Annotated in this window: 56 protein-coding genes; 32 read left to right on the forward strand and 24 right to left on the reverse strand. The window is 66.3% G+C overall.

What is annotated here, in order from left to right; all coding sequences use genetic code 11:
- Positions 1-132: 132 nt before the first annotated feature.
- A complete protein-coding gene (locus tag DSD28_RS19850) occupies positions 133-555 on the reverse strand; it encodes an organic hydroperoxide resistance protein (protein ID WP_119258233.1) in 423 nt (140 codons plus the stop codon).
- Positions 556-668: 113 nt separating this feature from the next.
- Between DSD28_RS19850 and DSD28_RS19855 the strand changes: the two genes are divergently transcribed.
- The 7 genes from DSD28_RS19855 to DSD28_RS19890 all read left to right on the forward strand — a co-directional run bounded on the left by DSD28_RS19855 (position 669) and on the right by DSD28_RS19890 (position 7,684).
- Complete coding sequence (locus tag DSD28_RS19855) at positions 669-1,160, forward strand: MarR family winged helix-turn-helix transcriptional regulator (RefSeq protein ID WP_119258162.1); 492 nt, start codon at positions 669-671, stop codon at positions 1,158-1,160.
- Positions 1,161-1,238: 78 nt separating this feature from the next.
- Positions 1,239-3,158 carry a sensor histidine kinase gene (locus tag DSD28_RS19860; protein WP_119258163.1) on the forward strand — a complete coding sequence of 640 codons (1,920 nt, stop codon included), beginning with the start codon at positions 1,239-1,241 and terminating at the stop codon, positions 3,156-3,158.
- A 1-nt stretch (position 3,159) separates the two neighbouring features.
- Positions 3,160-3,537, forward strand: coding sequence for a response regulator (locus tag DSD28_RS19865; RefSeq protein WP_162911478.1), 378 nt, complete (start codon positions 3,160-3,162; stop codon positions 3,535-3,537).
- 268 nt (positions 3,538-3,805) lie between these two features.
- Entirely contained in the window at positions 3,806-5,047 is a 1,242-nt protein-coding gene (locus DSD28_RS19875; RefSeq protein WP_119258165.1) for an MFS transporter, read from the forward strand.
- 97 nt (positions 5,048-5,144) lie between these two features.
- Positions 5,145-6,530 carry a multicopper oxidase family protein gene (locus DSD28_RS19880; protein ID WP_119258166.1) on the forward strand — a complete coding sequence of 462 codons (1,386 nt, stop codon included), beginning with the start codon at positions 5,145-5,147 and terminating at the stop codon, positions 6,528-6,530.
- A 67-nt stretch (positions 6,531-6,597) separates the two neighbouring features.
- Positions 6,598-6,975, forward strand: coding sequence for an MbcA/ParS/Xre antitoxin family protein (locus tag DSD28_RS19885; protein WP_119258167.1), 378 nt, complete (start codon positions 6,598-6,600; stop codon positions 6,973-6,975).
- Entirely contained in the window at positions 6,935-7,684 is a 750-nt protein-coding gene (locus DSD28_RS19890; RefSeq protein WP_119258168.1) for an RES family NAD+ phosphorylase, read from the forward strand. The genes DSD28_RS19885 and DSD28_RS19890 overlap by 41 nt, the downstream gene beginning before the upstream one ends.
- A gap of 534 nt (positions 7,685-8,218) precedes the next feature.
- On the opposite strand, the gene DSD28_RS19895 is transcribed toward DSD28_RS19890, so the two are convergent.
- Positions 8,219-9,739 carry an ABC-F family ATP-binding cassette domain-containing protein gene (locus DSD28_RS19895; RefSeq protein ID WP_119258169.1) on the reverse strand — a complete coding sequence of 507 codons (1,521 nt, stop codon included), beginning with the start codon at positions 9,737-9,739 and terminating at the stop codon, positions 8,219-8,221.
- Between the two features lie 616 nt (positions 9,740-10,355).
- Positions 10,356-11,906, reverse strand: a complete 1,551-nt coding sequence (locus DSD28_RS19905; RefSeq protein WP_119258234.1) for a helicase HerA-like C-terminal domain-containing protein — start codon at positions 11,904-11,906, stop codon at positions 10,356-10,358.
- 243 nt (positions 11,907-12,149) lie between these two features.
- Between DSD28_RS19905 and DSD28_RS19910 the strand changes: the two genes are divergently transcribed.
- Positions 12,150-12,542, forward strand: a complete 393-nt coding sequence (locus DSD28_RS19910; RefSeq protein WP_119258171.1) for a hypothetical protein — start codon at positions 12,150-12,152, stop codon at positions 12,540-12,542.
- A gap of 154 nt (positions 12,543-12,696) precedes the next feature.
- On the opposite strand, the gene DSD28_RS19915 is transcribed toward DSD28_RS19910, so the two are convergent.
- The 3 genes from DSD28_RS19915 to DSD28_RS19925 form a co-directional block, all read right to left on the reverse strand.
- Complete coding sequence (locus tag DSD28_RS19915; RefSeq protein ID WP_119258235.1) at positions 12,697-13,851, reverse strand: MFS transporter; 1,155 nt, start codon at positions 13,849-13,851, stop codon at positions 12,697-12,699.
- 285 nt (positions 13,852-14,136) lie between these two features.
- Entirely contained in the window at positions 14,137-14,970 is an 834-nt protein-coding gene (locus DSD28_RS19920) for an aldo/keto reductase (protein ID WP_119258172.1), read from the reverse strand.
- Between the two features lie 72 nt (positions 14,971-15,042).
- Positions 15,043-16,236 (reverse strand): MFS transporter, encoded by a 1,194-nt coding sequence (locus DSD28_RS19925; RefSeq protein WP_119258173.1) that lies wholly within the window; start codon positions 16,234-16,236, stop codon positions 15,043-15,045.
- Between the two features lie 137 nt (positions 16,237-16,373).
- Here DSD28_RS19925 and DSD28_RS19930 point away from each other — a divergent pair, with 137 nt between their 5' ends.
- Positions 16,374-17,264 carry a LysR family transcriptional regulator gene (locus DSD28_RS19930; RefSeq protein ID WP_119258174.1) on the forward strand — a complete coding sequence of 297 codons (891 nt, stop codon included), beginning with the start codon at positions 16,374-16,376 and terminating at the stop codon, positions 17,262-17,264.
- 3 nt (positions 17,265-17,267) lie between these two features.
- Here DSD28_RS19930 and tam read toward each other — a convergent pair whose 3' ends face one another.
- From tam to DSD28_RS19950, 3 genes are all read right to left on the reverse strand, one after another.
- Positions 17,268-18,041 (reverse strand): trans-aconitate 2-methyltransferase, encoded by a 774-nt coding sequence (gene tam, locus DSD28_RS19935; protein WP_119258175.1) that lies wholly within the window; start codon positions 18,039-18,041, stop codon positions 17,268-17,270.
- Between the two features lies 1 nt (position 18,042).
- On the reverse strand, positions 18,043-18,693 hold the full coding sequence (locus tag DSD28_RS19940; protein WP_119258176.1) for a haloacid dehalogenase type II: 651 nt from the start codon (positions 18,691-18,693) through the stop codon (positions 18,043-18,045).
- Positions 18,694-18,944: 251 nt separating this feature from the next.
- Positions 18,945-19,985, reverse strand: coding sequence for a zinc-dependent alcohol dehydrogenase family protein (locus DSD28_RS19950; RefSeq protein ID WP_119258177.1), 1,041 nt, complete (start codon positions 19,983-19,985; stop codon positions 18,945-18,947).
- A gap of 285 nt (positions 19,986-20,270) precedes the next feature.
- On the opposite strand from DSD28_RS19950, the gene DSD28_RS19955 reads away from it, so the two are divergent.
- The gene (locus tag DSD28_RS19955) at positions 20,271-21,155 is read left to right on the forward strand and encodes a branched-chain amino acid aminotransferase (RefSeq protein ID WP_119258178.1); all 885 of its coding nucleotides are present in this window, start codon (positions 20,271-20,273) and stop codon (positions 21,153-21,155) included.
- Positions 21,156-21,316: 161 nt separating this feature from the next.
- On the opposite strand, the gene DSD28_RS19960 is transcribed toward DSD28_RS19955, so the two are convergent.
- Positions 21,317-21,709, reverse strand: a complete 393-nt coding sequence (locus DSD28_RS19960) for a hypothetical protein (protein WP_119258179.1) — start codon at positions 21,707-21,709, stop codon at positions 21,317-21,319.
- A 263-nt stretch (positions 21,710-21,972) separates the two neighbouring features.
- Between DSD28_RS19960 and DSD28_RS19965 the strand changes: the two genes are divergently transcribed.
- The 3 genes from DSD28_RS19965 (at position 21,973) to DSD28_RS19975 (ending at position 23,297) form a co-directional block, all read left to right on the forward strand.
- Positions 21,973-22,575 carry a superoxide dismutase gene (locus tag DSD28_RS19965; RefSeq protein ID WP_119258180.1) on the forward strand — a complete coding sequence of 201 codons (603 nt, stop codon included), beginning with the start codon at positions 21,973-21,975 and terminating at the stop codon, positions 22,573-22,575.
- Positions 22,576-22,734: 159 nt separating this feature from the next.
- The gene (locus tag DSD28_RS19970; protein ID WP_119258236.1) at positions 22,735-22,992 is read left to right on the forward strand and encodes a CopG family ribbon-helix-helix protein; all 258 of its coding nucleotides are present in this window, start codon (positions 22,735-22,737) and stop codon (positions 22,990-22,992) included.
- On the forward strand, positions 22,989-23,297 hold the full coding sequence (locus tag DSD28_RS19975; protein WP_119258181.1) for a type II toxin-antitoxin system RelE/ParE family toxin: 309 nt from the start codon (positions 22,989-22,991) through the stop codon (positions 23,295-23,297). The genes DSD28_RS19970 and DSD28_RS19975 overlap by 4 nt, the downstream gene beginning before the upstream one ends.
- A 52-nt stretch (positions 23,298-23,349) precedes the next feature.
- On the opposite strand, the gene DSD28_RS19980 is transcribed toward DSD28_RS19975, so the two are convergent.
- The gene (locus DSD28_RS19980) at positions 23,350-24,051 is read right to left on the reverse strand and encodes a helix-turn-helix transcriptional regulator (protein WP_119258182.1); all 702 of its coding nucleotides are present in this window, start codon (positions 24,049-24,051) and stop codon (positions 23,350-23,352) included.
- A gap of 120 nt (positions 24,052-24,171) precedes the next feature.
- Here DSD28_RS19980 and DSD28_RS19985 point away from each other — a divergent pair, with 120 nt between their 5' ends.
- Positions 24,172-24,807 (forward strand): LysE family translocator, encoded by a 636-nt coding sequence (locus DSD28_RS19985; RefSeq protein ID WP_119258183.1) that lies wholly within the window; start codon positions 24,172-24,174, stop codon positions 24,805-24,807.
- On the opposite strand, the gene DSD28_RS19990 is transcribed toward DSD28_RS19985, so the two are convergent.
- Positions 24,776-25,837 (reverse strand): phosphatase PAP2 family protein, encoded by a 1,062-nt coding sequence (locus tag DSD28_RS19990; protein ID WP_119258184.1) that lies wholly within the window; start codon positions 25,835-25,837, stop codon positions 24,776-24,778. The genes DSD28_RS19985 and DSD28_RS19990 overlap by 32 nt on opposite strands.
- Positions 25,838-26,049: 212 nt before the next feature.
- Between DSD28_RS19990 and DSD28_RS19995 the strand changes: the two genes are divergently transcribed.
- Together DSD28_RS19995 and DSD28_RS20000 are read left to right on the forward strand one after the other, a co-directional pair.
- Positions 26,050-26,493: a c-type cytochrome gene (locus tag DSD28_RS19995; protein WP_119258185.1), complete on the forward strand. Its 444-nt coding sequence runs from the start codon at positions 26,050-26,052 to the stop codon at positions 26,491-26,493.
- Positions 26,494-26,619: 126 nt separating this feature from the next.
- On the forward strand, positions 26,620-27,528 hold the full coding sequence (locus tag DSD28_RS20000; protein WP_119258186.1) for a cytochrome c: 909 nt from the start codon (positions 26,620-26,622) through the stop codon (positions 27,526-27,528).
- A 572-nt stretch (positions 27,529-28,100) separates the two neighbouring features.
- Here DSD28_RS20000 and DSD28_RS20005 read toward each other — a convergent pair.
- From DSD28_RS20005 to DSD28_RS20045, 9 genes are all read right to left on the reverse strand, one after another.
- Positions 28,101-28,685 (reverse strand): DJ-1/PfpI family protein, encoded by a 585-nt coding sequence (locus DSD28_RS20005; RefSeq protein ID WP_119258187.1) that lies wholly within the window; start codon positions 28,683-28,685, stop codon positions 28,101-28,103.
- Between the two features lie 16 nt (positions 28,686-28,701).
- Positions 28,702-29,202, reverse strand: coding sequence for a GNAT family N-acetyltransferase (locus DSD28_RS20010; RefSeq protein ID WP_119258188.1), 501 nt, complete (start codon positions 29,200-29,202; stop codon positions 28,702-28,704).
- Between the two features lie 220 nt (positions 29,203-29,422).
- Complete coding sequence (locus DSD28_RS20015) at positions 29,423-29,878, reverse strand: hypothetical protein (RefSeq protein WP_119258189.1); 456 nt, start codon at positions 29,876-29,878, stop codon at positions 29,423-29,425.
- Between the two features lie 62 nt (positions 29,879-29,940).
- Positions 29,941-31,617 (reverse strand): ABC transporter ATP-binding protein, encoded by a 1,677-nt coding sequence (locus tag DSD28_RS20020; protein WP_119258190.1) that lies wholly within the window; start codon positions 31,615-31,617, stop codon positions 29,941-29,943.
- Between the two features lie 506 nt (positions 31,618-32,123).
- Positions 32,124-34,457, reverse strand: a complete 2,334-nt coding sequence (locus tag DSD28_RS20025; RefSeq protein WP_119258191.1) for a glucose/quinate/shikimate family membrane-bound PQQ-dependent dehydrogenase — start codon at positions 34,455-34,457, stop codon at positions 32,124-32,126.
- Between the two features lie 145 nt (positions 34,458-34,602).
- Positions 34,603-36,111, reverse strand: a complete 1,509-nt coding sequence (locus DSD28_RS20030) for a protein adenylyltransferase SelO (RefSeq protein ID WP_119258192.1) — start codon at positions 36,109-36,111, stop codon at positions 34,603-34,605.
- 254 nt (positions 36,112-36,365) lie between these two features.
- Positions 36,366-38,459, reverse strand: coding sequence for a S9 family peptidase (locus DSD28_RS20035; RefSeq protein ID WP_119258193.1), 2,094 nt, complete (start codon positions 38,457-38,459; stop codon positions 36,366-36,368).
- Positions 38,460-38,599: 140 nt separating this feature from the next.
- The gene (locus DSD28_RS20040) at positions 38,600-38,914 is read right to left on the reverse strand and encodes an ArsR/SmtB family transcription factor (protein ID WP_119258237.1); all 315 of its coding nucleotides are present in this window, start codon (positions 38,912-38,914) and stop codon (positions 38,600-38,602) included.
- 92 nt (positions 38,915-39,006) lie between these two features.
- Positions 39,007-40,134: an AI-2E family transporter gene (locus tag DSD28_RS20045; RefSeq protein ID WP_119258194.1), complete on the reverse strand. Its 1,128-nt coding sequence runs from the start codon at positions 40,132-40,134 to the stop codon at positions 39,007-39,009.
- 239 nt (positions 40,135-40,373) lie between these two features.
- Between DSD28_RS20045 and DSD28_RS20050 the strand changes: the two genes are divergently transcribed.
- Complete coding sequence (locus DSD28_RS20050) at positions 40,374-40,709, forward strand: DUF930 domain-containing protein (RefSeq protein ID WP_245424885.1); 336 nt, start codon at positions 40,374-40,376, stop codon at positions 40,707-40,709.
- Between the two features lie 159 nt (positions 40,710-40,868).
- On the opposite strand, the gene DSD28_RS20055 is transcribed toward DSD28_RS20050, so the two are convergent.
- On the reverse strand, positions 40,869-41,729 hold the full coding sequence (locus DSD28_RS20055) for a VOC family protein (RefSeq protein WP_162911483.1): 861 nt from the start codon (positions 41,727-41,729) through the stop codon (positions 40,869-40,871).
- Between the two features lie 297 nt (positions 41,730-42,026).
- Between DSD28_RS20055 and DSD28_RS20060 the strand changes: the two genes are divergently transcribed.
- Together DSD28_RS20060 and trhA are read left to right on the forward strand one after the other, a co-directional pair.
- Positions 42,027-42,350 (forward strand): TraR/DksA family transcriptional regulator, encoded by a 324-nt coding sequence (locus DSD28_RS20060; protein WP_245424886.1) that lies wholly within the window; start codon positions 42,027-42,029, stop codon positions 42,348-42,350.
- Between the two features lie 115 nt (positions 42,351-42,465).
- Positions 42,466-43,122, forward strand: coding sequence for a PAQR family membrane homeostasis protein TrhA (gene trhA, locus DSD28_RS20065; RefSeq protein ID WP_119258198.1), 657 nt, complete (start codon positions 42,466-42,468; stop codon positions 43,120-43,122).
- Positions 43,123-43,128: 6 nt separating this feature from the next.
- On the opposite strand, the gene DSD28_RS20070 is transcribed toward trhA, so the two are convergent.
- Positions 43,129-43,629 (reverse strand): hypothetical protein, encoded by a 501-nt coding sequence (locus tag DSD28_RS20070; protein ID WP_119258199.1) that lies wholly within the window; start codon positions 43,627-43,629, stop codon positions 43,129-43,131.
- A gap of 130 nt (positions 43,630-43,759) precedes the next feature.
- Here DSD28_RS20070 and DSD28_RS20075 point away from each other — a divergent pair, with 130 nt between their 5' ends.
- A complete protein-coding gene (locus DSD28_RS20075) occupies positions 43,760-44,263 on the forward strand; it encodes a GNAT family N-acetyltransferase (RefSeq protein ID WP_119258200.1) in 504 nt (167 codons plus the stop codon).
- A gap of 61 nt (positions 44,264-44,324) precedes the next feature.
- Here DSD28_RS20075 and msrB read toward each other — a convergent pair whose 3' ends face one another.
- Positions 44,325-44,732 carry a peptide-methionine (R)-S-oxide reductase MsrB gene (msrB, locus tag DSD28_RS20080; protein ID WP_119258201.1) on the reverse strand — a complete coding sequence of 136 codons (408 nt, stop codon included), beginning with the start codon at positions 44,730-44,732 and terminating at the stop codon, positions 44,325-44,327.
- A gap of 117 nt (positions 44,733-44,849) precedes the next feature.
- Between msrB and DSD28_RS20085 the strand changes: the two genes are divergently transcribed.
- From DSD28_RS20085 to DSD28_RS20140, 12 genes are all read left to right on the forward strand, one after another.
- On the forward strand, positions 44,850-45,098 hold the full coding sequence (locus tag DSD28_RS20085; RefSeq protein WP_119258202.1) for a type II toxin-antitoxin system VapB family antitoxin: 249 nt from the start codon (positions 44,850-44,852) through the stop codon (positions 45,096-45,098).
- Positions 45,098-45,493, forward strand: a complete 396-nt coding sequence (locus DSD28_RS20090) for a type II toxin-antitoxin system VapC family toxin (protein WP_348627935.1) — start codon at positions 45,098-45,100, stop codon at positions 45,491-45,493. The genes DSD28_RS20085 and DSD28_RS20090 overlap by 1 nt, the downstream gene beginning before the upstream one ends.
- Before the next feature lie 47 nt (positions 45,494-45,540).
- Complete coding sequence (locus DSD28_RS20095; protein WP_119258203.1) at positions 45,541-47,880, forward strand: putative monovalent cation/H+ antiporter subunit A; 2,340 nt, start codon at positions 45,541-45,543, stop codon at positions 47,878-47,880.
- 307 nt (positions 47,881-48,187) lie between these two features.
- Positions 48,188-48,607 (forward strand): Na(+)/H(+) antiporter subunit B, encoded by a 420-nt coding sequence (locus DSD28_RS20100; RefSeq protein WP_119258204.1) that lies wholly within the window; start codon positions 48,188-48,190, stop codon positions 48,605-48,607.
- Complete coding sequence (locus DSD28_RS20105) at positions 48,607-48,984, forward strand: Na+/H+ antiporter subunit C (protein WP_119258205.1); 378 nt, start codon at positions 48,607-48,609, stop codon at positions 48,982-48,984. Before DSD28_RS20100 ends, DSD28_RS20105 begins: the two co-directional genes overlap by 1 nt.
- A 17-nt stretch (positions 48,985-49,001) precedes the next feature.
- Entirely contained in the window at positions 49,002-50,543 is a 1,542-nt protein-coding gene (locus DSD28_RS20110; RefSeq protein WP_119258206.1) for a Na+/H+ antiporter subunit D, read from the forward strand.
- Positions 50,544-50,545: 2 nt separating this feature from the next.
- The gene (locus DSD28_RS20115) at positions 50,546-51,019 is read left to right on the forward strand and encodes a Na+/H+ antiporter subunit E (RefSeq protein WP_119258207.1); all 474 of its coding nucleotides are present in this window, start codon (positions 50,546-50,548) and stop codon (positions 51,017-51,019) included.
- Positions 51,019-51,372 (forward strand): cation:proton antiporter, encoded by a 354-nt coding sequence (locus DSD28_RS20120; RefSeq protein ID WP_119258208.1) that lies wholly within the window; start codon positions 51,019-51,021, stop codon positions 51,370-51,372. Before DSD28_RS20115 ends, DSD28_RS20120 begins: the two co-directional genes overlap by 1 nt.
- Positions 51,369-51,725: a monovalent cation/H(+) antiporter subunit G gene (gene mnhG / locus DSD28_RS20125; RefSeq protein ID WP_119258209.1), complete on the forward strand. Its 357-nt coding sequence runs from the start codon at positions 51,369-51,371 to the stop codon at positions 51,723-51,725. The genes DSD28_RS20120 and mnhG overlap by 4 nt, the downstream gene beginning before the upstream one ends.
- A gap of 422 nt (positions 51,726-52,147) precedes the next feature.
- Entirely contained in the window at positions 52,148-52,585 is a 438-nt protein-coding gene (locus tag DSD28_RS20130; protein ID WP_119258210.1) for a MucR family transcriptional regulator, read from the forward strand.
- A gap of 395 nt (positions 52,586-52,980) precedes the next feature.
- On the forward strand, positions 52,981-53,463 hold the full coding sequence (locus DSD28_RS20135; protein WP_432430873.1) for a helix-turn-helix domain-containing protein: 483 nt from the start codon (positions 52,981-52,983) through the stop codon (positions 53,461-53,463).
- Positions 53,456-54,256 (forward strand): DUF6456 domain-containing protein, encoded by an 801-nt coding sequence (locus DSD28_RS20140; RefSeq protein WP_119258211.1) that lies wholly within the window; start codon positions 53,456-53,458, stop codon positions 54,254-54,256. Before DSD28_RS20135 ends, DSD28_RS20140 begins: the two co-directional genes overlap by 8 nt.
- Positions 54,257-54,260: the final 4 nt, after the last annotated feature.

The following is a 54,260-nucleotide window of genomic DNA, read 5'->3' on the forward strand; positions in this document are numbered from 1 at the left end:
ATCGGTTCGGACGAGCCTCTCTCATCCGGTGATCCGAATGTCCCATGCCGCCTCGCCGCCCGCTGTTTCCCCGGAAACAGAAAGGCCGCCCGCGGGGCGGACGGCCTTTCGTTCGGTCGGGGCAGGGAAGCGTCAGGCGACCGTGGTCTTGACGTCGAGATTGCCGCGGGTGGCGTGGCTGTAGGGGCAGACGACGTGGGCTTTCTTGACGAGGTCTTCCAGCACAGCCTTGTCGACGCCGGGGGCGGAGACTTCGAGCGCCGCCTCGATGCCGAAGCCGCCGCCGTCCTCGCGCGGGCCGATGCCGACCGTCGCGGTGACTTTCGCGTCATCCGGGATCTTCACCTTTTCCTTGCCGGCGACGAATTTCAGCGCGCCGAGGAAGCAGGCGGAATAGCCGACCGCGAAGAGCTTTTCCGGGTTCGCGCCGGACGCGCCGTCGCCGCCGAGTTCCTTCGGCACGGTCAGCGTCACGTCGACGGTGCCGTCTTCCGTTGCGCCATGGCCGGCGCGGCCGCCCGTTGCGGAAGCCTTGGTCCTGTAGAGAATGGGCATGGTTGTCTCCTTCCTGTCGTCGTTGATGATGGCTATTTGATAGCGCAAAACTAGATTGCGCGCAATATGATTTTGCAAATTGCAATTTCGGTCGTTTATGCGAGAATGGCAGCATGAGCGACAAACGTGACGAAGCTGAGACGAACGACATTGCGCCGGGCATGCTGGCCCTCGACCAGCAGCTCTGTTTCGCCGTCTATTCCGCGGCCCATGCGCTCAACCGCACCTACAAGCCGCTGCTCGATCCCTATGGCCTCACCTATCCGCAATATATCGCGCTGATGACGCTGTGGGAGGAGGATGGCCGCACGGTCAAGGCGCTCGGCGAGACGCTGGGGCTCGATTCCGGCACGCTCTCGCCGCTGCTCAAGCGCCTGGAGGCGGCGGGCTACATCCACCGCGCCCGCGACAAGGCCGACGAGCGCCAGGTCCTCGTCACCCTCACCGACAAGGGCCGCGCCATGCAAAGCGAGGCTGTCGCCATCCGCATGGCGATCGGCAAGGCGACGGGCTGTTCCATCGAGGCGCTGCAATCGCTCACGGTCGAGCTGCAGGCGCTGGCCGGGCGGCTCGAGGGCGCGGACAGGCGCGACGACGCGGCATAGGGGTAGTTTTCGCCTCTTCACCCTGCAAGGCCTTCGGGTTAAGGTCCGCGCGGCGTCGCAAGCGCCAAGGGGGCAGGGGTGAACGGGCAGGGGTCCTGGCAGAAGGCGAACGTCGCGGCGGGCCTTTGGTGCGTCGCGGTCGGTGTCGTCATGTTGACGCTGTGGCTCGCCGAGCCGGCGGCGCTCGCCGCGCGCCATCCCGCTCTTTTCGGCATGAAGTTCAATGCGGCGCTCGCCTTCACCGCCATGGGGTCCGCCGTGCTTCTGGCCGGCCGCGGTTTCCGGCGTCTTCCGGCCGCGCTCTTCCTCATGGTCTTCATCTATGGCGCGCTGGCGCTCGCCCAGCATCTCTTCGGCATCGATGCGGGCATCGACACGCTGCTCGACCGGCCCTTCGTCGATATCGGCACCAGCCGGCCCGGCCGCATCGCGCCCAATACCGCGCTGTGCTTCATGCTGGCAGGCCTTGCCTTCCTGCAACGCGCGCTGCAGGGCAGGAGCGGGATGCTGCAGGTGGCGCTCGGCATGGCCTGCGTCATCATCGCGGCGGCCGCGCTGATCGGCTATGCCATCGCGCTCGATTTCGCCCATGACTGGGTGCGCTATACGCGCATGTCCTTCCAGAGCGCGAGCTGCTTCGTCGCGCTCGGCCTCGTGCTGGTCTTCGTGGGCACGCAGACGACCGGCTACCACCGGATCGCGCTGGCCGGGGCGCTCGGCCTCGTCACCTATCTCCTGCTGCTCGCCATGACCTATTACGAGCTGGCGCGCTACGAGAAGGCCTTCGGCATCACCTTCTCCAGCAGCGACAGCACCGCCCGCTCGACGCTGTCCTCGCTCGTGCTGATTTCCGGCGCGCTCTACAGCGCGCTGATCGCCCATCTCTACATCTCCTCGCGCCGGGCGCGCCGCATGGCCGGCGAGCTTGCCGAAAGCCGCGCCCGCCTTGCCGCCATCATCGACAATGCGGTGGACGGCATCGTCACCATCGACGAGCGCGGCATCGTCCTTTCCGTCAACGCCGCCTGCACGCGCATCTTCGGCTATGCGCCGGAGGAGATGGTCGGGCGGAACGTGAAGATGCTGATGCCCGAGCCCTATCACGGCGAGCACGACGGCTATCTTTCCGGCTACCGCCGCACCGGCGAGGCGAAGATCATCGGCATCGGCCGCGAGGTGGAGGGCCGGCGCCGCGACGGCACGGTCTTCCCGCTCGACCTTGCCGTCGCTCGGGTGGAGCTGAACGGCGCGACCATCTACAGCGGCATCGTGCGCGACATTTCCGAGCGCAAGGCGAACGAGCAGGCGCTGATCGAGGCGAATGCCGAGCTGGAGGAATTCGCCTACCGCACCTCGCACGACCTGCGCTCGCCGATCGCCTCCTCGCTCGGCCTGCTCGGCATTTCGCGCGAGATGATGGCGGAGGGCGACATGGCCGGGCTCGGCGAGATGCTCCAGCGCATGGAAGGCAATTTCCGCCGCCTCGACCACCTGATCCAGAACATCATCACCGTCACGCGCACCCGCCTTTTGGAAGAGGAGGACCGGCCGGTGGGCCTGCGCGCGCTCGTTAGCGAGGCGGTCGATGCCCTGTCGCATCTCGACGACGTCCGGCGCATCCGCATCGAAAATCATGTGCCGCCAGAATTGACAATCGTCAGCAAGCCGTCGAAATTCCAGGTCGTCGTCGGCAACATGCTGTCCAACGCGGTCAAGTACCACGACCCGAAGGAAGCCGAGCCGGCGATCGATATCCGCGCCTTCCGCTATGCCGGTAAGCTGCGGCTGTCGGTGGAGGACAACGGCCTGGGCGTTCCGCCCGCCAGCCGCCATTTGTTGTTCCAGATGTTCAAACGGCTGCACCCGAACCGTTCCTTCGGCAGCGGGCTCGGCCTCTATATTTTGAAGAAGACCGCGGAATCCCTCGGCGGAACCGCACTTTACGAAGCAAGGGATAAGGGCAGCCGCTTCATCGTGGAACTGCCCGATGGGGAATAGAATGAAGATCACCTCCATTCTCGTCGTCGACGATGACGAGAACGACCAGTTCATCTGCGAATACACGATCCGCAAGTTCGATCCGTCGATCCGCGTCACCAAGGCCTTCGACGGCACGGAGGCGCTGGACGCGCTGCGCGTCGAAACGCCCGACGCCATCATCCTCGACATCAACATGCCGGTCATGAACGGCTTCGAGTTCCTCGACCGCTATGCCGAGGAGTTCGAGGTCCACGCCCCCGTCGTCGCCATGCTCACCAGCTCCCATCTCGGCAAGGACCGCGAGCGCGCCCTGCAATACAGCTTCGTGAAGAGCTATTTCGAAAAGCCCCTGGCGGCCGACCATCTGCGGGTCATGACGGATTTGCTGGAGGGGTGAGGGAAGGAGGGCGGATCTGCGGATGCCACCCCCCTCTGCCCTGCCGGGCATCTCCCCCACAAGGGGGAGATTGGATGGAGCGCCGTCTCGCCCATCTCCAGCGTTGCTGATTGAGCAAGGTTTTCGCGTCTTGCCGATCTCCCCCCTTGTGGGGGAGATGCCCGGCAGGGCAGAGGGGGGTATGGCATCCGCCGCCGTTGCATACGATTTCCGCATCCCCCGCCGCTTTCCCTCTCCCTTTCCGCAAAACCTTCGCCATAGTGGCCGCATGTCCACGATTCGCCCGCTGATTCCCCTTCTCGTGACCGCAGGCATCCTGATCGGGGGCAACGGGCTGCAGGGCACGTTCATCGCGCTGCGGGCCTCCGACGAGGGCTTTTCCACCTCCGTCATCGGCTTCGTCGGCGCGGGCTATTCCATCGGCTTCGCCATCGGCTGCATCTATGTGACGCGCGTGCTGCGCGCCATCGGCCATATCCGCACCTTCTCGGCCATGGCGGCCATCGCCTCGGCCTCGGCCATCGCCATGGTGCTGGTCATCGATCCGGTCTTCTGGTTCCTGATGCGCCTCGTCGCCGGCGTCTGCTTCGCCAGCCTCTTCGCCACGGTCGAAAGCTGGCTGAACGCCGCCGTCACCAATGCCAACCGGGCGCGCACGCTCTCCGTCTACCGCCTCGTCGACCTCGGCTCGGTCACGGCGGCGCAATATGTCATTCCCGGCGTCGGCGTCGGCGGCTTCGAGATTTTCGCCATCATCGCCATGGCGCTGTCGCTCTCGCTGGTGCCGATTTCGCTTGCCGACCGCTCCAGCCCCACCGTGCCGGAGGCGATCCGCTTCGATGTGAAGAAGCTCTGGAACATCTCGCCGCTCGCCACCGTCGGCTGCATCGTCGTCGGCCTCACCAATGCGGCCTTCCGCAATCTCGGGCCGATCTACGCCCACGATATCGGCCTGTCGGTAACGGCGATCGCCAGCTTCATGAGCGCCGGCATCGTCGGCGGCGTGGTGCTGCAATATCCGCTCGGCATCTATTCCGACCGGCTCGACCGGCGCCTCGTCATCCTCTTCGCCACGCTCGGCTCGACATTCGCCGCGCTGTACCTCGCCCTCTTCGCCGGCGGCGACGAATGGAAGAACCTCGTCGGCATCTTCGTCTTCGGGGCCTTCGCCATGCCGCTCTATTCGCTCTGCTCGGCGCATGCCAACGACCATGCGGGCGAGGGCGAGCATGCGCTGGTCTCGGCCGGCATGCTGTTCTTCTGGTCCTGCGGGGCGATCATCGGGCCGCTTTTCGCCTCCGTCCTCCTGCAGTTCCTCGGGCCGCAGGCGCTCTTCCTCTATACCGCCGTCGTGCTCGTCGCCTTCATGGCCTATACGGCGCTGCGCATGACCGCGCGTCCCGCCGTGCCGGCCGGGGAGCGGCGCAGCCGCTTCCGCACCCTGCTGCGCACCTCCTTCTTCTTCAACAAGCTCGCCGCGCCCGAGAAGGACCGCAACGGTAGGCCCTAGACCCCAACAACGGCCTGCGGCAATCTGGTCGCGGCATGCTTATTGATGAGCGCCGTCCTCAGGTTTAGAAACGGGTCACATACCCGGAGGGACCGCCATGCTGACACGTCGCACGCTGTTGAAGAGCACTCTTGCCGCCGGGGCCTATGCCGGCGGGCTCGGCCTTGCCGGGTATTTCGGCGGCATTGCCAGCGCGAAGGCCGCCATGCCGCTCGTCGCCCGCCGCACCGAGGCGCTGATCACCGACAAGGGCCCGACGAAGGGCGCCATGACCTATGGCGAGGCGGAGATCCCGCCGGTGCTGCGCCTGCGCCGCGGCGAACGCTTCAACCTGCGCCTCGACAACCAGTTGGACGAGCCGACGACGATCCACTGGCACGGCCTTCGCATCGACAACCGCATGGACGGCGTGCCCTTCCTCACGCAGCCCTATGTCTATGGCGGCGACGGCTTCGACTATGCCTTCACCCCGCCCGATGCCGGCACCTTCTGGTATCACCCCCATTGCAACACGCTGGAGCAGATGGGTCGCGGCCTTGCCGGCCTCGTCGTCGTGGAGGATCCGGCCGATCCGGTCTTCGACGCCGAGATCGTGCTGAACCTTCGCGACTGGCGGCTCGGCGGCGACGGGCAGTTCATCGCCCAGTTCCGCCCGCGCGATGCCGCCCGCGCCGGCACCTTCGGCACCGTTCGCACCGCCAACTGGCGCCGGGAGCCGCAATATGACGCGCCGGCCGGCGGCCTCGTGCGCCTGCGTCTTGCCGCCACCGACGTCACCCGCATCCTCGCCCTCGTCGTCGAGGGGGCGGAGGCGCAGGTCATCGCCGCCGACGGCAATCCCGTGGCCGAGCGCTTCGCGCTGGACCATCTCCTGGTCGGCCCCGGCCAGCGTCTCGATCTCGTGCTGCGCATGCCGGACGGCGAAGGCGCGGTCGCGACCCTCAAGGACCTGCGCGGCACCAAGCCGGCCACGCTCGCCACCTTCCGCGCCACCGGCGCCTCGCTGAAGCGGGACATCAGGGACCTGCCGGCGCTGGCCGCCAATCCCATGGCCGAGCCCGATCTGTCCGCCGCCACGCAGCTTCCCTTCATCCTCAGCGCCTCGGCGGAGGAACGGCCGAAGGACGGCATCTGCGGCTCGCTCGGCTATAATTTCTGGGCCATCAACAAGGTGCCGTGGGCGGACGACACGGGCGACCCGACCGCTCCGCTCGCCGAGATGAAGACCGGCCGCACCTATGTCTTCAACGTCGAGAACCCGACGCCGCAGGTCCACCCGCTGCACCTGCACGGTCTTGCCTTCCGGCCGATGAACTCCAACAAGCAGGCCGTCCGCCCGCATTTCACCGATACCTATCTCATCCTGCCGGACGAGAAGGTGCAACTCGCCCTCGTCGCCGACAATCCCGGCGACTGGGTGTTCCATTGCCACATCATCGAGCACCAGAAGACCGGCATGACGAGCTACGTCCGGGTGGCGTGAGGCCAGATCGCATCTTGTCACGGGAAATATAAAGCCTATATTGTTTCCCATGAAAGGAGATCGCCCCATGCAGCGCAAACCCCTGTTGCAAGCCAATGCCGAAGGCACCGTGCTCACCAAGGCGACCGTGCGCGCGGCGGACGGACTGGGACTGACGGCGCGCATCCTCTCGGCGGTCATCGGCGTTTCGGAGGCGACGGTCTCGCGGCTGAAGCGGCAGGACGTGCTGCTGGAGCGCGGCACCAAGCCCTTCGAGCTTGCCGTGCTGCTCGTGCGCCTCTTCCGCTCGCTCGATGCCATCACCGGCGGCGACGAGCGCGTCGCCCGCGCCTGGATGACGGCCGACAACACCGTGCTCGGCGCCCGCCCCGTCGATCGCATCGTCTCCATTGCAGGCCTTGTCGATGTCCTTGCCTATCTGGACGCCCGCCGCGCTCTCGTCTGAGGCGCGGCCTTTCAAGGGCGGCGTCTGGCGGTTCGTCGAGGCGCAGCACCGCGTCTCGACCCTGAAGCTCGTCGATACGCTGGACGAGCAGGCGCTTCTCGAAGACCTTCTGGAAGAGAGCAAGCCTGTCCTGCCGCCCGAATGCGCCGGGCTCGACTATCTGCTCGCCACGCCCTTCCGCTACGGCGCGGTCTATCCGCACGGCTCGCGCTTCCGCCGGGCGGGGCGCACGCTGGGCGTCTATTACGCGGCGCTGACGGTGGAGACGGCGCTTGCCGAAATGGCCTTCTACCGCCTGCTGTTCTTTGCCGAATCGCCGGCGACGCCGCTGCCGGGCAACGCCGCCGACTACACCGCCTTCCGCGCTGCCGTCGCGACGCAAAGCGCCATCGACCTCACCCTGCCGCCGCTCGACCGCGACGCCGCGCACTGGACGCACCCGACCGACTACGCCGCCTGCCAGTCGCTGGCCGACGGCGCGCGGCAGGGCGGCATCGCCGCCATCCTCTACCGCTCGGTGCGCGATCCCGCCGCCGGCACCAACATGGCCCTCCTGACGGCCGCCGGCTTCGCCGAACCGCGGCCGGTGGAGCGCCAGACCTGGCGCATCCGCCTCTCCCCCCTCGGCGTGCAGGCCCTCTGCGACCACCCGCCAAGACGCATCGGCTTTTCCCGCGAGGATTTTCGCGGGGATTCGCGTATCGGGTGAAGCGGGCATCGCCGCTTTGATGCGAGATGTGCCGCCCGGCTTTCCTGCGAAAAGCGCGGCTTGGCTTGCCGGCGGGACGCGACGTTCAGGTTGCAGGCAGACTTGCCCATTCCGGACGCCCACTCCGTCGTCATAGTCGGGCCGCCATACCTCCACCGACGCCATGGTCGTGCTTGATCCGACCATCCACGCCCCGGGTGTCGCATGGATCCTCGGGTCAAGCCCGAGGATGACGGAGGAGAGGGGCGGACTTTACCGGCAATCCAAGTTGCCTTTCGGTCCTCCATTCCGGATGGAACCCGCGCTACCCCTCACTGCCGGGTTATCATATGAGGACGTCTCCTCATTCCCATTCTCCCCCCGGGGAGAAGGTGCCGGCAGGCGGATGAGGGGGATGCCGAAGGCAAAAAAAGAAAAGCCTTTCTTCACTGCTCCTCCCTCATCCGACCCTTCGGGCCAACTTCTCCCCGAGGGGAGAAAGGAAGAGGGGCGACGTCGCGTTCAAAGGCGGCAGCCTGCCCCTGTCGACCCCGCTCAAGCCAGCATCGCCGTCTCCGCGAAAAAATCCTCCGGCCCGTCCACCTCGATCAGCCTGCGCCTCTCGATCAGCCAGAAGCGGTTCGCCACCGCGCGCACGAAGGCGCGGTCGTGCGAGACGAAGAGGCAGCTTGCCTCCTGCGCCGTCAGTTCCCGCTCCAGCGCCTCCTGCCCCTCGATGTCGAGATGGTTGGTCGGCTCGTCGAGCAGGTAGAAGTTCGGGTTGGCGAGCCGCAGCACCAGCATGCCGAGCCGCGCCTTCTGCCCGCCGGAAAGCTGCCCGACCGGCCGCCCCTGCATCTCGACGGAAAAGCCCGCGCCGGCGAGCAGGCTGCGCGCCCGCTGGTCGCCCACGTCGAAGCGGTGGATGATCGTGCCATGCGGCGTTTCCCCATCCGAAAGGTCGGACAGCGCCTGGTCGCCATAGCCGAGCACCAGCGAGGGCGTTGGCCTGATGCCGGGCTCGCCCGCCCCCTCGATCGCCTGCCGCAGCCGCCGCACCAGCCGCGTCTTGCCGGTGCCGTTGAGGCCGAGCAGCGCGATGCGGTCGCCCTGGCAGATGAATTTTTGGCCCGTGCGGAAGAGAAGCGTGCCGTCCGGTGTCTCCACCGCCGAATCCTCCAGCGTCACCAGCACCTTGGCATGGGTGCCGCGATTGGCGAGGCGGATCGCGCCGGCCGAGCGCTCCAGATGCGCCGGTTTCGCCGCCTCCTCGATCCGCTCGGCCCGGGCCTTGAGCTGCTTGGTCTTGACCACCAGCAGGTCGCTGCCGGAATTGATGCCGATATTGTTGAGCTTGGCCGCCTGCTGGCGAAGCTGCTGGGCGGTCTTCATGTCCTTCTCGAAGCGCCGCTCCTCCGCCGCATCCGCCTCGTCCAGCGCCACGCGGGCGCGGGAATAGGGCAGCGCGAAGAGCTGCGAGCGCTCGGGGCGCAGGAAAAGCGTGCGGTTCGTCACGGCATCGAGGAAGGCGCGGTCGTGGCTGGAAAGGACGACGGGCATGTCGCGCGGCAGCGTGGCGAGCCAGTTCTCCATCCGGGCGATCTTTTCGAGATCGAGATGGTTGGTCGGCTCGTCGAGCAGCAGCACGTCCGGCTCGCCGACGCGCACGCGGGCGACGAGCGCGATGCGCTGCCATCCACCGCTCAGCGCCGCCAGCGGCCGCTCGCGCAGCACCTCGGGCACCTCGAGCTCCTCCAGCGTCACATCGGCGCGCCAGCTTTCGCTCTCCTGCTGCTCGGGCGAAAGGGCGTCCAGCACCGCCTCGCGGAAGGTGAGTTTTTCGAGGCCGGCGGGAAGGTTCTGCTCCATATGCCCGACGGTGAGGCCGCGGGCGCGGGTGATCTCGCCCGTCGTCGGCTCGAAGTCGCCGGTGATGCATTTCAGGAGCGTGGATTTGCCGCGCCCGTTGGCGGCGACGAGCCCGATGCGGTCGCCGGCGGCGATGGAGAGGTTGAGATTGGCGAAGAGGTCGGTGGACAGCGTGACGCCGAGCGCACGGATATTGATGAGCGACATGGAAATTCTCTGGTCTTCATGGCCCTCGCGGCGCGGCGTCAGCCGTCAGGCGCGCGGAAGGGCGGGGAGGTTGATGCGGGCGCAAGGCCGCATCGCCGGATAGGGCAGACCAGAAGAGAAAGTGTGTTCGTTCCGATCAGCCCTGCAAACGCATTTGCAGGGCAAGATCAGGGCCATGTGTGCGATGTGGCAGGAAGCCGGACTTCACGGCACAGCCCTCTCTTTCGTGTTGCGAACGGGGTATGGGTAGCACCAGATACAGCCATTGGCAACGCCGCCGCCCCTCATCCCGCTGCCGCGACCTTCTCCCCGCAGGCGGGGAGAAGGGGAATCCCGCACAGGTTTCCTGCAAATCGGACGGATGAGAGAAGAACGCGGCAGTCCCACATGTCCCTTCTCCCCGCTTGCGGGGAGAAGGTGCCGGCAGGCGGATGAGGGGCTACCCGGCCGCGCTTACGACCAATCGCCGCCACCACCTCGCAAGCGGTGGGATGCTGCCGGTTTCCCAAAAATCGCGCCGATGAAGCTGGAATGCGGCAGCGCCACAAATCCCTTCTCCCCGCTTGCGGGGAGAAGTTGCCGGTAGGCGGATGAGGGGCCTGCCAGACCTCGCAGCCTACCGCCGCAGGCTTCCCAGAATCCCCCGCACCAGCGCCCGCCCGAGCGAGGAGGCCACCGTGCGGGCGACGGATTTCATCGCCGCTTCCGCCACCGTCTCGCGCTGGTAGCCCGCACGCGGCTTGGCCTGCTTGGGAGCGGCCGGTTCCTCGTCGCCGAAGCCGGGCAGCGTCCAGCGGCTGCCGCCGGAGGGCTGCTGGCCGGCTTGGTCGGCCTCGGCCTGCTGCGCGGCGGCGTCGGCCGCCTTCTTGGCGCGGGCCATCAGGATTTCGTAGGCCGATTCGCGGTCGAAATCCTCGTCGTAGAGGCCGGCGACGGGACTGACCTTCATGATGTCCTGCCGCTCGGCATCGCTGATCGGCCCGAGGCGCGAGGCCGGCGGGCGAATGAGGGTGCGCTCCACCATGGAGGGCGCGCCCTTGCCTTCGAGCGTGGAGACCAGCGCCTCGCCGGTGCCGAGCTGGGTGATGACGGTAGCGCAGTCGAAATCCGGGTTGGGACGGAACGTGTCGGCGGCGGTCTTCACCGCCTTCTGCTCGCGCGGCGTATAGGCGCGCAGCGCATGCTGCACGCGGTTGCCGAGCTGCGCGAGCACGGTTTCCGGCACGTCGAGCGGGTTCTGCGTGACGAAATAGACGCCGACGCCCTTCGAGCGGATGAGGCGCACCACCTGCTCGACGCGCTCGATCAGCACCTTGGGCGCATCGTTGAAGAGCAGGTGCGCCTCGTCGAAGAAGAAGACGAGCTTGGGCTTTTCCGGATCGCCCACTTCCGGCAGCACCTCGAAGAGCTCGGAGAGCATCCAGAGCAGGAACGTGCCGTAGAGGCGCGGGTTCATCATCAGCTTGTCGGCGGCGAGCACCGAGATCGCGCCGCGCCCGTCATTGGTCGTGCGCATGATGTCGGAAATCTTCAGCGCCGGCTCGCCGAAGAACTGCACGGCGCCCTGCTGCTCGAGGATCAGCAGCTCGCGCTGGATCGAGCCGACGGAGGCCTTTGAGATGAAGCCGAACTGGTTGGAAAGCGCCGAGGCGTTCTCGCCCATATAGTTGAGCAGCGCCTGAAGATCCTTCAGGTCGAGCAGCGGCAGGCCGCCCTGGTCGGCGATCTTGAAGGCGATGTTGATGACGCCTTCCTGCGCGTCCGTCGCGTTCATCAGGCGCGACAGCAGGAGCGGCCCCATCTCGGAGATGGTGGTGCGCACCCGGTGGCCCTTCTCGCCGAAGAGGTCCCAGAAGATCACCGGGAACTCCTGGAAGTCGTAGGGCTCCAGCCCGATCTGCTGGGCGCGCTTTTCCAGGAAGTCCTTGGCTTCGCCCATCGCGCCGATGCCGGAAAGGTCGCCCTTCACGTCGGCACAGAAGACGGGCACGCCCGCATTGGAAAAGCCCTCGGCGAGGATCTGCAGCGTCACGGTCTTGCCGGTGCCGGTCGCGCCGGTGACGAGGCCGTGGCGATTGCCGAACTTCAGCTCCAGATATTCGGGCTTGTTGTTCGTGTCGTCCGGCTTGCGGCTGGTGCCGATATAGAGTTTTCCGTCTTGAAGAATGGAATCCGCCACGTTGAAACTCCTTGGGCTGCCGGTTCTGCGATTCGCGGCAAGGCGTCGCCGCGGCGATGTTTTCATTGAATCGTCGTGCTCAGTTTATAAGGATAGTCCTGCAGGCAAACAACACGCTTTCAAGGCCTTGCCATGGCGGGGTCAAGATGGGAAAGCGCGCCGGGCTCGCTTGAGTTTGCCGGCGAATTCATTTACCTTGACGTTAACGTCAATTCCTTCGGAGGATTTTCCATGAACGATCTCGTCTCCCGCGTTGCCGATGCCGTCGGCATCGATGCCGCCCTTGCCGAAAAGGCGATCGGCATGATGCTCGGTTTCCTGCAGCGCGAGGCGGCCGATGGCCCGGTCGCGAAGATGATCGAGGCCATTCCCGGCGCCTCCGACCTCGTCGCCCAGTATAATGGCGAAGGCGAGGGCAAGGGCCTGCTCGGCGGCCTGATGAGCGCCCTCGGCGCCGGTGGCGGCGTCATGGGCCTCGGCCAGCAGCTGATGAGCCAGGGCCTCGGCATGGGCGAGATCACCGGCCTTGCCAAGGAAACCATCGCGGTCGCCCGCGAACATGCCGGCAGCGACGTGGTCGACGAAGTCGTCGCCTCGGTTCCGGGGCTCAGCCAGTTCGTCTGATCGGGCGGGGTTGAAGACCCCTCCCCAACCCCTCCCCACAAGGGGGAGGGGCTTACCGTGCAGCACCCTCTGCATTCAAATTTTGAACGGTGAGCAAGCCTCCCCTTTCTCCCCCCTTGTGGGGGAGATGCCCGGCAGGGTAGAGGGGGCCTTTCTACCGCCGCCGCGCGAAAACCAGCGCCGCAGTAAAGACGGCAAGGCCGAGGCCGACCGAGAGCGGCCCGGCTTTCGGCCCGCCGGCCTCCATGATCGCGCCGGTGACGCTGGAGCCCGCGCCGCTGCCCGCCGCATAGGCGAGCGCGAAAGCCGCGCTGCCGGCCACCAGCATCGCGCCGTTGTAGCGCTCGCCGAGCATGGTGAGCGCGCAGGTATAGAGCGAGAAGGTTGCCGTGCCCATCAGCGCGAAGACGGCGAGGATCGCAATTTCCGATTCCATCGACGGCAGGATGAGATAGCTCGCGGCAGCGATCGTCACGGCGCTCAGCGCCACGCGCTCGCGCGGCAGCTTGTCGAGCATCAGGCCGATGAAGGGCTGGGCGATGGCGGTCGGCAGGGCGAGCACCGTCACGCTGACGGCGGCGAAGGCCTGGCTGTAGCCCATCTTCACGAAATAGACCGGCATGGCGGAGATCGCCGCGATATCGGCGAAGCCGAAGACGAAGACCATGCCGACAAGCAGGGGCGCTGCCCGGAAGAAGCGGAAGACGGCACCCGTCGAGGAGGGCTCCGGCACCGTCCGCGTCGAGAACATCAGCATGCCGGTCGCGAAGGCGACGATGGCGAGATAGACCGCCGTCAGCGCGAAACCGAGCCCGCCCTCGCTGCCGAGCAGCGGAATGGCGAGCGGCCCCGCGGCGAAGCCGGCGCACATACCCGCCCCGTAGGCGCCGGAGATCCGGCCGCGCAGCCGGTCCGGGCAGGCGGCGCTCAGCCAGGCCTCGCCGAGCATGAAGATGAGGCTGGCGAAGAAGCCGAGCAGGAAGCGGGCGCCGAGCCACACGGCGAAGGAGGTGGAGGCGGCGAAGGTGGCAAGGCAGAGCGAGCAGCCGACGAGGCTGGCGATGATCAGCCGGTCGGCCCGCCAGCGCGCGGTGAGGCTGCCGAGCAGCAGCGTCGAGGCGGCAAGCCCGCCGGCGAAGGCGAGCGCGTTGACCCCGATCAGCGCCGGCGAATAGCCGCGCGATTCCAGCGTCAGCGAGATCAGCGGATAGGTGAGCCCCTGCGCCACGGAAAAGGCGGTGACGCCGAGGATGACGGCGGCAATGGCCGGCCAGTCCGGCGCAAAGACGGTCGGGGACGAGGTCTGCATGAAGGGCTCCCAGCCGCTCGCGGCGCGGCACATCACCCATATCCGGCCGGCGGGCCTTTGGGAAGCCGGCCCGAGAGGCGGCGAGGGCATCGTCATAGGGCAAGCCGGCCCCCCCACATCCGCTTCTCCCCTCGGGGAAAAGGCGCCGGCAGGTGGATGAGGGGACACCGCAGGCGGAACTCACGATGCGCAAAAACCCGGATGGTGAGGAAAAGCCTCCGCATCCGACCTTCGGGTCCCCCTCTCCCCGACGGGAGAAGGGGATTTTCGAGTAAGGCGTGCCTTTTACGCCGCCTTGTCCCATGCCGGAGCAAGCCCGTCGGGACTGACAATGCGGCCGTCCGGGCGGGCGAGCTTGTGGATGCGCATCATCTCGCCAGGCGTCAGCACGAAGTCGAAGATGGCGAGGTTTTCGGCAAGCCGGCTGTCCGTCGCGGTCTTGGTGAGGGTCACCACGTCCGGTTGCTGCACCAGCCAGCGCAGCGCGACCTGCGCCGCCGACTTGCCGTGCGCCGCCCCGATTTCCTTGAGCACCGGATCGTTCGGGACCTTGCCGTCGGCCATGGCGTAGTAAGCGGTCAGCGCCATGCCATAGGTCTCCGCGGCCTCCAGCACCTTCATCTGGTCGAGATAGGGATGGTATTCGACCTGATTGGTGGCCAGCGGCGCAGCGCTGAGGCGCACGGCCTCGGCCATCAGCGCCGTGTTGAAATTGCTGACGCCGATGTGCCTGGCAAGGCCCCGCTCGCGCACGGCGTTGAGTTCGCCGATCTGCACCTCGAGCGGCACGGCTTCGTTCGGCCAGTGCAGGAGGAGGAGATCGACATGGTCGGTCTTCAGCTTCTTCAAGCTTTCCTCGACGGAGGCGGCGAAGCGGTCCTTGCCGTAATTGGCGACCCAGACCTTGGTAGTGAGGAAGATGCTGTCGCGGGCGACGCCGGATGTCCGGATGGCCTCGCCGACGGCGGCCTCGTTCTCGTAGATCTGGGCGGTATCGACATGGTTGAAGCCGCTCTGGAGCGCCTTCGGCAGGATCGAAATTACCTCGGGTTCAGGCATGCGGAACGTGCCGAAGCCGAGCTGGGGAATATGGGCGCCATTGGCCCTGACGGTTTTCATGGGTTTTTCTCCTTGTGAGGTTGGTGGCCCGCCGGAGCTCTCTTGAAGGAACGCCCCGGCGGTCGAAGGGTTTCAGGCGGGTTGGCAGGCGGCGTCCGGCTGGCTGCGCTCGCGCCGGTCGAGCGCGCCGCTGGCAAGGGTCAGGCCGAGCGCGCCGGCAACGAGGATGGCGCCGACCCACGGCGTTGCGCCGAGGCCGAGCGGGGAGGCGACCACCATGCCGCCAATCCAGGCGCCGGCGGCGATACCGAGGTTGAAGGCGGCGATGTTGAGCGCCGAGGCGACGTCGACGGCGGCCGGGCGATGGCGCTGCGCCATGGCGACGACATAGAGCTGGAGACCGGGCACGTTGGCGAAGGACAGGAAGCCGAGCGCGGCGAGCGTGACGAGCGCCAGGGCCGGCGAGGGGGCGGTGAAGGTGAAGAGCACCAGCACGGCGGCCTGCAGGGCGAAGAGCACGACGAGCGCCCTGACGGGATCGCGGTCCGCCACCTTGCCGCCGACGACATTGCCGAGCGCGATGGCCGCGCCATAGAGCACCAGCACGAGGCTGACCGTACTTTCGGAAAGGCCGGTGACCTGCTGCAGCAGCGGCGAGAGGAAGGTGAAGGTGACGAAGGTGCCGCCATAGCCGAGCGCCGTCATGGCGAAGACGATCAGCAGCCGGCCGGAGCCGAGCACGCGCACCTGTTCCATCAGGCCGGCCGGCTCCTCGCGCTTGAGGTTCGCCGGCAGCAGGAGGGCGATGGCGGCGAAGGCGACGAGGCCGAGGCCGGCCACGGCCCAGAAGGTGGCGCGCCAGCCGAAGGTCTGGCCGATGAAGGTGCCGAGCGGCACGCCGGTGACGATGGCGACCGTCAGCCCCATGAACATCATGGAGATGGCGGAGGCGCGCTTGTCCGGCGCGACGAGATCGGCCGCGATGGTGGCGCCGACGGAGAAGAAGACGCCATGCGCGAAGGCCGACAGCACCCGGCCGGAAAGCAGCATGCCGTAGCTCGGCGCGAGCGCCGCCAGCGCGTTGCCGGCGATGAAGAGCGCCATGAGGCCGAGCAGCAGCGGCTTGCGGCCGAGCTTTCCGGTAAGCGCCGTCAAAACGGGTGCGCCGAAAGTGACGCCGAGCGCGTAGACGGAAACGATGAGGCCGGCGAGCGGCAGGGTGATGTGAAGGTCGGAGGCGACGGTCGGCAAGAGGCCGACGATCACGAATTCCGTGGTGCCGATCGCATAGGCCGCGACGGTCAGGGCAAGGAGGGCAAGTGGCATGGTTCAATCCCCGCGCCCGGTGGCCGGGCGTCCTGTTGGTGGGTGATCAGGTTCGGGGCGGAATATGGGGCAGGGCCACTTGCGCGTTAATCGGGAGCAGTGGATAAGAATATGTGAAGTCAATTCACAGGTGGCGCATGGACAACCGGGCCGGCGAAATGGAGGTCTTCGTGCTGGCGGCGGAGCTGAAGAGCTTTTCCGCCGCGGGTCGCAAGCTGCGCCTGTCGCCCTCCGCCGTCAGCAAGCTCGTCACCCGTATCGAGGACCGGCTCGGCGCGCGGCTTCTGGTGCGCACCACGCGCCGGCTGGAACTGACGCCGGAGGGCGAGGTCTATCTCGGCCGGGCGCGGCGCATCCTGTCGGAGATTGCAGAGACGGAGCGGATCGTCGCCGAGGGCGCGAAGGTCGTGCCGCGCGGCCCGCTCCGCGTCAACGCGTCGGTGGGCTTCGGCGAGCGCTACATCCTGCCGCTGCTGCCGGCCTTCCTGGCGCTCTACCCGGAGATCGAACTGGACCTGACGCTGACGGACGGGGTGATCGACGTGATCGGCGAGCGCACCGACGTCGCCATCCGCTCCGGCCCGTTGCGAGACTCCTCTTTGAAGGCGCGCAAGCTGCTGGAAAGCCGCAAGGTCGTCATCGCCTCGCCGGATTATCTCGCAAGGCACGGTACCCCGCAGCATCCCGCCGATCTCGCCGCCCACAATTGCCTGCGCTTCAACTTCCGCCGCAGCATGGACGACTGGCCCTTCCTGTCGGAGGATGGCGCCACCGAGCCCTATGAGATCACGGGCAACATGCTGGTCTCCAGCGGTGCGATCCTGCGCCAGCTCTGCCTCGATGGCCTCGGCCTCGGCCGCATCGGCCGCTTCCATGTCGAGCCCGACATCGCCGCCGGCACGCTGGTGCCTGTAATGGAGGCCTTCAATCCTGGTGATATCGAGATCGTTCACGCCGTCTTCGCCGGCCACGAGCATCTGGCCGCGCGCATCCGCGCCTTCATCGATTTCCTCGTGGAGAAGATCTGAGGGTCAGGATTTCACGGCGATGATGAAAATCCGCGGGAAGCGCAGCAGGCGCTGCCCGTCCGCCATCGGTCGGTAGGCCTTGCCGATGCGCGCCTCGTAATCCGCGAGGAAGCCATCCCGCTCCCGCGCCGGGATGCGGTCGAGATAGGGGCGCAGCCCCGTGCCCTTGACCCATTCGACGATAGCCGCCGCATCCGGCATCGGGTGGTTGTAGGCGGTGTGCCAGACGTCGACACGCGCCGCCTTCGGCCCGAGCGCATCGAAATAGGCGGCGGGGCTGGGCAGCGGCTTGCGGCGCGGCGTACCCTCGGCAAAGGCGCTGTGCCAGGGGCCGGCCAGCGCGCTTTCCTCCATCAGGAGATGGGAGGGTTCGGTAAGGTTGTCCGGCATCTGCACGGCCAGAACGCCGCCGGGGCGAAGGCCGTCCATCAGCCGCGTCATCAGTGCCACATGATCGGGCAGCCACTGGAAGACGGCATTGGCGAAGAGCAGGGCGGCCGGCTCCGGCGGCTGCCATTTGGCAAGGTCGCATTCGACGAAATCCACGCCCGGCAGGCGCTGGCGCGCCGCCTTCAGCATGTCGGCCGCGCTGTCGACGCCGCGCACGCCCCGGCCGGGGAAGCGCCTGACCAGCAGTTCCGTCGAATTGCCGGGGCCGCAGCCGAGGTCATAGACCGTGCCGGCCCTGAGATCGGCGGGCACCTGGGCGAGAAGATCGGCGGCCGGGCGCGTGCGCTCGTCCTCGAATTTCAGGTACTGTGCGGCGGACCAGGCCATCTTACAGGCTCTCCAGCGAAGGCAGGATAAGGGACGGGCCGAGGTCGAAATATTCGTCCGGCATGTTGGACCGGTTGATCCAGACGGTGCGGAAGCCGAATTTCGTCGCCCCGGCAATGTCCCAGCGGTTGGAAGACTGGAAGGAGACGGCATTCGGATAGAGCCGGTAATTCGTCGTCACCAGATCGTAGACGGCGGGGGCGGTCTTGTAAGTCTTCAGCGCATCCACCGAGAAGATATCATCAATCACGGTATCGAGCGCCGCATTCTTCACCGCCGAGGCCAGCATGGCGGGCGAGCCGTTGGAGAGGATGGCGATATGCGCGCCGCGCTGCTTCAGCGCCTTCAGCACGGCCGGCACTTCCGGATAGCAGTCGAGCTTCCAGTAGGCGTCGAGCAGCTTCTGCCGCAGCGCGGGATCGACACCGCCGATGCGCTGGAACGTATAGTCGAGCGCCTGCTCGGTGAGCTGCCAGAAATCGGCATAGGCGCCCATCAGCGCCCGCGTCCAGGAATATTCGAGCTGCTTGGCGCGCCAGATCTCGGAGAATATCTGGTAGTTCGGCCCGACATCCCCCGCATGCCGCCGCACCGCCGCATGCACATCGAACAGCGTGCCATAGGCGTCGAACACATAGGCGGCATGGGACATGGTGGCGATTCTCCTGCACTTTGCCGTCGATTGGCGGTTATCGGGCGGCGAATGTCAATTGTTCGTATCGGGTGGGGCACCCCCCTCTGGCCTGCCGGCCATCTCCCCCACAAGGGGGAGATTGGATGGAGCGACGTTTCGCTTCCTCTCCAGCGCTGCTGTGTGAGCTAGTTTCTTGCCTCTTGCCGATCTCCCCCCTTGTGGGGGAGATGCCCGGCAGGGCAGAGGGGGGTGAGCCAAGCCCACCACCCTCAGAACCGCGTGATCACGCTGATCCCCAGATCCGTCGCCCGGTCCATCGCCATCAGCGCCGGCACGGCTTCCTCAAGCCCGATATGCCGGCCGATCAGCTTCTGCGGCGAAAGCTTGCCGCTTTCGATCATCGCCAGCATGGCGTCGTAGCGCCAGGCCTGCATGCCGTGGCTGCCGTAAATCTCCAGCTCGTGGCCGATGACCTGCGCCATGGGAATCTGCGGCGTCGCATGGTCGGCCAGCATCAGCCCCACCTGCACATGCCGCCCGCGCCGCCGCAAATTCTTGATCGAATTGAAGCAGGTGACGGGCGAGCCAAGCGCGTCGACAGAGGCATGCGCCCCGCCGCCGGTGATCTCCCGCACCGCCTCGGCGACATCGGCCACCGCGCGGGCATTGATCGCCGCGACCGCGCCCATCTTCTTCGCGAAGTCCAGTTTCTCGGGGGAGATGTCGATCGCGATGGGGTTCGCCCCCAGCGCGGCGGCGATCATGATGGCCGAGAGGCCGACGCCCCCGCAGCCATGCACCGCCACCCATTCCCCGCCGGTCACCCGCGCCTGGTCCACCACCGCGCGGAAGGAGGTGGCGAAGCGGCAGCCGAGGCTGGCGGCCGTGGCATAGTCGATGGCTTCCGGCAGGTGCACGAGGTTCTGGTCGGCATGGTCGATGGCGACATATTCGGCGAAGGACCCCCAATGGGTGAAGCCCGGCTGGAACTGTTCTTCGCAGACCTGTTGATTGCCCGAGCGGCACTCGCCGCAATGGCCGCAGCCGGAGACGAAGGGCACGGTCACCCGCTCGCCCTCGCGGAAGCGGGTAACGGCCTTGCCGACCGCCGCCACCGTGCCGGCGAGCTCGTGCCCCGGCACATGCGGCAGTTTGATATCGGGATCGTGACCCATCCAGCCGTGCCAGTCGCTGCGGCAAAGCCCCGTCGCCTCGACCTTGATCACCACGCCGCCGGGCGTCGGCGCCGGATCCGGCAGGACGCGGATATCCGGTTTCGCTTCAAAGGCTTCGTAGTACATCGCGCGCATGGCCGTCTCCCTTTGTCTCTTCTATCGCATGCACCCGGAAACCCCTCAACCGGGCCATCCATGACAAGACCTGATGCACCCATTCAACATCTTGAATGGACATGCGGCGCGCTCTGGCGGAAGGCAGGGCGACTTGACCGCTCATCCCGGTCGGGCCTTGATGGGCCAGGGCATTTCCGCTTTTCTCGCGAACCGCGAAACCGCTCCGGCTCTTTGGTTCTTCGCATTGGCGGACGCCGAACCGCTCCGCCCTTTGCCGGAAATGCTCTGGAAGGAGTTTGAAACATGCCAGTCGATACCTCACCGCGCTCCGCCACCTGGACCTTCGTGGACGGCGAATGGATTTCCGGCAACCCGCCGCTCATCGGCCCCACCTCGCATGCCATGTGGCTCGGCTCGACCGTCTTCGATGGCGCGCGCTGGTTCGACGGCATCGCGCCGGACCTCGACCTGCATTGCCGGCGCATCAACCGCTCCGCCGAGGCGCTGGGCCTTGCGGCGACCGTCTCCCCGGAAGAGATCGAGGCGCTCGCCTGGGAAGGCGTCAAGAAATTCGACGGCAGGACGGCGATCTATATCAAGCCGATGTACTGGGCCGAGCACGGCTCGCCGATCAGCGTCGTGGCGCCGGATGCGGGCTCCACCCGCTTCGCGCTCTGCCTGTTCGAGGCCTCGCTGGGCGATCCGAATGCCCGCTCCTCGCTGACGGTCTCGCCCTTCCGCCGCCCGACGGTGGAATGCATGCCGACGGATGCCAAGGCCGGCTGCCTCTACCCGAACAATGCCCGCATGCTGGTCGAGGCCCGCAAGCGCGGCTTCGACAACGCCCTGGTGCGCGACATGCTGGGCAACGTCGCCGAGACCGCCTCGTCCAACATCTTCATGGTGCGCGACGGCGTCGTCTTCACCCCCGCCGCCAACCACACCTTCCTTGCCGGCATCACGCGCAGCCGCGTCATCGGCCTTCTGCGGGACGCTGGCTTCGACGTGGTCGAGACCACGCTCACCCCGGCCGACTTTGCAGCGGCCGACGAGATCTTCACCTCCGGCAACTATTCCAAGGTCGTCCCCGTTACCCGCTTCGAGGACCGCGACCTTCCCCACGGCCCCATCACCGCCAAGGCCCGCGACCTCTATTTCGACTGGGCGCATTCGAACGGCGATGCGTGAATGAGGAAAGGCCGGTGGGAAGGCCGCTTCGGTCATGCCGGCGGCCCCCGCCATCCGCCTGCCGGCCCCTTTTCCCCGTCGGGGAGAAGGCGGCCCGAAGGGTCGGATGAGGGGGCTCGCTGCCAGTAGCGACGCCTGCCGAAGCCCGGCGGGGTCGTCGCCTATTCCTGCCCCGCCGCATCCTGCGTCGTATTGTCCCCCGTCTCGGCGCGCTTCTTCGCCGCCGCCTCGCGCTCGCTTTCCCGCACCACATGCAGGAATTCCGCGGCAATCGGCGGGGAGACTTCCACCGTCTTCTTCTGCTTGTCGTAGATGCAGACATAGGTGATCTGGCTCTTCGATTCCGGCGAAAGTCCCTCGATCGCCGCGATGCCGAAGGATTGCGTGCCGGTCGGCTCGACGAAGACGTTCGGCGTTCCCAGCACCTCCGGCAGGCTGGCAAGGCAGCTTTTCTCCACATCCGCGCGGAATTCCTCCCAGGCATCGGAGGAAGAGGCATGGGCGCCGGCGGCGGCAAGCGAGAGGACGAGGGCGGAAAGGGGGATGATGCGCATGGAGGGCTCCGGGTTGGCGGGAAGGGCGAAACGCCGCGAATCGGAAAGGGGTTCCGCCCGCCCTTGATCCGGCAGGCGAAACGGGAAGGATTTTGCCGCATGTCAGGAAAATTTGGAAGGCGGGCGGTTGCCTCTTCCGGTTGCCGCTCCTATGTTCCGCTCACGGATTTCCTTCACAAAATTCCGTCGCCAGAGCAATTCCAGCATTGGCCGGGAAACCGGCCCGCCTTCGGAATTGCGGCAAACAAAGAGGAGACACCATCATGGCTTTCGAACTTCCGCCGCTTCCCTACGATTACGACGCGCTCGCGCCCTTCATGTCGCGCGAGACCCTCGAATATCACCACGACAAGCACCACAAGGCCTATGTCGACAACGGCAACAAGCTGGCGGAGGAAGCGGGCCTTGCGAACCTCTCCCTCGAAGAGATCGTCAAGAAGTCCTACGGCACCAACCAGGGCCTCTTCAACAATGCCGGCCAGCACTACAACCACGTCCATTTCTGGAAGTGGATGAAGAAGGGCGGCGGCGGCAAGAGCCTGCCGGGCGCGCTGCAGAAGGCCATCGACAGCGATCTGGGCGGCTATGACAAGTTCAAGGCCGATTTCGTCGCCGCCGGCACCACGCAGTTCGGCTCCGGCTGGGCCTGGCTCTCCGTCAAGGACGGCAAGCTCGCCATCTCCAAGACCCCGAACGGCGAGAACCCGCTGGTCCACGGCGCGGAACCGATCCTCGGCGTCGACGTGTGGGAACATTCCTACTACATCGACTACCGCAACGCCCGCCCGAAATACCTCGAAGCCTTCGTCGACAGCCTGATCAACTGGGACTACGTCCTGGAGCGCTACGAAGCCGCAACGAAGTAAGCCTTCGGCTTATCGGATTTCGAAAACCCCGGTCGGAAACGGCCGGGGTTTTTGTTTGGCGAGCCTTCTCTCCAGCTGCCGAAAAGGAACGGGTTTTTCAATTTCGTCCGATGTGTGATATTGTGCTGACATGTACACAAACCAGTACGGATGGCCACCATGAGCAGCACGACGATGACGATCCGCGTCAGCATCGACATCAAGGAAAAGCTCGACAGGCTGGCGGCGGACACGCGCCGCAGCCGCTCCTTCCTCGCCGCCGAGGCGGTCTCGGCCTATGTCGCCAGGGAACTGGCGATCGTAGAGGGCATCAGCGAAGGCCTTGAGGACGTTCGCAAGGGGCGGACGGTTTCGCATGAGGAAGCCATGTCCGAACTCGCCTCCGCGATCGATACGGCTGAGCGCGACCGGTCGTGAAGCGTCCCGTCCGATGGTCCCGCGCGGCTCTCGATGACCTGAAGCAGCAGGTCCGCCACATCGCGAAGGACGATCCCGCAGCGGCACGCTCGGTTGCCGCGCGGATCGATGCGGCGGCGGTCCTGCTGGGCGAACGCGCCGTCGGCCGGCCGGGCCGGGTCGGCGGCACCTACGAGAAATCGGTGAGCGGTCTTCCCTATGTTCTCGCCTATTGCATGGAGATGGCCGAGGGGCGGGAGACCCTGTTCATCCTGCGCGTCATCCATGCCGCGCGGCAATGGCCGCGCGAGGAATGGCCGGAATAGGGCAATTCCGGCAAAGTGGAGCGCGGTTTTGCATCCGGAATGCGTGAAACGCTTAGGAACCCGCCGCCGCCCGGTTCTCCGCCCAGCCGGAAATCCACATCTGCCGCAGTCCGTCGCCTTCGCCGCGAAAGTTCCCGCCCGTCGCTTCGCAGGCCTCCACCCGGTCGGCGCGGAAATTGCGGATGGCCTGGCGCAGTTCGCACCAGGCGACGATGTTCGCCGTTTCCGAATAGTAGATGAGCGCGATGGGGCGGATGGTGCGCTCGGTGGCGCGGGCATATTCGTCGCGGTAGTCGATGAGCAGCTTCTCCTCGTCGCGGATCGCCCGGCGCACCGTGGCAAGGTCGATGCCCTCGGGCTGGCGCGGCGCGGTGCCCCAGGCGTGCAGCGCGCGGGCGGAAAGCGTCTGGCGCAGCGGCGGCGGCACGGCGCCGGCGACCTTCTCGCCCACCCTTCTGGCGGCCGCCTTCAGCTCCGCGTCCCCTGTTCGCTCCAGAAGGGCGAGCGCCAGCACCACGGCCTCCGTCTCCTCGATGGTGAACATCAGCGGCGGCAGGTCGAAGCCGGGACGCAGGATATAGCCGATGCCGCGCTCGCCCTCGACCGGCACGCGCATCGCCTGCAGCGCGGCGATGTCGCGGTAGATCGAGCGCGCCGTCACCTCCAGCCGTTCGGCGATCTCGGCCGCGGTCACCGGCTGGCGGGCGAGCCTGAGGATCTGGATGATCTCGAAGAGCCGGGATGCCTTGCGCATGTTTTTCTCCGTCACAACTGACACACCCCTGTCAGTGGCCTTCGCTATAGCACGCCTCAAGCGCTTGAAACGAAAGGCAGCATAGGGCTGCGGCGCGGCAAAAGGCAACGGCCAACTGACATGACCTACAGCGAAAACCTCTGGCTCTTCTTCCTGCTCGTCTCCGGCATCATCATCGTGCCGGGCATGGACATGGTCTTCGTGCTGGCAAGCGCGCTTTCCGGCGGCCGCAGGGCGGGGCTCTCGGCGACCTTCGGCATCATGGCGGGCGGTCTGGTGCACACGCTCTATGCCGCCCTCGGCGTCGGCATGCTGCTGCATTTCGCGCCGAAACTCTTCAACGGGCTGCTGGTGCTCGGCGCGGCCTATGTCGCCTTCATCGGCTGGCAGCTCTTCCGCAGCTCCATCGTCATCGGCGAGGTCGATGGCCTCGAGCGGCGCGGCCTTGCCACGCGCTTCCGCCAGGGTGCGCTGACGAGCCTCATGAACCCCAAGGCCTATCTCTTCATGCTCGCCGTCTTCCCGCAGTTCCTGCGCCCGGAATTCGGGCCGCTCTGGCGCCAGACGCTCGTCATGCTGCTGATGATCTGGGCGACGCAGCTTGCCGTCTATGGCGGCCTCGCATTGGCCGCCGCCAAGAGCCGCGCCGCGCTCGTCGGCAGTCCCGCCGCCACCCGCCTCATCGGCCGCGCGGCGGGCGTGCTGCTCGTCGCGATCGCCGTGTTCACGGTATGGCGGGGCTGGGGGACGGTTTGAGGTCTTCGGCCGGTGTTGCGGACCTTGCCGCGAACAGGCGCTTCAGCGCGACATGCAGGAGAAGGACGACCAATATGGAGGTATAGCCGTCGATCAGGTAGTGCCAGCCGAAGAGCGCCGAGCTCATGAGGATGACGAAGACATAGGCAAAGCCGAGAAGGCCGGCGGTGCGGCTGAATTCCCGCAGGAAGAGGGCGTTCATCATCGTGACGCCGACATGGACGCTCGGGAAGGCGGAAATGCCCGTCCCGAGGCCCGCGACGTCCTGAAGATGGTTCTGCCACAGATAGGTCTGGAAGGCCGCCACCACGCCATTGTCGAGCATCCGCAACTGCGCCGCGAAGCGCGCGGCATCGCCGGTGACGTGCCCGTAGAAGGCCGGACCGGCGGAAAGAAAGAGGCAGGCGAGGAGGTTGCCGAGTACCGCCCAGGCGAGGGCGAAGCCGAGGCAATAGCGCAGGCGGACAGCGCCCCTTGCGCGCAGCACGATGAAGAAGAGCGGCACGAAGGCGAAGGCCGTCCAGGCGACGGAATAGTTCCATTCGAGGATGGAGAGGATATGCGGGTTGCCGAAGAGCGCCATCAGCCGCGGCCCGGGATCGACGCCGCCGAAGAGCAGGGCATCCAGGTCGGCCTGCACGCGGTCGTACGGAAAGCCGTTCCTCAGGGCCGGCATCATCGTCTTGAACGTCGTGAACGAGCCCATGAAGAGGATGACGGAGCCGAAGACGGCGGCGGCGCCGGCCAGATGGCCGAGCAGCGCGGGCGGCGGCAGCGTCACCCAGGCGAGCGGCGCCTTCGGGTTGCGGAACACGCCGGCGACGAGCTTGCCGAGGAGGAGAATGGCCGGAAGCCCCAGGAAATAGACCGGGCCGAATTGCGCGGCATATTGCAGGTAGGCCGCCGCCGTGAAATCGGCATGCCAGGTGAGGATGCCGACGACCAGCGCCATATGCGCGAGCACGAAGACATGGAACGGCAGCATCTGCCGCAGGTCGGCGGACAGGGTCTTGAGGAATGCGTTCCGCATGCTGGTGGCCCTCGGACCGGCACTGTGTCGATGCCCGAGTTGTGCTTATAAAAGATCAAGAAACGTTGAAGATGCGGCCGCCCGTGGCGTTCCGACGCATCGCTGGCATCAAAAAGATTTTACTGTCGTGGATTTTCTAAAATGCAATCATGGCCGCGCATCGCAAATCGGCGGCGCGGCCCCGGCCGGCCGCCAGCAACGGGGAGAACTCCATGAAGTTCAGGACTTTGGCGGCCGCGGCCGCGCTTGCAGTCATCGGCGCGGGCGCCGTCGTGGCGGCGGACGAGCCGCAGGTCGTGCGCCAGCAGATGATGAAGAAGGTGGGCGGGGCCATGGGCGCGCTTTCCGGCATCGCCAAGGGCGAGAAGCCCTATGACGCGGAGGTCGTCAAGGCATCGCTGACCACGATGAGCGAGGTGGCGAAGGCCTTCCCGGAGCAGTTCCCCGTAGGCTCCGAGACCGGCCATGACACGGAAGCCAAGGCGACGATCTGGGAAAAGATGGACGACTTCAAGGCCCATGCCGCCAAGCTCGGCGCGACCGCCGACACGGCCCTTGCGAGCCTTCCGGCGGACCAGGCGGGCGTCGTCGCGGCGCTCGGCGCGATCGGCCCCAATTGCGGCGGCTGTCATGAGGTCTACCGCGTCAAGAAGTGACCGCGGTGGACCGGATCATCCCGAAAGAATGAACACCGTCCCGGTGCCGGCCGCCGGGATGGAACCTTTGTGTTTATGCGCCGCGGCCTCTTCGTCGGAAGGGACGGGCGCAGGCGGGGAGGACCCATGGCACTCAAAAGACTTCTTGGCGGCGTGGTGCTGCTCGGCGCGATCGGCGCGGGCGCATTCGTCTTCCTGACGGCGCCCGAGCGGCTTCCGGCCGAGACCTGGGCCGCCGCCGGCGAGCCGGACCTTGCCAATGGGGAACGCATCTTCCATGCGGGCGGCTGCGTGAGCTGTCACGCGGCGCCGGGCGCGCCGGACGACCAGAAGCTGGTGCTGGCCGGCGGGCTCGCGCTGAAGAGCCCCTTCGGCACCTTCCATGCGCCGAACATCTCGCCGGACGAGACGGCGGGCATCGGCGCCTGGACACTGGCGGAATTCGGCGACGCCATGAAGCGCGGCACCGGCCGCGACGGCGAGCACCTCTATCCCTCGTTCCCCTACGCCTCCTATGCGCGCATGACGGTGAAGGACATCGGCGATCTCTACGCCTATCTGAAGACCCTGCCGAAGAGCGGCAATGTCGCGCCGGGGCACGAACTGCCGTTCCCCTTCAACATCCGCCTCGCGCTCGGCGGCTGGAAGCTCCTCTACCTCAACGAGGCGCCGCGCGTGGCGCTCGCCGATGCCGACGAGACGGTCAAGCACGGCCAGTATCTCGTCGAGGGGCCGGGCCATTGCGGCGAATGCCACACGCCGCGCGACATGCTGGGCGGCCTGAAGACCGACCAGTGGCTCGCCGGCGGGCCGAACCCGGAAGGCGAAGGCCGCGTCCCCGACATCACCCCCGTCGAGGGCCGCTTCGGAAGCTGGAGCGCAGGCGATATCGTCAACTACCTCGAAACCGGCTTCACGCCGGAATTCGACAGCGTCGGCGGCGCCATGGTCTCCGTGCAGAAGAACATCGCGCTGCTGCCGAAGGAAGACCGCGAGGCGATCGCCGCCTACCTGAAGGCGATCCCAGCACGGTGAGGTTTGGGGGCGGGGTCTGGCGGTTTGGGGCCAGGCCTGACGGGGTCTGACGGTTTGGCGGAGCTTGAACGCTCGGTCGGCGGAGCGCTCAGGGGGCCGGAACGTTAGGCGGGCCCAAGCGTCCGGTAGGCCCGACGCCCGATGGGCCTTGACGCCCCGTGAGCCTGAATGCCCGGGGCCTTGCGCGAGCCGCATCCTCTCTGCCGCCCTGACGGGACACTCACCTCTCCTTTGTCATCCTCGGGCTTGACCCGAGTATCCATGAGTCACGGCACGACCTGAGCTTGAGGCGCGGGCCCTCGGGGCAAGCCCGAGGATGACGATGGAGGGTGGGGTGGGCAGCCTCCTGCCGCCGTGCAGGGCATGGCCGCCACCAAGCCGGAATGCCCCAGGCCGGGTGCCCAAGCCGAGATGCCTTCAGGCTGGCGAAATGCCGCCAAGCCGCGACAATGCCGAAAAGTCGGGTGCTGCGGCCATAAGGTGGGACACTGCCACCATCAGGTCCGGCATTTTCGCGGCGCGGTCGGCCGCTCTTGCGTGGGCGACATGCGTTCCGCACCAGCCCTTAATCCTCAGCCCTTCGCCGCCCCGTGCTCATCCCCGTACATCGCCAGATAATCCCGCAGCTCCGCCGAGCCGAGACCGATGGCCTCGACGATTTCGCGGGCGAAGGTGGCGGGTGCCGCGCCGGAGGCGGTGATGACGCCGCGGTCGTTCACGGCCTGCGGCTGGTCGCGGTAATGCGCCGCGCCGCGATAGTCCGGCACGAGCTTGCCGATCTGGCCGGGATAGTTGCCGGTATGCGCCCGCGTGTCGAAGAGGCCGAGGCGGGCGAATTCCAGCGTGGCGTCGCAGATCGCCGCCACCGGCTTGCCGGCGCCGACGAAACGCCCGACCGGAGCCGAGAGGTCGGGCGCCGCGCCGGATTGCCATATCGTGCCGCCGCACACGACCAGCACGTCGAAATCGGCAGGCATGGCGGCTTCCGCCTTGCCTGCGGATTTGACGGCGAGGCCGCCGAGCGAGGTGACGTCGGCCCCGCCGGGCGTCAGCACCACGGTCTCCGCCCCGCAGTCGCCGCGCGCCGTCGCCATCAGCAGGGCGCATTCCCAGTCCGCGTAGCCTTCCGTCAGCACGATTGCCAGTCGCTTCGCCATGCCGGCCTCCGTCGGTTCAGCCCAATGCCTGGACGTAGCGCATGCCCGTCACCGGGCCGGCGCGGAAGTTCATCTGCTCGTAGAAGCGGTGCGCGCCGAAATTGCCGGTCGCCGCGCTCACCGAGAGGTAGCCGCAGCCGGAGATGCGGGCATGCTCGCGGGCGCGGGAAACGAGATGGCGGCCGATGCCGTGGCCGCGATTGTCCTCGCGCACGAAGATCTGGTGCAGCTCCATGCCGCGCACGCCTTCCATGGCGCGGTACATCGGCACCATCAGCGCGTAGCCGATCAGCCGGCCGCCGGCTTCCGCGACGAGGGCGGTGATCCAGGGATGGGTGCCGAAGAGGTCGCGATCGAGGTCGACGGCGGTGATCTTCGCGGTGTCGCCGTGGCATTCGGCGTGCAGCGCGATCATGTCGAGGATCTGCTGCAGGTCGCCCTGGCGCGCGGCGCGGATGGTCAGCATCGGCGGGCGTTCGACGGCGTGGGGATCGAGCTTGATGACGGTATTCAGCATTTCGGGCTCCTTGGTTTTCGTGCCATCAGGTGCCCTAAAACAACAAAGCCGCCTGATGGCGGCTTGTTGACATGATCGAACAGCCGCTCCTTATCGGAACAGCCAAAAATACGTTGCGGCGATGTGCGTGCTCTTGATCATGGTCGCGATATTCTCCCTTTCGCGCCGTTTGTCAACTGGCTTTCTCATGGGAAAGAGGAAGGATGAAAGCGAAGGCCGGTCAGGCCTTCGCTTCCTCCGTGCCGGCCGCGGATTGCCCTTCCGAGGGGCCGGCCTGCTGGGTGTCGTCGATGCCCAGCCGCTCCTTGATGGCGCGGCGGATCTCCTCCTCGATCGCCTCGCGCTGCTCAGGCGGCAGCGCGGCGAGGCTCTCCTCGGTGAGGCCCATCGATTCGAGCAGCTCCTTGCGCAGGCGCTCGACCGGGTTCATCTTCGAAAGCTCCATGAAATCGGAGAGAAGCCCCTCGCTTTCCCGCTCGGCCTTCTCCTGCTTGTTGACCCACAGCGCATTGGCAAGGCCGGAAGGCATGGCGGCGGAGGTCTCCACCGTCGGGATGTTGCGCTTCCACGCGCCGCCGCCCTCGCCCATGCCGTTGGAAAGGCTGTCGCCAACGCCGGCGGCGGGCCGCTGCCGGCCGAGCGCATAGGCGGAAAGCATGCTGCCGTCGATCTTCATGAAAGGCTCCCTCGAATTCCTTTGGGAAACCATTAGCGGTTGCGGCTTTTGCGAGACTTGTCTCAGGTCTCGCTCTCGATGCGCCCGGCGCCGAGGGTGACGACGTGGTCGAGGGGGGCGATCACGCCTTTCCGGTGGGTGACGGCAAGGATCGTCACGTCGCCGGCAAGGCTGCGGATATGCTGCATGATCTCCGCTTCCGTCGCCTCGTCCAGCGCCGAGCTCGCCTCGTCGAGGAAGAGGAACTGCGGATCGGCATAGAGCGCCCGGGCGATGGCGATGCGCTGGCGCTCGCCGCCGGAGAGCTTCATGCCCCGCTCGCCCACCATGGTCTCGAAACCGTCGGGCAGGGCCTCGATGAAGATCAGGATCGCCGCCTTCTCTGCCGCGCGCCGCAGCCGCTCCGGGTCCATCGGCCGGCCGAGCGCGATGTTGACGGCGAGCGTGTCGTTGAGCAGCGTCGGCTCCTGCGGCACGATGCCGACGGCGGCGTACCAGTCGCGCTGGGAGACGGCTTCGAGGTCCATGCCGTCGACGGCGATGCGGCCCGAGGCGGGGCTGAGCGATTTGAGGGCGAGGCGCAGCAGCGTCGACTTGCCCGAGCCGGTTTCGCCGACGAGATAGGTGATGCGCCCGCGCGTCGCCGAAAAGCTGATATCCGCGACGCCCCGGCCGTTCTCATGGGCATAGGAGACCTTCTCGAAGGCGAGGCGGCCGTCTCGCGGCAGGAAGCCGCCGGGCGTTGCGGCATCCTCTTCCTCCGGCGCGGCCCAGATGCGGGCGAGCGGCAGCAGCGAGGCCCGCGCGCGCACCACGTCGTCCAGCGCATGGCCGATCATCTCGAAGGGCATGTTGAGCTGGAGCAGCAGCGTGTTGAAGAGGACGAGGTCGCCGACGCTGAGCTCGCCCGCCCGGTAGCGCGGCAGGAGCAGGAGGAAGGTGACGACGAATTGCAGCGCCAGTCCCGCGCCGAGCACCGCGCTGTAGCCGATGCGGCGGCGGCAGAAGGCGGCCCAGTTGTCGCGCTCCTCGCGGGCCTTGTCGGCAAAGCGCGCCTGCATCCAGCCGTGGCTGCCGAAATGGCGCAGCGTCTCCATCGCCGCCATGGCGTTGCCGACGAATTTCGCATTCTCCTGCCCGGCCTCGATGGCCGCGTCGAGGAAGCGGCGCGTGCGGTGGTTGGCAAGGGCGGTGAGGGCGACGAAGCCGGTGCCGTAGACGATGACGATCAGCACGACCTCGATATTGATCGTCGCGCCCAGCATGGCGAGCGCGAGCACGATCTGCGTCGTGCCCGGAATGAAGACGATGAGGCCGAGCTGCACGAGCGTCATCAGCGCGCCCTGTCCGCGCCGCCGCGCGCCTTCGATCTCGGCCGGGTTGTGCTCGACGAAGAAGCCGGCCGTCTTCCTCAGCAGTCGGTCGAACAGGCTGGTGCTGGCGATGAAGCTGAGGTTCTCCGCGCTCATGTAGGAGAGGTACTGCACCATATGCTGCAGCGCCGCCGCGATGCCGATGAGCAGGGCATAGACGACGAGGCCGGCGGCCAGTCCCTCGGCGAGCCGGTCGGCGGCCATTGCGTCGATGAGGCGCGAGAAGAGATAGGGCGCGGCGACGGCGGAAACGGCCGAGAGGAAGACGATGACGGCGACCAGCGCCAGCAGGCCGCGCGAGGAACGCCCGTAATTGGCAAGGATGATCTTCACCGGCGCGGCGATCAGCCGCCAGTCGTCTTTCATGGCGAATCTCCGGGGGAGGATGGGCAGGGCGCCATAATGGTAAGACCGGCGTCGGGTGGCAACCCAGTACCGGGCTTTCCGTGGTCACGGCAAGGTTGATGCGCTTGCCGCGGCCATTCCTCCGCCCTGCCGGGGATATCCTCACTGGGTAGGCTGTAGCCTATGAAGTACGACGTTGCCGCTCTTTCCTTCTCCCCCTCGGGGAGAAGGTGGCCCGTAGGTCGGATGAGGGGGTAGGGCGGTGTAAAGCCTTATATGTTCGTGCTGGAGAGGCCCCTCATCCCCCTGCCGGGACCTTCTCCCCGCAAGCGGGGAGAAGGGGCAGGATGCGAGGCTTTCCTCAATCTTGTGCGGGGAAACATATGCCCCAAGTCCCTTCGCCCCGCTTGCGGGGAGAAGGTGCCGGCAGGCGGATGAGGGGCGCGCGGCAGCGCCGAATTCCCTGACGAGCAGCCTCTTGTGGAGGAGAAGCCCGGCAGGGCAGACGGGGATGAACCCTACGCCCCCTACGGCAGCGTGTAGGCGATCACGTAATCCCCCGGCTTCGTGCCCACCGAGCCGTGGCCCCCGGCGACGATCAGCACATATTGCTTGTCGCCGACCGTGTAGGTCATGGGCGTCGCCTGTCCGCCGGCGGGAAGGCGGGCTTCCCAGAGCTGGCGGCCGGTGGTCACGTCATAGGCGCGCAGATAATCGTCCACCGCCGCGCCGAGGAAGGCGACGCCGCCCTTGGTCATCATCGGGCCGCCGATGCCGGGCACGCCCACCTTGAAGGGCAGCGGCAGCGGCGTCATGTCCATGACCGTGCCGTTCTTGTGCTTCCAGGCGATCTTGCCGGTGGCAAGGTCGGCGCCCGCGACATAGCCCCATGGCGGCGCCTGGCAGGGAATGCCGAGCGGCCCGAGGAACGGACCCATATAGACGCCGTAGGGCGCGCCGTCGTTGCGGTTGAGGCCCTGTTCGGAGCCCTTCTCGTCCTGCCCCTTCGGCGGCACCTGGTCGCGCGGCACGAGGCGGGAGGTGAAGGCGAGGTAGGTCGGCATGCCGAACATCACCTGCCGCTCGGGATCGACCGCGACCGAGCCCCAGTTGAACGTGCCGAAATTGCCGGGATAGACAATGGTGCCCTGCAGCGAGGGCGGCGTGTAGCGGCCCTCGTATTTCATCGACAGGAAGTCGATGCGGCACATCATCTGGTCGAACATGGTGATGCCCCACATGTTCTTCTCGGTCAGCGGATCGGGCATGAAGGTGAGGTCGGAGACCGGCTGGGTCGGCGCGGAGAAATCCTCCGGGATCGCGCCGGTCGGGGCCGGCACTTCCTTGACCGGGATGATCGGCTCGCCGGTGCGCCGGTCGAGCACGTAGATGTCGCCCTGCTTGGTCGCGCCGACGAGGGCGGGAACGGTCGTCCCGTCCCGGGTGATGTCGATCAGCGCCGGCTGGGCGGGAACGTCCATGTCCCACAGGTCATGATGCACCGTCTGGCGCACCCAGCGCAACGCGCCGGTCTTGATGTCGAGCGCCACGATGGAGGAGGAGAACTTCTCCACATTCTCGCTGCGCCCCATGCCGAGCTGGTCCGGCACCTGGTTGCCGAGCGGGACATAGACGAGGCCGAGCGCCTCGTCATAGCTGAACACCGACCAGGAATTCGGCGAGTTGACGGTGTAGACCTGTCCCTCGGGCAGCGGCGTCGTCACGTCCGGATTGCCGGAATCCCAGTTCCAGACCAGCGCGCCGGAATTGACGTCGAAGGCGCGGATGACGCCCGACTGCTCCTTGGTGGAATAGTTGTCGTTCACCGCCCCGCCGATGATGATCTTGCCGTCGGTGATGACGGGCGGCGATGTGGAGTAATAGTAGCCGGCCGGATTGTAGGGCATGCCCTTTTCGAGATGCAGCACGCCGTTCTCGGCAAAGCCGGTGCAGACGTCGCCGGTCTCGGCGTCCAGCGCGATCAGCCGGGCGTCGGAGGTCGGCAGGTAGACGCGCGTGGCGCAGGCCGTGCCGGCGGTGGCGGCCGGATCGGCATAATATGTCACGCCGCGGCAGGTCTGGTGCTGGCGGTCCGGGTTCATGCCGGAATTGGAATCGTATTTCCACTTCTCCTTGCCGGTTCCAGCGTCGAGCGCGATCGCCCAGTTGTGCGGTGTGCACATGTAGAGCGTGTCGCCGACCTTCAGCGGCGTCACCTGGTAGGTGGTCTCGCCGACGTCCGCCGGCTGCTTCACGTCGCCGGTCTGGTACTGCCAGGCGACCTTCAGCGTGGAGACGTTGTCGGCATTGATCTGGTCGAGCGGCGAATAGCGCTGGCCGTATTGCGTGCGGCCATACTGGTGCCATTCGCCGGCCGGCACGTTGCCGCCGAGCGCAGGCGTCGCGTTGGCGATCTCCTTCGGCAGGCTGCCGGCAAGGTCGTGCGGGTCCTGCGTCATCGAATAGCCGGCGACCGCGATGGCGACGAGGACGGCGACGGCGAGCGGCATCGCCGAGGCGGGATAGGGCGTGCCGGTGGGGCTCGCAAAACCGAGCGGCCGGCGGATGGCCGGCAGCATCAGCCACAGGCCGATGAGCACGATGACGCCGCCGCGCGGGCCGAGCTGCCACCAGTCGAAGCCGACCTCCCAGACTGCCCAGCCGAGCGAGCCGAGGACGATGAGGGCATAGAGCCAGAGCGCCGCCGCCGAGCGGCGGAAGAGCAGGGCGGCGGTGACGAGGAAGGCAAGGCCGGTGACGAGATAGTAGGGGCTGCCGCCGAGCGACAGCAGCCACCCGCCTCCGCCCGTCAGCACCAGTCCTATGATGGTGAAGAGGACAGCGGTCAGCGTGAGCAACATGATGATCTCCGTGGTTATGCCGGCCGGGGAGATGCCGACATGACGTCCGGCTCAAGGAGGGACGTTTGTGAAACTAGGGCACAAGCGTGACGCTTCAATGCTGCCGCATTTCAAGTTTCGGAGCAATCTATAGGTGTGTTTTCTCCTATGTGCCGCAGAAGGTTGCCGTCACCTCCTCGCCCGGTTTCGGCGGCTGCGCATAGGCGTCAAAGGCCGGCTGGTCCTCGTAGGGGCGGGCAAGCACGTCGTTGAGCGCCTCGAACAGCGAGAAATCGCCATGATCGACGGCCTCCGTCAGGGCTTCCTCGACCTTGTGGTTGCGCGGGATGAAGGCGGGATTGACCCGGCGCATCGCCGCCGTGCGCGCCTGCGGGGAGGTTGCCTCCCGCGACAATCGCTCGCGCCAGACGGCGAGCCACGGTGCAAGGGCGCCCGGATCTTCGAGCAGCGCGCCGAGCGCGGCATCCCCGCCGCTGTCTTCCGCCGCATCCGCCAGCCGGCGGAAGGCCAGCGTATAATCGGCCTTCTGCTCGTAAAGCAGGATGAGCAGGTCGCGGATCAGCGCCTGGTCGCCCTCTTCCTCATGCCCGCCGAGCCCGATCTTGGCGCGGATGACACGCTTCCAGTGTTCCTGGAAGCGCTCCATGAAGCGTCCGACGGCGGCATTCGCCGCTTCCACCGCCTTGTCCTGGTCCTCGTCGAGGATGGCGAGCATCGCCTCGGCGAGCCGGGCGATGTTCCACTGGCCGATCATCGGCTGGTTGCCGAAGGCGTAGCGCCCGCCATGGTCGATGGAGGAATAGACGGTGCGCGGATCGTAGCGGTCCATGAAGGCGCAGGGGCCGAAATCGATGGTCTCGCCCGAGATCGTCATGTTGTCCGTGTTCATCACGCCATGGATGAAGCCGACGCCGAGCCATCTGGCGATCAGCGAAGCCTGCCGCTCCGCCACCGCGTCGAGCAGCGCGAGCCAGGGCTTTTCCGCGCCCTTCAGCTCGGGATAGTGCCGCTCGATGACATGGTCCGCCAGCACGCGCACATTTTCGGTATCGCCGCGCGCGGCGAAGAACTGGAAGGTGCCGACGCGGATATGGCTCGCGGCGACGCGGGTGAAGACCGCGCCCGGCAGCACCCGGTCGCGATAGACCGGCTGGCCGGTGGAAACGGCGGCGAGCGCCCGCGTCGTCGGGATGCCGAGCGCATGCATCGCCTCGCTGATAATATATTCGCGCAGCACCGGCCCGAGCGCCGCCCGCCCGTCGCCGCGGCGCGAATAGGGCGTCTGGCCGGCGCCCTTGAGCTGGATGTCGCGGCGCTTGCCGTTGCGGTCGATCACCTCGCCGAGCAGGATCGCCCGCCCGTCGCCGAGCTGCGGCACGAACTGGCCGAACTGGTGGCCGGCATAGGCCATGGCGAGGGGCAGGGAGCCGGGCAGGGGCGTATTGCCGGAGAAATAGGCCGCACCGTGCCGCTCCAGCGCATCGGCGTCGAGCCCGAGCTCCTCGGCGAGCGCCCGGTTGAACCGGATCAGCCGCGGCGCTTCCACCGGCGTGGGATCGACCGGCGCGAAGAAGGCGTCCGGCAGCCGCGCATAGCTGTTGTCGAAGGGAATGGGGCGGGACTTGTCCGCCGCTGCCGTCGTCGTACCGCTCATGATCTCCCTCCCTTGCTGCCTTTCCTATCAGATAGGGTGTCGCGGGGCGGAGCGAAAGGTTTTCGTGTTTTGTCGGAGAATTGCGGTAACGCCCCTGCTTCGCGGGCCCACTCCCTCTGTCTGCCGGCATCTCCCCCACAAGGGGGGAGAAAGCAGGAGGCTTGCTCACCGTTCAAAATTGAAGGCCACCGGAGCGGCAGTTCAAGTCCCTCCCCTTGTGGGGAGGGATTTAGGGAGGGGCCTTCCCGTCCGTCCTACATCTTCCCCGCCACCTTGATCGCGAAGGCATATTCGAAGGCGATCTCCTCCAGCCGCTGGAAGCGGCCCGAAGCGCCGCCGTGGCCGGCGCCCATATTGGTCTTGAGGAGGATGGGCTCGCTGCCCGTCGTCTTCTCGCGCAGGCGCGCCACCCATTTGGTGGGCTCCCAATAGGTCACGCGCGGATCGGTGAGGCCGGAAAGGGCGAGGATGGCGGGGTAGGGCTTTTGCCCGACATTGTCATAGGGCGAATAGCTCGCCATCAGCTGGTAGAAGTCCTTGCTCTCGATCGGGTTGCCCCATTCGGGCCATTCCGGCGGGGTGAGCGGCAGCGTGTCGTCGAGCATCGTGTTGAGCACGTCGACGAAGGGCACGGCGGCGATGATGCCGCCGAATTTTTCCGGCGCCATGTTGGCGATGGCGCCCATCAGCATGCCGCCGGCCGAGCCGCCTTCGGCGACGATGTTCGCGTAGGACGTAAACCTCTCCTGATTCAGATAGTCCGCCGCGGCGATGAAGTCCTTGAACGTATTGGTCTTCTTGTCCATCTTGCCGTCTTCGTACCAGGCAAAGCCCTTGTCCTTGCCGCCGCGGATATGGGCGATGGCATAGACGAAGCCGCGGTCGACCAGCGACAGGCAATTGGTGTTGAAGGACGCCGGGATGGTGATGCCGTAGGCGCCGTAGCCGTAGAGCAGGCACGGGGCGGAACCGTCGAGAGGCGTGTCCTTGCGGTAGAGCAGGGTGACGGGCACGCTCTCGCCGTCCCATGCGGGGGCGAAGACGCGGCGAGTGACATAGTCGTCCGGGTTGTGGCCCGAGGGGACCTCCTGCGTTTTCAGCAGCCTGCGCTCGCGCGTCGCCATGTCGTAGTCGAAGAGCTGCGAGGGTGTCGTCATCGAGGAATAGGAGAAGCGGATGACGTCGGTGTCGTATTCCGCCGCGCCCGAAAGGCCGAGCGAATAGGCCTCCTCGGCAAACGCGATGGCATGTTCCGCGCCGCTCTCGCGTTCGCGCACCACGATGCGCGGCAGGCCCTCGTGGCGCTCCAGCCAGACGAGGTGGCGGGCAAAGGCCATGTGGCTGAGGATCAGCGTGCCGGGGCGGTGCGGCACGACCTCGGTCCAGTTCTCCCGGCCGGGCGCCGTTACCGGCGTCTGCATGATCTTGAAGTCCTTCGCGCCATCGGCATTGGTGAGGATGTAGAAGACGTCGCCGCCCTCCGTCATCGAATATTCGAGGCCCGTCTGGCGCGGGGTGACGACGACCGGATTGGCCGTCAGGTCCCTGGTCGAGAGGAGGCGGTATTCGCTCGTCTCGTGGTCGTGGATGTCGATATAGATGAAGTCGTCGAGCAGCGACCCGCCGACCGACATGAAGAAGCCGGCGTCCTTCTCCTCGTAGACCAGCCGGTCGTTCTCCTGTCGCTCGCCGAGGATGTGGTGGTAGATCTTCGAGGGGCGATGGTTCTCATCGAGCGCGGTGTAGAAGAAGCTCTTCGCATCGGGCGCCCAGACGCCGCCGCCGCCCGAATTGACGATCTCGTCGGCATGGTCCCTGCCGGTCGCAAGGTCGCGCACCTTCAGCGTGAAATATTCCGAGCCCTTGTCGTCATAGCCCCAGATGCCGACGGAATGGTCGGTGGAATGGTCGATACCGGACAGGCGGAAATAATCCTTGCCTTCGGCCTCCCTGTCGCCGTCGAGCAGGACGGTGCGTGTCCCCCCGTCGCGCGGCTCGCGGAAATAGCGCGGCTGCTCGCCGCCGGTGACGAAGGACGTGCCGTAGGCGAAGGGACCGTCCTTGACCGGCACGGAGCTGTCGTCCTCCTTGATGCGCCCGCGCATCTCGGCGAACAGCGTCTTCTGCAGCGCCTCGGTATCGGCCATGGCGGCGGCCATATAGGTGTTCTCGGCCTCCAGATGGGCGCGGATCTCCGGCTGGAGGATGGAAGGATCCTTGAACATCGCCTGCCAGTTCTCGTCGCGGAACCAGGCATAGTCGTCGGTGCGGGTGATGCCGTGGCGGGTGTCGGAAACGGGCTTCCTCGCGGCGACGGCGGCGGCGGGCAGGTTTTTGAAGACGGACAAGGGCTCACTCCGCAAATCGGTAGAAGGGAATGAGACAGATAGAGAGCCCCGTCCACCGCATCAAGCGGCAAGCTCGCGCGCATGCGAAAGCGCCGGAAGGGGCGCGCGGCATGCCGGCAGGGGCGCGAAGGGAGGCCCCTTTAGAAAGGGGGTTTTGGTTCCGAAGGGAAAATGGCACCGAGCGCGCCCATCAGCTGGACGGCTCTTTCATCGGTCAGCCTGTAGAAAATCTGCTTGCCTTCCCGGCGCGATTCGACCAGTCCCGCCTCGCGCAGCACGTTGAGCTGCTGGGACAGGGTGGGTTGGTGAACGCAAAGTTCCTCTTCCAGTTCGCTGACAGAGGCTTCTTTTTCGCAGAGTGTACAGACCAGCATAAGTCGGGCCGGGTGGGCCAGTGACTTCAAGAGGCTGGCGACTCTTGCCGCACGAATGGCCCGGGCCCGCGAGGCAGGCATTGCCTCCCGGAACGGGATGATGACCACAGGATACTCCGTACATTAGCAGTCTATTTTATATTATACCATATGTTAACCAAGAGCCAACCCTGTCAGCCCGGCAGGTTGGGCTTGGCCTTGCGTTTTGCGGGGCGCAGCTCGTCGGCGATGGTCATGCCGATGATGGAAAGGGGCAGGGCCAGCATCGCGCCGGCGGCTCCCCACATCCAGGTCCAGAAGATGATGGCGGTGAAGATGATGAAGGCGTTGACCTCCAGCCGCTTTCCCATCACCGCCGGCATGATGAGGTTCTCCATGGTCAGGTGCACCAGGAAGAAGGCGAGCGCCGGCAGGAGGCCCATGGTCAGCGTCTCGTGCGTCAGCAAGCCCGCTACGGCGAGCGAGATCGTCATCAGCGTGACGCCGAGGAACGGCACGAAGCTGGAGATGAAGGCGAAGAGCCCCCACAGCGCCGGCATGGCGAGCCCGCCGCCCCAGGTGATCAGCGCCGTGACGACGCCGAGCGCCGCATAGACCAGCGAGGCCGTGGCGAAATAGTAACCGAGCGCGCTGTCGATGGCGTTCATGATGCGGATGGTGGTCAGCCGCTGGTTGCGGCGCGGAAAGGCCATGATGATCATCTGCCGCAGCTTCAGCCGCGCCGAGAGGAAGAGGACCAGAGCGGCGAAGAAGATCATGCCCTGCAGAAGGGCGGGCGTCAGGCTGCCCGACACGATGCTGAGCACGCTGCCTGTGTTTTCCAGCACCTTTTCCATCGACATCTGCCCGCTCTCGAACATCTGCGGGCTGATGTTCAGCCAGCCGAAGCGGGAAAAGAGCGGGGTGATGCGATCATAGGCGCCGCGCACGAGGTCCGGTGCGTTGGCGGCGAGCTGGGCGATCGGATCGGCAAGCATGCCGGCCACGAAGAAGACGCCGAGCCCGAACAGCCCCGCCAGCAGCAGCGCGGTGGGCAGCGGCGGAATGCCGAGGTCGTTCAGCTTTTCCGCCGCCACGCCGAAGATGAGGCCGGTCACGACGGCAAGGCAGAGCGGGGTGAGGATCGGCGCCATGAGATAGACGACGCCCATCGCCATGATGAAGAAAATACCGATGGCCGCCCAGGCGGCGGCGATGTCGAGCCCGTAACGGCGCGGCTTGCCGGCGGCAGCCTCTCCGTCCGGCTCGATGCTGCCCTGCAAGAGCCGGCGTTCGGCCGGTTTTCCGGATATGTCATGCATGGCGCACCCCTCGATTTCGCGCTACAAACGCGGGTCGCGACGATAAGTTCCAGCAATGACTCATGAAACCTTGGGTAGGTTGCAGCCCGTCGTCAAATAGACATATTGCGCGCTAACCCCGAATTAAGACGTCAGGCATGACGCCAAGAAGAGGAGGCAGAGAGTTGAAACCGCATGCAATCGGGCTCCATATCGCCCTTTGCACTCTTGCGTTCGCACCGCTTTTCGCCGAGCCCGCCATGGCGATAGACACCCGCGTGCGCAACCAGTTGCAGAAGCTGACCCCGGACGAACGGCTGGAGCAGCGCTGCGATATCGAGGCGATGGACGAGATCAGCGGCGCCAGGGCCGGCTTCCGCCCGGACAAGGTGATCGCCTACGCCTTCGGCGACCCCAAGCTCGACGGCACGACTTTCAAGACGAAGGGCGCCGTCTTCCGCAGCAAGGGCGAATGGTATCGCCTGTCCTACAAGTGCGAGGCGAGCTCCGACCGGCTCGATATCCACGCCTTCAAGTACAAGATCGGCGACCAGGTGCCCCATGAGGACTGGGCCGAGCATTATCTCTACGATTGAGATCGCCGGTAACTTTTGAGTGATCGGCCTCTCCCTGCGGGCGGTGAGACGGTCGTATTTGGCGTCAACGTTGCCCCTCTTCCCTTCTCCCCGCTTGCGGGGAAAAGGTGGCCGGCAGGCCGGATGAGGGGCAGCATACGCGTCTGCCCGCCCGATGGTTCAGGCCGAAAGCCTCAGACCGATCCCCCACGGATCGACCAGCGAGACCGTGCCGCCCGAGTGGGTGGTGGGAATCGCCAGTTCGTCGAGCTTTTTCGTCGCCGCTTCGAGCTTTGCCGCATCGTTGAAGCGGATCGTGTAGTCCGAAAGGCCGGTCATGCCGTCCGCGCGCTTCGGCTGGCCGCGTGAATTCCAGACATTCGCCGCGACATGGTGGTGATACTTGCCGGTGGCGAAGAAGCTCGCGCCCGGATAGCGCGCCATGACGTCGAGGCCGAGCACGTCGCGGAAGAAGGCGTCGGCTTCGGAAATATCGGAGACCTGCAGGTGGATATGGCCGATGACGGTGCCATTCTCCTGCCCCGTCCAGCCGTCCTTCGGCGCCTCGTCATAGAGCGCCTGCAGCTCGAGCCGGTGCGTCGCCATCTTCACCGTTCCATCCGGCACATAGGTCCATTCGGCGCGGTCGCGGTCGCGATAGATCTCGATGCCGTTGCCTTCCGGGTCGTCGAGATAGATCGCCTCGCTGACCAGGTGGTCCGAAGCGCCGGTCAGCGCCACGTTGTTATGGGCGGCATGGGCGAGCCAGCGGCCGAGTTCCCTGCGGTTCGGCACGAGGAAGGCGGTGTGGAAGAGGCCGGGCGCGTTGCGCGGCGCGCGGGCGGCGTTGCTGCCCGTCGTCAGCGTGAGCAGCGGTCGCTCGCCGACGCCAAGCGTCTCGCCCGAGGCCGATCCGTCGAGCACCGAAAGGCCCATGACCTTCTGGTAGAAGGAAGAGACCATCGGCAGGTCGATCACCGTCAGGTGCGAATGGTCGACGAAGGCCGGCATGTCGACGGCGTGGCTGGCATTGTCTGTCATGGATGCGGTCTCCGCGCGAAGGGGCCCGGCCTTGCCGGCGGCGATGCCCGCGGCGGCGGCGCCGAGGAATGTCCGTCTGTCGAGGTCCGTCATGATATGATCCCTGTCTCGGTTTCCCTCGGAAACCGTTCTGTCGGGAGGAATATGGCGGAGCCGCAGCGTTCACGAAAGATGGCGTTTCGGCGATTTACCGTCAACATGGCGTTGACGAAGCGCGGCCGGGACTTGATTCCGATCAATGCCGTTCGGCAATGGCAATGCCAGTTTCACGCCCATCGAGAAAAGGAGACCCGCATCGTGAAGGACCTGGCGCATTACAAGGACATTCTTCTCACCCGCAAACGCGAGCTTTACGGCCGCTTGAACAGGATCGAGAAGGATCTCGACACGCTCAAGAGCGGCGACAGCGGCGACCGCGCCATCGAGCGCGAGAACGACGAGGTGCTGGAAGAATTCGGCACGACGGGTCTCAAGGAGCTTGAGGCCATCGAGGCCGCCCTCGACCGCATTGCGGCCGGCACCTTCGGCACCTGCGCCAAGTGCGGCGAGCCGATCTCGCCCGCGCGCCTTGCGGCCGTGCCGCATGCGGCCCTGTGCGAGGAATGCATCGCGCGGCAGTGAGGGCGGGCTCCATGTCGCGCGGCAAACTTTCGTGATGGCCGCGCGGCGCGGGAAATCTTGCCTGCGAGGCGAAAACGCGACACCATGAGGAGAGGTTATCGCAGGCAGGACACCCATGGAAATCAAGGGCATCAAATGGGACTATGACCGCTACGAGGTGATCGCCGACGGCATCGTGCATGGCGTCGGGGTGGTCTTCGCGCTGGTGGGCGTCACCGCTCTCATCTTCTACGCCACGGTCTGGGCGACGAGCGGGCAGCTGGCCGCGGCCTGGATCTACGGCATCGGCCTCGTCCTCGCGCTGGCGACGTCCTTCGCCTACAATCTCTGGCCGGTCTCGACGGTGAAGTGGCACCTGCGCCGCTTCGACCATTCGGCGATCTTCGTGCTGATCGCCGCCACCTATACGCCCTTCCTGCAGCGCGGTATCGAGGATCCGTTCCTCGCCGGCATGCTCGTCTTCATCTGGGTGATGGCGGGGGCGGGCGTGGCGCTGAAGTTTCTTTTTCCCGGCCGCTACGACAGGCTGGCGATCCTCATCTATCTCGGCATGGGCTGGAGCGGCGTCTTCGCCGCCGGCCCGCTGCTGACGCATCTTTCCGTCGCCACGCTGACGCTGATCGTCGTCGGCGGCCTGCTCTATTCGGTCGGCGTCATCTTCCATGTCTGGGAGCGCCTGCGCTTCCAGAACGCCATCTGGCACGCCTTCGTCGTCGCGGCCGCGGCCGTCCACTATTCGGCCGTCGTCACCAGCGTCGTTTCCGGCATCTGATCCCGCTTACTGCGCGGCCGGCGCGGCGCCCTGCGCGCTGGAGCAGCCCTCCGCCGGACGCAGGGTTTTCACAAGTTTGCTGACGATGGGGGAATATTCCGGCTTCGATGCCTTTGGAAACTCCAGAACAAAGGACGAGACGGAATCGTCGCAGAGCCGGATCACGCGATGATAGAAGATCGTATTGCCGCGTGTGCCCGACAGGCTGGCCCAACCGTTTGTCTCTCGGTCATAGCTAATGTCCCAGCCTTCTCTCCGGTAGGTCTCCCGCCGCCCGGCGACCTCGTCCTTGAAATCCCCCTCCGCGAGATAATGCCCCCAGACGGCAAGCGTCGCCGCGCCGCGTGCATAGGTGCGCCCGTCGCCATTGTCGGCCTCCTGCACCATCGCGAAGCCCGGCGGGATCTCGACGGCGAAGCCGAAGCGCGGATTGGCATAGGGCTCCCAGCCGGAGGCAAGGGCGGCGGCGGGAAGAAGGAGGAGGAAGAGCAAAAGGAAGCGTTGCACGGCGGTCTACTCGTCGATGATGTCCTCAGGGTAACGGATGAGAGCGGGCGTTTCATCGACCTGCCGTTGAAGCAGGCTGGACAGCTTTCCCGCTCCTCCTGTATGGCATGGGCAAAGGCAGGGGGGAACCATGGACATCACGATACGCGACGCCGCGGAGGCCGATCTCCCCGGTATCATGGACATCTACAACGATGCCGTCGCCAACACGACGGCGATCTGGAACGAGGCCGTGGTCGACCTCGAGAACCGCAGGGCGTGGTTTTCCGCCCGCCGCGAGCGCGGCTTTCCGGTCCTCGTCGCGGTTCGCGGCAAGCAGGTGCTCGGCTATGCCTCCTACGGCGACTGGCGCGCCTTCGACGGCTTCCGCCACACCGTGGAGCACTCCGTCTACGTGCAGAAGGATGCGCGCGGCACCGGCACGGGCAAGCGCCTCCTGAAAGCGCTGATCGACCGGGCGGGCTTCAATGGCATCCATGTCATGGTGGGCTGTATCGAGGCGGAGAACACCGCCTCGATCAGGCTGCACGAAAAGCTCGGCTTCCGCGTTGTCGGCCGCTTCAGCGAGGTCGGCATCAAGTTCGGCCGCTGGCTGGACCTGACCTGCATGGAGCTGAAGGTTCCGGCACGCTGATTGGAGCGTCTCCGCTTTTCTCCGAACCGCAAAACCGCTTCGCACTTTTGCTGGAAATGCTCTAGTCCTCGTCGAAGCTGAGCGCCACGCCGTTCATGCAGTAGCGCAGGCCCGTCGGCGGCGGGCCGTCCGGAAAGACGTGGCCGAGATGGGCGTCGCAATCCGCACAGCGGATTTCCGTGCGCGTCATGCCGTAGGAATAGTCGGAATGATCCGTGACCGCGCCCGGCTCGATCGGCTGGTAGAAGCTCGGCCAGCCCGTGCCGGAATTGTACTTCGCCTCGGACCGGTAGAGCGGCCTGTTGCAGCAGATGCAGCGATAGGTGCCCTTCTTGGAAAGGTCGAAATCGGGGCTGGAGAAGGCGCGTTCCGTGCCGTGCTCGCGCGTGATGCGGAACTGCTCCGGCGTCAGAACCTGCCGCCATTCTTCCTTGGTCTTGTTAACCTTCAACGTCGTCGTGTCGCTCATGGCGTCCTCCTGTCGAGCCATAGATAAGACGGCGATTGTGGCAAGACAATTGGCGCGCGTGGTTGAAATTCACCGCATTTCCTCCTATCCTCCATATTATTAATGATGGAGGAAGTTATGCCTCTCAATATCAAGGACAACGAGGCGCACAGCCTCGCTCGCAAGCTTGCCGCAGCGACCGGCGAGAGCCTGACGCAGGCCGTCAAGATTTCCATCGAGGAGCGTCTGGCGCGTGTGCGCCATGCCCATGCGCCGCAGCTTGCCGATCAGCTCGACCGCATCGCTCTCGATTGCGCGAGCCTGCCGGTGCTGGATCCACGCACGCCCGACGAGATTCTCGGCTACGATGAAAGCGGCTTGCCGTGATGATCGTGCTCGACACATCCGCGCTCTTCGCCATCCTGACGGACGAACCGGAGCGACGGGTTTTCAACGAAGCGATCGAGCGCGCTCCCGCGCGCCTCCTCAGTGCCGCGACGCTGCTGGAAACGAAGATTGTGCTCTTCGCCCGCTACGGTGCGCCGGGCGTCAATGCGCTCGACGCCTTCCTGCTGCGGGCGGGCATTCGCGTCGCGCCGGTGACGGCCGAACAGGCCGAGATCGCCTTCGACGCCTTCCGGCGCTTCGGACGCGGCACGGGACATGCGGCGCATCTCAATTATGGAGACTGCTTCTCCTATGCATTGGCGCGTGAAAACGCCGCGCCCTTGCTGTTCAAGGGTGGCGATTTCATTCATACCGACGTAGAAACGGCACTCTGATGCTTTGAAGGGTAACGACGGGCGAAGCCCGCGGATGGGGAGAGGGGATGACGCCGGACACGATGGGCCTGACTTTCGTTGCCTTCTGTCTGCCGTTTCTCGGCGCGCTGATCGCGCCCGCCCTCACGCGGCTTCTCGGCCACAATGCCGCATGGCCGCTGGCGCTCGTGCCGCTCGCCGTCTTCCTGCATTTCCTCGGCTTCAACGCGGAGGTCTCGCATGGCGAGGTCATCACCGGCGGCTATGCCTGGGTGCCGTCCTATAATGTCAGCTTCTCCTGGCTGATCGACGGCCTGTCGCTCGCCTTCCTGCTGCTGATCTCCGGCATCGGCACGCTGATCGTGCTCTATGCCGGCGGCTACCTGAAGGGGCATCCGCACCAGGGGCGGTTCTTCTCCTTCATCCTGATGTTCATGGGCTCGATGCTCGGGCTCGTCGCCTCCGACAGCTTCCTGATGCTCTTCGTCTTCTGGGAGTTGACCTCGATCACCTCCTTCCTGCTGATCGGCTTCGATCATACGCGCGCCGCCGCGCGCCGCGCGGCGCTGCAGGCGCTGGTCGTCACCGGCGGGGGCGGGCTCTTCCTGCTCGCCGGCCTGCTGCTCATGTGGGACGTCACCGACGTCACGCAGCTCTCGCTGCTGATGTCCTTCGGCGATGAGGTGCGCGCGAGCCCCTTCTACCTGCCGCTGTTCTTCCTCATCCTCGGCGGGGCCTTCACCAAGTCGGCGCAGTTCCCGTTCCATTTCTGGCTGCCCAATGCCATGGAAGCGCCGACGCCGGTTTCGGCCTACCTGCATTCGGCGACCATGGTGAAAGCCGGCATCTATCTCCTGATGCGGCTCAACCCGGTGCTCGGCGACACGCTGGCCTGGGAGACGATCCTGCCGGCCTTCGGCGGCCTGACGCTGCTCGTCGGCAGCGTGCTCGCCATCCGCCAGAGCGATCTCAAGCTGATGCTCGCCTATACGACGGTCGCCTCGCTCGGCCTCCTGGTGCTGCTGACCGGCTTCGGCTCGGAATATGCGGCGGCGGCGGCCGCGCTCTATCTCGTCGCCCATTCGCTCTTCAAGGGCGCGCTCTTCATGGTCGCCGGCATCGTCGACCACGAGACCGGCACGCGCGACATCACGAAACTGCGCGGGCTCGCCCGCGCCATGCCCGTCACCTATCTCGCCGCGCTCGTCGCCGCGCTCTCCATGGCCGGCCTGCCGCCCTTCTTCGGCTTCCTCGCCAAGGAGGAGATCTATGTCGCGCTTGCCGGCGGCAATCTCCGCGCCATCGCCTTCACGCTGGCGGCCATTATCGGCAACGGCCTGATGTTCGCCGTCGCCTTCGCCGTGGCGCTGAAGCCCTTCCTCGGCGCGCCCGTCGAAACGCCGAAGAAGCCGCATGAAGGCCCCTTGCTGCTCTGGGCCGGCCCGATGCTGCTGGCGATCAAGGGGCTGACCATCGGCGTCTTCTCCGCCACGGCCCATGCGCTGCTGACCTCGCCGCTCGCCTCCGCCATCGCCGGCAAGCCGGAGGTCGTCACCGTCTCGGCCGTGCCGCATGTCGGCATGCCGCTTCTCCTCTCCGCCGTCACGGTCGCCCTCGGCGTCATCGTCTTCCTGTCGCTCGACAAGGCCCGCGCCGCCGCGGACCGGCTGGTCGAGGACATCGGCTGGGGGCCGGACAGGGGCTTCGACCAGGTGATGGCCGGGCTGGTGCGCGGCGCATCGCTCGTCACGCGCCTCACCCAGCCGGGCCGGATGGAAATCTACATGACCGCGACCTTCGCGGCGGTCGCGCTGGCGCTCCTCGTGCCGCCCGCCGTCTATGGCGAATGGCCGCGCCTGCCGGTCTGGCCGGCCGGCATGCCGTTCCATGAGCTTGCGGTCGTCGTGCTCGCCGTCGTCGGCATCGGCGCGGTGCTGACGGCGAAGAGCCGCCTCACCGCCATCGTCGCCCTCGGCATCCAGGGTTTCTGCGTCGCGCTGCTCTTCCTGCTCTTCGGCGCGCCGGACCTCGCCTTCACCCAGTTCATGATCGAGACGCTCTCGGTCGTCATCCTCGCCCTCGTCATGACGCGCCTCCGGCTGACGCCGCGCGACCACCGGCCGCTGAGGGAAAAGATCCCGGACGCCGCCATCGCCATCGCCTGCGGCCTCGGCTTCGCGCTCTATCTGCTGAAGGTCACGCAGGGCCGCTTCGACACGGCGCTCACCGATTTCTTCAACCTCTATTCGAAAACCATCGCCCACGGCGCCAATGTGGTGAACGTCATCATCGTCGATTTCCGCGGCACGGACACGCTCGGCGAGATCGCCGTCGTCATGGTGACGGGCCTGGCGATCCTGTCGATCATCCGCATCCGCAAGGGCGGCAGGGCGAGGGGGGACGCATGATGGTGCGTCTGCACGTTCCTGAGCCCTCCCGGTCATCTTCCCTGCAAAGCGCGGAGGATCGCACGTTGCCACATCTTCCTTCTCCCCGCTCGCGGGGAGAAGGTGCCGGCAGGCGGATGAGGGGCGGGCGGGCAACGCTCCCGCCGCTGTCGAGCTTCATCGGTCGGCGCTGCCCCTCATCCCGCTGCCGCGACCTTCTCCCCGCAGGCGGAGAGAAGGGGCTGGGCGCGGGGCTTCCCGTTTCCAGGCTGCGCTCCTGCCTTGGCCGGAAGGCGTTCGGGCACACCGCTCCCGGAGGCATCCGGCCATGAACACCCTCATCTTCCGCACCGTCGCCCCGTTCCTCACCGCCCTCATGGTGCTGTTCTCGATCTTCGTGCTGCTGCGCGGCCACAACGAGCCGGGCGGCGGCTTCATCGGCGGGCTGATCGCGGTGTCGGCGCTGGCGATCTTCGGCATCGCCAACGGCATTTCGGCCGTGCGCCAAGCGCTGTGGTTCCACCCGATGGCGATCTCGGCCTTCGGCCTCTTCATCGCCTGCATCGCCGGCCTGATGTCCATCCTCTTTGCCGTGCCCTTCATGACGGGGCTTTGGATCTATCCCTCGGTGTTCGGCGTCGAGATCCCGCTGTCCAGCGTCATGCTGTTCGATACCGGCGTCTATCTCGTGGTGGTGGGCTCGATCACCTCCATCGCGCTGGCGCTCGAGGCGGGGGACGACGTCTGATGGAAGTGCCCTTCATCCTTCTCGTCGGCCTGTTCTTCGCCGCCGCCGTCTACCTGATGCTGTCGAAGTTCCTGGTGCGCGTGCTGCTCGGCGTCGTGCTGCTCGGCAATGCGGTGAACCTCCTGCTCTTCACCAATGGCCGCATCCTGCGCGAGGTGCCGCCGATCATCCCGGCCGGGCACGACGTGCCGGCGACGCTCACCGCCAATCCGCTGCCGCAGGCGCTCATCCTGACGGCCATCGTCATTTCCTTCTCCTTCTTCGCCTTCCTGCTGGTGCTCGTCTACCGCGCCTACCAGGACCTCGGCACCGACAACGGCAACGAGATGCGCCTGGCGGAGCCGGAGGACGAACCCCTTCCGCCGACCGGCTACTGACAGGAACCGACCCGCCAATGGCCGTGAACCCGCAAGACCTTTCCGCAGCACTCGTCACGACGCCGGTCGCGACCGCCGACTGGCTGGTCGTGCTGCCGCCCGCCTGGTGCATCCTTGTCGGCGCGGTGCTTCTGATGCTGCGCAAGTCGCTGCATGTGCAGGGCTGGATCGCCGTGCCGGCGCTCGCCGTGCTCGTCGCGCTCGATGCGCTGCTGCTCGCCCATGTCGCGGCGAACGGGCCGGTCACCATGGTCATGGGCCGCTGGCTGCCGCCCTTCGGCATCGCCTTCACGGCGGACCTGACGGGCGTGCTCTTCGCGCTTTCCGGCGCGGTGGTGGCGCTGGCGGGCGGCGTGCATGCGCTCGCCGATATCGACGGCAGCGGCCGGCGCTACGGCTTCTATCCGTTCCTGCTGCTCCTGATGGCCGGCGTTTCCGGCGCCTTCCTGACGGGCGACATCTTCAACCTCTATGTCTGGTTCGAGGTGCTGCTGATCTCGTCCTTCGGCCTCATCACGCTCGGCTCGGAGCCGCGCCAGATCGACGGCGCGATCAAATATGCCTTCCTCAACCTCATCGCGACGACGCTCTTCCTCATCGCCACCGGCTATCTCTATGGCGTCTTCGGCACGCTCAACATGGCCGACATCGCCGCCAAGGCGGCGGCCGGGCGTGAACACCTGCCGCTGATGACGCTCGCCACGCTCTATCTCCTCGCCTTCGGCATGAAGGCGGCGGCCTTCCCGGTGAATTTCTGGCTGCCGGCCTCCTACCACACGCCGAAGGTCGTCGTTTCCGCGCTCTTCGCCGGCCTTCTCACCAAGGTCGGCATCTATGCGCTGCTGCGCACGCTGGTCATGCTCTTTCCCGTCGAGCGGGAGGCGCTGAGCTTCGTCATCGCGCTCATCGCCGTCGCCACCATGCTCGTCGGGGCGCTGGGCGCGCTCGGGCAGAGCGATATCCGCCGCCTGCTCGGCTATGTCGTCATTTCCGGCATCGGCGTCATGCTGGCGGGTCTGTCGCTCGGCAGCCCCGGGGGCATCAGCGGCGCGATCTTCTATGCGCTGCATTCCATGGTGGTCATGACCGCGCTCTACATGGCGGCGGGTCTGGCGGGACGGCTCGCCGGCTCGTTCGACCTCAACCGGCTCGGCGGGCTTTATAGCCGCTCGGCGCTTTTTTCCGCCCTGTCGCTGGTGCTGTTCTTCGCCGTCTCCGGCCTGCCGCCGTTCTCCGGCTTCTGGCCCAAGGTCATGGTGGCCAAGGCCGCCATCGACATCGGCGCCTGGTGGCTGACGGCGGCGGTCTTCCTCACCGGCTTCCTGACCACCATCGCGCTGGGCCGCGTCTTCCTCTTCGCCTACTGGCGTCCCGCCGGCGAGGCCCTGCCGGCCATGGCGATCCCTATAAGCGCGCTCCTGCCGCTGGCGGCGCTGACGGCGCTCACCGTCGTCTTCGGCCTCTTCCCCGAGGCGCTGCTCTCGACCGTCCAGCACGCCGCCGAGGGACTTTCCGATCCGCGGGCCTATCTCGGCTCGGTCTTTCCGGGGGTGAACTGACCATGCGGCCGACCGTCACCATCGCGCTCTTCGCCCTCGTCTGGCTCGCCGTTTCCGGCAGCTTCACCGTGCCGAACCTCCTGCTCGGCATGGCCGCCGGCGCGCTGTCGTTGTGGTTGATCCGCGGCCATATCCAGCCGGACGGCCGGCGCCTGCGGCCGCTGAAGATCCTCTCGCTGCTGGCGCTCTTCATCAAGGAGCTGGCGCTCTCGGCCTGGAAGGTCGCGGTGCTGGTGGCGAGCCCGAAAATGACGCTGAAGCCCGGCATCTTCGCCTTCCCGCTGACGGTCGACCGGGATTTCGAGATCACGCTGCTCGCCAATCTCATCACGCTGACGCCGGGCACGCTCTCCGTCGACGTCTCGGCGGACCGCATGGTGCTCTACGTGCACGCCATCGACTGCTCCGACCCGGCCGGCGCGCGGCGCGACATCGCGAACGGCTTCGAGAGGAAGATCCTGGAGGCTTTCCGCTGATGGACGCGCAAACGATCATCTCCGCCGCCGCCGCGATCGCGCTTCTCCTGATGTGCGCGGCCTTCTTCCTGACGGCCTTCCGCGTCGTCCGGGGGCCGACGCTGCCGGACCGCATCGTCGCGCTCGACATGCTGGTCGCCATCGCCATCGGCTTCATCGCCGTCGTGGCGATCCGCACCGGCTTCAACCTCTATATCGATATCGCCATCGCGCTCGGCCTCGTTGGTTTCCTGGCGACCGTCGCCTTCGCGCGCTTCGTCATGCGGCAGGGCATGGAAGCGGGCGAGGAGAGCGAGGCACTTGCGGAAGGGCGCAAGCGGGAAAAGGCGGGCAAGCGGAGGAAACGCCGATGACGGAGATGATCCTGGCGCTCGTCGTCGCCGTCATGCTGGTGGCGGGCGGCATCTTCACCTTCCTCGCCGCCGTCGGCCTCATGCGCCTGCCGGACGTCTATACGCGCATGCATGCGGCCTCCAAGGCCGGCACCGTGGGCTCGGGCCTGATGCTGCTTGCGGCGGGCATCCACGCCTTCGACATCGCGATCCTCACCCGGGCGCTCGCCGGCTTCGTCTTCTTCGTGCTGACGGCGCCGGTCGCCGCCCACCTCGTCGCCAAGGCCGCCCATGGCGCGGGCTATCGCCTCGCACGTGCGACCGTGATGGACGATATGCATGAGGCCGAGAAGCGCAACGCCAAGAAGCATTGACATTTGGTTTATAGATCATGGCCGGAATTTGAGTATCCACTGAATTTCAGCGGATAGATTGAAGGCATGAAAGCTCTTTCTGTGCTTTGTCAAAATAATACTGGACAATCAAACCGGGAATGATATTTCAGGCGAAGTAAAGCATTCCGGTTGATTTAGCGCCTGCATCGATTTCCTGTCTAAGTTGAGTTCCTGCCGTAGTCGCGCGAATGCGGTATTGATGACGGCAAGAGAATCGCTGAAAACAGCGGCCGCTGTAGTGAAAAGTTATATTGGCGTAAAATGCCGCTGTTTCGAACGTCATCGTTCGCGCGAGCATCGTTTTGCCACATAATCAGCTCGAAGTAAGGCTTTATCCGGAATTCAGGAACGCGGTCGTCAGCAGCGCTTTCGACTACAACGATATCCGACAGGAGAAAGAAATGACAGAAACAACCCTTGGCGCCGGCTCCAATCTTCTCGTCGAGCTTACTGCCGATATCGTTGCGGCCTATGTCGGCAACCATGTCGTGCCGGTCTCGGAGCTGCCGGGCCTGATCGCCGACGTGCATGCGGCGCTCAACAACACCACGCAGCCCGTCGCCACCGTCGAGGCGCCCGTCGCCGCCGAGAAGCCGAAGCCGCCGGTGCCGGTGAAGAAGTCCGTGCAGAACGACTACATCATCTGCCTCGAGGACGGCCAGAAGTTCAAGTCGCTCAAGCGCCACCTCATGACCCATTACGGCATGACCCCGGAAGAATACCGCGAGAAGTGGGACCTGCCGGCCGATTACCCGATGGTCGCCCCCGCCTATGCCGAGGCCCGCTCGCGCCTCGCCAAGGAAATGGGCCTCGGCCAGCGCCGCAAGGCCGGCAAGTAATCCAGCTTACTTAGTCTGCGCCAGTTCAAGGGCCGGTGCCGTGAGGCGCCGGCCTGATGCTGCCGGCCAGACCAAAATCTTCCCTCGTCATGCGCGGGCCCGACCCGAGCATCCACAAACCTCGGACTCAACGCCGGGGATCGCGACGGGAACGAGGGTGCCGATGATCCAAGGCCGGAGCCGCAAGGCTCCGGCCTTTTGCGTTGCGGAGACGCCGGCAAGGCCGCGCTTTTCGCACAAGGCTTCGCAAGGGAAAAGGAATATAAGCCTATATCGGGGATGCCTGTCACAAATATATGAAGAAATTCAACGGATGATTGCGCCAGGGTGCTTCATTCATCCTCGCCCATCCTCTAGGGTGTATGAATAAATTCCTATCAACGGAGTGGCCAGTCATGCACCAGTTCATCGTTTCCCAGAGACGGTCGTCCCGAGCGGTTCCACCTTCCGCCGGCCCCGCGCCGGAAGTCAAGGGCGCCGGTTCCGGCATGGAGCCGGGCGAGGGGACGCGTGCCGCCCGCCGGACGATGGCCGTGCAGGAGCCGCCGACGGTGCCGGCGCCCGTCGCCTGCCGCATCGTGCGCCAGCTCGTTCTGGAGATGACGGCCCTTGCGGGCGACCGCCCGCTCTGGCGCCGCGACAGCCGGCGCACCACCTGCCATGTGCGCCAGATCGCCATGTATGTCTCCCACGTCGTGCTGCGGCTTTCGCTCTCGGAGATCGGCATGGCCTTCGGCCGCGACCGCACCACGGTCGGCCATGCCTGCAACGTGGTGGAGGATCGCCGCGACGATGCCGCCTTCGACGCCTTCGTCTCGGCCATCGAGCGCGTCGTCCTTTCGGTGTTCGGCCCGGCGGGGATCGGCAGCCATGAGTGACGCGACCGCACGGAAGAATGCCGCCGACCTTGCGAAGCTCCTGCGCTTCCTGCTGGCGGCCGGCGAAGCGCGCCTCGAGGGCGAGGGCACGCTCGCCGCTGCCGGCGGCAGGGCGCAGTCCGTCTCCCCCGCGATCCTCGGGGAGGCCCTTAGCCTCGGCCTCGTCCGCCGCGACGGGAACCTGCTGGCGGCGACGCCGGAGGCGCGCGCGCATCTGCGTCGCCGGCTCTGCGAGGCGGAAACGCCCTTCGCAGGTCAGCACCGGGATATCGAGGAGGTCGTGGTGCTGCGTGACGGCGTGCGCGAAAAGGCGCTCGCCAACCGCGTCGAATCGCCGCTGGCGGGCCTTTCCCGGCTGAAGGAGAAGTCGGGCGACGCCTATCTTCCGGAAAGCGCGCTCGCTGCCGGCGAACGGTTGCACGCCGATTTCACCCGCGGCGGCCTCCAGCCGCGCATGACCATGTCCTGGGAGCCGCGCATCGCCGGCCGCCAGAAGGGCGAGGCCGGCGCGTCGCGCGACCTTACCGACACGGCGCTCGCCGCGCGCCTGCGCGTCGCCCGTGCCATCGAGGCGATGGGCCCGGAACTCTCCGGCGTCGCCCTCGACGTCTGCTGCTTCATGAAAGGGCTGGAAACCGTGGAACGCGAACGCCAATGGCCCGCCCGCTCCGCAAAACTCCTCCTGCGCGCTTCCCTGATGGCGCTCGCCCGGCACTACGCCCCGCCGGCCGCCGGTAAGCGACGGGCACATGCCTGGGGGGCGGAGGGGTATCGGCCGGAAATACCGTGCTGAGATT

Source organism: Shinella zoogloeoides, assembly GCF_003574625.1.
Classification (GTDB): Bacteria; Pseudomonadota; Alphaproteobacteria; order Rhizobiales; family Rhizobiaceae; genus Shinella; species Shinella zoogloeoides_A.

Excerpts from the sequence above, each read along its gene's own strand:
- DSD28_RS19910 (WP_119258171.1), top strand. The coding sequence starts at position 12,150 with ATGAACGATCTCGTCTCCCGCGTTGCCGATGCCGTCGGCATCGATGCC.
- DSD28_RS19970 (WP_119258236.1), top strand. The coding sequence starts at position 22,735 with ATGAGCAGCACGACGATGACGATCCGCGTCAGCATCGACATCAAGGAA.
- DSD28_RS19995 (WP_119258185.1), top strand. The coding sequence starts at position 26,050 with ATGAAGTTCAGGACTTTGGCGGCCGCGGCCGCGCTTGCAGTCATCGGC.
- DSD28_RS19925 (WP_119258173.1), bottom strand. The coding sequence starts at position 16,236 with ATGCCACTTGCCCTCCTTGCCCTGACCGTCGCGGCCTATGCGATCGGC.
- trhA (WP_119258198.1), top strand. The coding sequence starts at position 42,466 with ATGGAAATCAAGGGCATCAAATGGGACTATGACCGCTACGAGGTGATC.
- DSD28_RS20000 (WP_119258186.1), top strand. The coding sequence starts at position 26,620 with ATGGCACTCAAAAGACTTCTTGGCGGCGTGGTGCTGCTCGGCGCGATC.
- DSD28_RS19960 (WP_119258179.1), bottom strand. The coding sequence starts at position 21,709 with ATGCGCATCATCCCCCTTTCCGCCCTCGTCCTCTCGCTTGCCGCCGCC.
- DSD28_RS19895 (WP_119258169.1), bottom strand. The coding sequence starts at position 9,739 with ATGTCGCTCATCAATATCCGTGCGCTCGGCGTCACGCTGTCCACCGAC.
- DSD28_RS19965 (WP_119258180.1), top strand. The coding sequence starts at position 21,973 with ATGGCTTTCGAACTTCCGCCGCTTCCCTACGATTACGACGCGCTCGCG.
- DSD28_RS20010 (WP_119258188.1), bottom strand. The coding sequence starts at position 29,202 with ATGCTGAATACCGTCATCAAGCTCGATCCCCACGCCGTCGAACGCCCG.
- DSD28_RS20075 (WP_119258200.1), top strand. The coding sequence starts at position 43,760 with ATGGACATCACGATACGCGACGCCGCGGAGGCCGATCTCCCCGGTATC.
- DSD28_RS20020 (WP_119258190.1), bottom strand. The coding sequence starts at position 31,617 with ATGAAAGACGACTGGCGGCTGATCGCCGCGCCGGTGAAGATCATCCTT.
- DSD28_RS19930 (WP_119258174.1), top strand. The coding sequence starts at position 16,374 with ATGGACAACCGGGCCGGCGAAATGGAGGTCTTCGTGCTGGCGGCGGAG.
- DSD28_RS20105 (WP_119258205.1), top strand. The coding sequence starts at position 48,607 with ATGGAAGTGCCCTTCATCCTTCTCGTCGGCCTGTTCTTCGCCGCCGCC.
- DSD28_RS19990 (WP_119258184.1), bottom strand. The coding sequence starts at position 25,837 with ATGCGGAACGCATTCCTCAAGACCCTGTCCGCCGACCTGCGGCAGATG.
- DSD28_RS20040 (WP_119258237.1), bottom strand. The coding sequence starts at position 38,914 with ATGCCTGCCTCGCGGGCCCGGGCCATTCGTGCGGCAAGAGTCGCCAGC.
- DSD28_RS20110 (WP_119258206.1), top strand. The coding sequence starts at position 49,002 with ATGGCCGTGAACCCGCAAGACCTTTCCGCAGCACTCGTCACGACGCCG.
- DSD28_RS20100 (WP_119258204.1), top strand. The coding sequence starts at position 48,188 with ATGAACACCCTCATCTTCCGCACCGTCGCCCCGTTCCTCACCGCCCTC.
- DSD28_RS19890 (WP_119258168.1), top strand. The coding sequence starts at position 6,935 with ATGTCCTTGCCTATCTGGACGCCCGCCGCGCTCTCGTCTGAGGCGCGG.
- DSD28_RS20015 (WP_119258189.1), bottom strand. The coding sequence starts at position 29,878 with ATGAAGATCGACGGCAGCATGCTTTCCGCCTATGCGCTCGGCCGGCAG.
- DSD28_RS19915 (WP_119258235.1), bottom strand. The coding sequence starts at position 13,851 with ATGCAGACCTCGTCCCCGACCGTCTTTGCGCCGGACTGGCCGGCCATT.
- DSD28_RS20090 (WP_348627935.1), top strand. The coding sequence starts at position 45,098 with ATGATCGTGCTCGACACATCCGCGCTCTTCGCCATCCTGACGGACGAA.
- DSD28_RS20050 (WP_245424885.1), top strand. The coding sequence starts at position 40,374 with ATGGCGATAGACACCCGCGTGCGCAACCAGTTGCAGAAGCTGACCCCG.
- DSD28_RS19885 (WP_119258167.1), top strand. The coding sequence starts at position 6,598 with ATGCAGCGCAAACCCCTGTTGCAAGCCAATGCCGAAGGCACCGTGCTC.
- DSD28_RS20120 (WP_119258208.1), top strand. The coding sequence starts at position 51,019 with ATGGACGCGCAAACGATCATCTCCGCCGCCGCCGCGATCGCGCTTCTC.
- DSD28_RS20095 (WP_119258203.1), top strand. The coding sequence starts at position 45,541 with ATGACGCCGGACACGATGGGCCTGACTTTCGTTGCCTTCTGTCTGCCG.
- DSD28_RS20140 (WP_119258211.1), top strand. The coding sequence starts at position 53,456 with ATGAGTGACGCGACCGCACGGAAGAATGCCGCCGACCTTGCGAAGCTC.
- DSD28_RS20135 (WP_432430873.1), top strand. The coding sequence starts at position 52,981 with ATGCACCAGTTCATCGTTTCCCAGAGACGGTCGTCCCGAGCGGTTCCA.
- DSD28_RS20045 (WP_119258194.1), bottom strand. The coding sequence starts at position 40,134 with ATGCATGACATATCCGGAAAACCGGCCGAACGCCGGCTCTTGCAGGGC.
- DSD28_RS19980 (WP_119258182.1), bottom strand. The coding sequence starts at position 24,051 with ATGCGCAAGGCATCCCGGCTCTTCGAGATCATCCAGATCCTCAGGCTC.
- DSD28_RS19955 (WP_119258178.1), top strand. The coding sequence starts at position 20,271 with ATGCCAGTCGATACCTCACCGCGCTCCGCCACCTGGACCTTCGTGGAC.
- DSD28_RS19950 (WP_119258177.1), bottom strand. The coding sequence starts at position 19,985 with ATGCGCGCGATGTACTACGAAGCCTTTGAAGCGAAACCGGATATCCGC.
- DSD28_RS20055 (WP_162911483.1), bottom strand. The coding sequence starts at position 41,729 with ATGACAGACAATGCCAGCCACGCCGTCGACATGCCGGCCTTCGTCGAC.
- DSD28_RS20025 (WP_119258191.1), bottom strand. The coding sequence starts at position 34,457 with ATGTTGCTCACGCTGACCGCTGTCCTCTTCACCATCATAGGACTGGTG.
- DSD28_RS20115 (WP_119258207.1), top strand. The coding sequence starts at position 50,546 with ATGCGGCCGACCGTCACCATCGCGCTCTTCGCCCTCGTCTGGCTCGCC.
- DSD28_RS20030 (WP_119258192.1), bottom strand. The coding sequence starts at position 36,111 with ATGAGCGGTACGACGACGGCAGCGGCGGACAAGTCCCGCCCCATTCCC.
- mnhG (WP_119258209.1), top strand. The coding sequence starts at position 51,369 with ATGACGGAGATGATCCTGGCGCTCGTCGTCGCCGTCATGCTGGTGGCG.
- DSD28_RS19940 (WP_119258176.1), bottom strand. The coding sequence starts at position 18,693 with ATGTCCCATGCCGCCTATGTGTTCGACGCCTATGGCACGCTGTTCGAT.
- DSD28_RS20130 (WP_119258210.1), top strand. The coding sequence starts at position 52,148 with ATGACAGAAACAACCCTTGGCGCCGGCTCCAATCTTCTCGTCGAGCTT.
- DSD28_RS19855 (WP_119258162.1), top strand. The coding sequence starts at position 669 with ATGAGCGACAAACGTGACGAAGCTGAGACGAACGACATTGCGCCGGGC.
- DSD28_RS19880 (WP_119258166.1), top strand. The coding sequence starts at position 5,145 with ATGCTGACACGTCGCACGCTGTTGAAGAGCACTCTTGCCGCCGGGGCC.
- msrB (WP_119258201.1), bottom strand. The coding sequence starts at position 44,732 with ATGAGCGACACGACGACGTTGAAGGTTAACAAGACCAAGGAAGAATGG.
- tam (WP_119258175.1), bottom strand. The coding sequence starts at position 18,041 with ATGGCCTGGTCCGCCGCACAGTACCTGAAATTCGAGGACGAGCGCACG.
- DSD28_RS19985 (WP_119258183.1), top strand. The coding sequence starts at position 24,172 with ATGACCTACAGCGAAAACCTCTGGCTCTTCTTCCTGCTCGTCTCCGGC.
- DSD28_RS20005 (WP_119258187.1), bottom strand. The coding sequence starts at position 28,685 with ATGGCGAAGCGACTGGCAATCGTGCTGACGGAAGGCTACGCGGACTGG.
- DSD28_RS20085 (WP_119258202.1), top strand. The coding sequence starts at position 44,850 with ATGCCTCTCAATATCAAGGACAACGAGGCGCACAGCCTCGCTCGCAAG.
- DSD28_RS19850 (WP_119258233.1), bottom strand. The coding sequence starts at position 555 with ATGCCCATTCTCTACAGGACCAAGGCTTCCGCAACGGGCGGCCGCGCC.
- DSD28_RS19920 (WP_119258172.1), bottom strand. The coding sequence starts at position 14,970 with ATGAAAACCGTCAGGGCCAATGGCGCCCATATTCCCCAGCTCGGCTTC.
- DSD28_RS19865 (WP_162911478.1), top strand. The coding sequence starts at position 3,160 with ATGAAGATCACCTCCATTCTCGTCGTCGACGATGACGAGAACGACCAG.
- DSD28_RS19875 (WP_119258165.1), top strand. The coding sequence starts at position 3,806 with ATGTCCACGATTCGCCCGCTGATTCCCCTTCTCGTGACCGCAGGCATC.